The sequence below is a fragment of the Phyllobacterium sp. TAF24 genome (genome assembly GCF_052113785.1).
Taxonomy (GTDB): Bacteria; Pseudomonadota; Alphaproteobacteria; order Rhizobiales; family Rhizobiaceae; genus Phyllobacterium.
Genome location: NZ_JBFRDN010000002.1, coordinates 225,179 through 281,349, shown reverse-complemented (window position 1 = coordinate 281,349; position 56,171 = coordinate 225,179). Strand labels below are relative to the sequence as shown.

The window sequence follows — 56,171 nt, the reverse complement described above, 5'->3', positions numbered from 1 at the left end:
GCGGTCGCCATGCCGACATAGCCAGCGCCTGCGATAATGATATCAGTGCTTTCGGGAGTCTTGGATGTGTGTGTCCGGGTTCTTTCAGCCATGATTGCCTCCGGTTTCCCTCTGCTCTTGCGCCCACGGGACGCTTGACTTGTTCACCTGTTCCTGTTGCAAGCGGATTCAGGCACTATTATGCCGACCGTAAGAACAGGAGTCGCGCCCATCATGTCTGATGCCATGAAAGAGCTTTTGTCCATACTCGACCTTGAGACACTTGAACACAACCTGTTTCGAGGTCGCAGTCCGCAAGTTGGCTGGCAACGGGTTTTTGGCGGGCAGGTCATCGGTCAGGCGCTGGTGGCAGCGCAACGCACGGTTGATCCTGAGCGTCATGTGCATTCATTGCATAGCTATTTCATGCGTGCGGGCGACCCGAAAGTGCCGATTATCTATGAGGTTGATCGCATTCGGGACGGCTCGAGTTTCACCACCCGTCGCGTCGTGGCGATCCAGCACGGACATGCGATTTTTTCACTCGAAGCCTCCTTTCAGATTGAGGAAGAAGGTCTTGAACATCAAAAGCCAATACCGCTCGATGTGCTTGAGCCGGAAAAACTGATGAGCGACAAGGACCTGAAGGAACAGTATCTGCAGAATGCACCGGCCAATGTGCGCAAATATTGGGAGCAGGACAGGCCCATCGAAATGAAGCCGCTGTCGCTGACTCACTATTTTACCCGGGAAAAGTTGCCGCCGGAGCAAAATGTCTGGATCAAGGCAACGGGAGCGGTGCCGAATGACCGTGCTGTGCAGGCAGCGGTTCTGGCTTATCTCTCGGATATGACGTTGCTCGATACATCGCTCTATGCCCATGGCCGTTCGATTTTCGACAAGGATTTGCAGGTGGCAAGCCTTGACCATGCCATGTGGTTTCATCGTCCCTTCAATTTTGATGACTGGCTGCTTTATACGGCAGACAGCCCGAGCGCTGCGGGCGCGCGGGGCTTCAATCGAGGCGCTTTGTATAGCCGCGACGGCACTCTGATTGCCTCAACGGCGCAAGAAGGCCTAATTCGTGTGCATCCTTCCGAATGAAGGCTGGTTGCCTTGGTATAAATGCCTAATTTTTAATCATGTTGCCGGATAATGCATTGTGCACTGCCGAAGTGATAAAAATATCTTTATATAATCAATAACTTAGTATTATTTTTCGAGTCTGGCACGGAACTTGAATACTCCTCACCAGTCACCAAGGGCCATCAAGGCTTAGGGGATGGGTTCAACGCGGATAGCTGCTGTTCGGGTAATTCCACCTGAAGGGTTCCGCGCTAGCGCAGGGGTATAGTCAATGAAAATTGTGATGGCCATCATCAAGCCGTTCAAGCTGGACGAAGTGCGCGAAGCACTTACCGCTGTCGGCATTCAGGGCCTGACCGTCACCGAGGTGAAGGGTTACGGCCGCCAGAAGGGGCACACCGAGATTTATCGTGGCGCGGAATATGCCGTCAGCTTTCTTCCCAAACTGAAAGTGGAAGTGGCTGTGGCGTCAGAGCTCGTCGACACCGCCGTTGAAGCCATCACCGCGGCTGCCAAAACCGGCCAGATCGGTGACGGAAAGATCTTCGTTCTCAGCATCGATCAGGCTGTCCGTATCCGTACGGGCGAAACTGACACTGATGCGCTTTGAGTCATTTGGGGTTTAAGGAGAAAATAATGAAAATTCCAACCAGTCTGACATCCGCGGTGCGCAGTACCCTTCTGGGTTCACTGGCGCTGACCGCATTCGGTTCGCTGGCCGCGCTTGCACAGGAAGCTGCGCCTGCTGTAGCGGATGCAGCCGCTGCTGCCGCGCCAACAGTCGACAAGGGTGACACCGCGTGGATGATGATTTCCAGCGTCCTCGTCCTGTTTATGATTGTTCCGGGCCTTGCTCTGTTCTATGGCGGCCTTGTCCGCGCCAAGAACGTTCTTTCCGTCCTCATGCAGTGCACCGGCATCGCCGCTGTCGTGATTGTTATCTGGGTCCTCTACGGATACTCCTTCGCCTTCGGCGGTGGCACCAGCCCGTACTGGGGCGGTCTCGGCAAGGTCTTCCTTTCCGGCGTCACCAAGGATTCAGTAGCCGCCACCTTCACCAAGGGCGTTGGTATACCAGAATTCGTTTTCATCTGCTTCCAAATGACCTTTGCCGCCATTACACCGGCCCTGATCATCGGTGCCTTTGCTGAGCGCATTAAATTCTCGGCAACGATCCTGTTCGTCATTCTCTGGGTCACGTTCGTATACTTCCCGATTGCCCATATGGTCTGGGACGCAAACGGTTTGATCTATAGCTGGGGCGCGCTTGATTTCGCTGGCGGTACGGTCGTTCATATCAATGCCGGTATTGCTGGTCTCGTTGGTGCTCTTATCATCGGCAAGCGTGCAGGTCTTGGCCGCGACATGATGGCTCCGCATTCCATGCCACTAACGATGATCGGTGCTTCAATCCTGTGGGTTGGCTGGTTCGGTTTCAATGCCGGTTCGGCTCTTGAAGCCAACGGTCAGGCAACACTTGCCATGATCAACACCTTTACGGCGACAGCCGGTGCAATCGTTGCCTGGGTTGTCATTGAAGCGCTTGCCCGTAAAACAGCTTCGATGCTGGGTGCTGCATCAGGCGTTGTTGCCGGTCTTGTTGCTGTAACACCAGCTGCCGGGACGATTGGCCCGGTTGGCGCGATCTTCCTTGGCGCCTTCGCCAGCCTCATCTGCTACTACATGGTAGCCGTTGTGAAGCCAAAGCTTGGCTATGACGATAGCCTTGACGTGTTCGGCGTGCATGGCATTGGTGGCATCATTGGCGCTATCGGTACAGGCATCTTCACCAGCACCACGCTTGGTGGTATCGGCTATGCCAGTGAAAGTATCACAATGGGTGCGCAGGTTTACGTGCAGATCAAGGCCGTTCTCCTCACACTGGCCTGGAGCGGTATCGGCTCGTTTATCCTCTACAAGATCGTGGATGTTGTGGTTGGTCTGCGTCCGACAGCCGAAGCTGAATCCATTGGTCTCGACCTCACTTCACACGGTGAAGCCGCTTATCACAATTAGCATTTGGCTTATGGTCAGAATTGAGAGGGCCCGGTTTTCCGGGCCCTTTTTGTTGCAATAATGCGTGGGGGGATGAGTGCCGTGCGTGCGTGGTATGTGGTTCGACAAGCTCACCATGAGGGAGAGGGGTGATGAAGGGAGCCATATTCTGAAATTTTTGCGATCTGCATTGTGTGTGGTCTGAAATGTCGGCGATTAGCGTTGCATCCTCACTCTCCCTCATGGTGAGCTTGTCGAACCACGAACCACGAACCACGAGCGAGCAACACACTCACGCAACCATTTTCCCGGAGTGCAAATTTCACAGCAAAATGATAGCTATGAAGGGAATTTTGCTCAAGTCCGCCATGGTTAATGCCCCCTTAACCATCCACACCGTAACGTGGGAATCGAATCTGCGGTTATTCACGACCGCCGTGCGTGCGTTTACTTAGGACGAGATTTCATGCGTCAAGGATATTCAGCCTCCTATGCGATTGATGAGAACCGGCACGGGTTGACGACCCTCTTTCGCCGGCAGATACAGATTGTCTGGGGGTTGGCACTTTTCTGCTTTGTGGCCTTCGCCATTGGCAGTCTTGCGACCTGGAACGTCATCGATCCGAGTTTCAGCCACGCGACATCCAACCCGGTGCGCAATGCGCTTGGCTATGCGGGTGCTGTCTTTGCTGACCTTGGCATGCAATTCTTTGGCCTCTCGGCGCTGGTCGCTCTCATGCCCGCGCTGTTCTGGGGCGGCTTGATGCTGACTGGCCGGGGTGTAGACCGCTTGCCGCGCCGGGCGATCGCCTGGTTCTGCGCGTCGCTGATGGCGGCGGCAATGGCTGGTTGCTTCAATATTCCCGCAAGCTGGCCGATGCCAATCGGCCTTGGCGGCGTCTTTGGCGATATGGTTCTCAAAATCCCCGCGATCTTCACCGGAACATTTCCGCGTGGTGGTCTCGCCATGATCCTTGTCGCGGTCCTTGCGCTGCCGACGCTGTGGATCTTCGGCTTTGCCTGCGGCCTGACCTATCGTGACAGCGAGCCAGTGGTGGCAAAGAAGTCCGGTCGTCAGGTCACGCGTGAAGAAGACTTTGACGACGAGGATGAAGATGACGAGGAAAGCGATGGTGGCAGCTGGCTGGCACTTGGAGCGCTCACCCATTGGTTCCTGAGCATAAAAGCCCTTTTCCGCCGCATCTTCGGCCGTAGTGCGGGCCTCTACAACAGTGCGCGCAGCATGACGGCACGACACAATGACGATGACAATATGTTCAATGACGCGCCGGTTGCGCGGCAGGACGGCGCCCGCCGCGATCCGGGTTTCTATGACGAAGCACCGCGCATCGAAGCGCCATCCATCGACATTGGCAATGATGATTTTGATCGCGGAGCCGACGACTACGACCCAATCGCTTTCAGTGAAGAGGACGAGGTTGACGATTGGGCACCGCAGGCGGCACCCGCCCGGCCCAGTTCAGTGCCGGGCGCAAAGGTTCGTGTCGACACACCCGCACCTGCACCGAAGACAGGTGTTCGAGTGCAGCGTGAGGCGCAGACTTCTCTGATCAAATCTGACGCATTTGAAATGCCACCGCTGCATTTCCTCAGCGAGCCGAAGAATGTGGTTCGCAATCCGAGCCTGTCGAAGGAAGCGCTTGAGCAGAATGCGCGGCTGCTTGAGGGTGTGCTTGAGGATTTTGGTGTGCGCGGTGAAATCATCCATGTGCGTCCGGGTCCGGTTGTCACGCTTTATGAACTTGAACCCGCACCGGGCATCAAATCATCGCGCGTTATCACGCTTGCCGATGATATTGCCCGCTCGATGAGCGCTATTGCGGCCCGCGTTGCTGTCGTGCCGGGACGCAACGCCATTGGTATCGAATTGCCAAACCAGACGCGCGAAATGGTCTATTTGCGTGAATTGCTGGCGAGCCGGGACTTCGAACAGACCAAGACAAAGCTGGCTTTGGCGCTAGGCAAGACGATCAATGGTGAGGCTGTTATCGCCGATCTCGCCAAGATGCCGCATTTGCTCGTCGCCGGTACAACCGGTTCGGGTAAATCCGTTGCCATCAATACCATGATCCTGTCGCTGCTCTACCGGATGACGCCCGAGCAATGCCGCCTGATCATGATTGATCCGAAGATGCTTGAACTGTCTATTTATGACGGTATTCCGCATTTGTTGACCCCTGTTGTGACCGATCCGAAGAAGGCCGTCGTGGCGCTGAAGTGGACAGTCAAGGAGATGGAAGATCGCTACCGCAAGATGTCGAAGGTCAGTGTGCGTAACATTGACGGTTTCAATCAGCGGGTGGAACAGGCGCAGAAAAAGGGCGAGCGGATCGCGCGCACCGTGCAGACAGGGTTTGACCGGGCAACGGGCGAGGCTGTCTACGAGACTGAAGAGCTGGATTTGCAGCCCATGCCCTACATCGTCGTGATCATCGACGAAATGGCCGATCTGATGATGGTTGCAGGCAAGGACATTGAAGGGGCGGTGCAGCGTCTGGCGCAGATGGCGCGTGCCGCTGGTATCCACGTCATCATGGCAACCCAGCGTCCATCGGTTGACGTAATCACCGGTACGATCAAGGCGAACTTCCCGACGCGTATTTCCTTTCAGGTGACGTCCAAGATCGATTCGCGTACCATTTTGGGCGAGCAGGGCGGCGAGCAGCTGCTTGGCATGGGTGACATGCTTTACATGGCCGGTGGCGGCCGCATCCAGCGTGTCCACGGTCCGTTTGTCGGTGATGATGAAGTTGAAAAGATCGTCAGTCATCTGAAGATGCAGGGCGTGCCTGAATATCTCGATGCCATTACCGAAGAGGACGACGAGGATGATATGGGCGGTGGCCCAGCCGGGACGTCGAATCTTGAAGATTCGGATGATCCCTATGATCAGGCTGTTGCGGTGGTGCTTCGGGACAAGAAGGCTTCGACCAGCTACATCCAACGCCGCCTTGGCATCGGCTACAACCGCGCTGCTTCGATTATCGAGCGCATGGAGCAGGAGGGGATTGTCGGTCCTGCCAATCATGCGGGCAAGCGCGACATTCTCGTACCAACACAGGATGATGATTTCTAAGTGTCGTTACGTAACATTTTTCAATATTCGTCCTGTAACAGGCCGTAACGAACGCCTACATAACGGTCTGGGCATTGTTACGTAACCAGCTTGCAGCAGATGCGTGACAAATTTGAGGAACAAGTTGCGGTTTCCCGCCGTTTCTCGGCCATAGTCAGGTCAAACTGACCGGGTACAAAGCAAGAGAATAAGACAGGAGACAATATCACCATGACAACGACAAAAGCTTCGTTCCGCACGATTGGCACCTTTGCCCGGACATGTGCTGCGGCTTCCGTGGTTGGCATGGGGCTGCTTCTCGGTGCAACAGCAATTTCCGCTCAGGCGAGCGCTCAGGCCGCGCCCGCCGCGATCAGCGGTGCACAGCAGATTGCGAACCAGTTCTCCAGCGTCAAGACAATGACCGGTGATTTCGTGCAGTTTGGCCCGCGCGGTGAGCAGACCGAGGGCACGTTCTATATCGAACGTCCGGGCAAAATCCGCTTCACCTATAACAAACCGTCGCCGATTCGCGTGATTTCCGATGGCGAATCAGTGGTTATCAACAATCGTAAGCTCGATACCTGGGATCTCTATCCCCTGTCCAAAACCCCTCTTAAGCTCCTTTTGGCCGATCAGATCAACCTGACCGGCGACCGCGTCAAATCGGTGAAGGAAGACCCCGATATGACAACGATTGTTCTTGGCGACAAATCGGTTTTCGGCAATTCAACCATCACGATGATGTTCGACCCGAAGACCTATGAGCTGCGTCAGTGGACGATCACCGATGCGCAGGGTCTCGACACGACTGTCATGATTACCAATGTCCGCAAGGATGTGAAATTCGCCAAGGACATGTTCACGATTGACTACACGCGCATTGCCATGAAGCGCTAATTCGATCTCCAAAGGCCGCTTTGCGCCACCAATCGCGTGTGGACGAGCGGCCTTTCGGTTTTCAATCAATTCAAACATCGTCTAGTCTCGCGCCAGCCTCATCATACCGCGAGCTTGTCCCCCGATGCCTTTCTCCGTTGCCACCTGGAACATCAATTCCGTGCGCCTGCGCCTTGATCTGGTTCTGCAGTTTCTGCGGGACTACCAGCCCGATGTGCTGTGCCTGCAGGAAACCAAATGCCCCGATGATCTTTTCCCGCGCGAAGCCTTTCACATGGCTGGCTATGAACACATCGAGATCAGTGGCCAGAAGGGATATCATGGTGTCGCAACGATATCGCGGCGACCGCTAACGGAGCCCGCCCGGGTGGGTTTCTGCAATATTGCCGATTGCCGTCATCTGAGCACGATTGTCACGGCCGGTTCTAAGCGGCTGCGTATTCATAATTTCTATGTGCCGGCGGGCGGTGATGAGCCGGACCCGGCCATCAATCCGAAATTTGCGCATAAGCTTGGCTTTCTGGAAGAAATGAAGGCGATGAATGCCGTTTATGGCGACGGTCATGCATCGCTGCTCGTGGGCGATCTGAATATCGCACCGCTTGAGACGGATGTCTGGTCACACAAGCAGTTGTTGAAAGTGGTCAGCCATACGCCGATCGAGACGGAGACCTTCGAGGCGTTGCGCAAGAATGGCGGATGGAGCGATCTGATGCGCCATTATATTCCGCCGCATGAAAAGATTTATACGTGGTGGAGTTATCGTGCTGCGGACTGGGCTGCAGCTGACCGAGGCCGCCGTCTTGATCATATCTGGGGATCACCCGACCTGGAGAATGATCTGGCCAGCATCACTATCCTGCGGGAAGCGCGCGGCTGGGACCGCCCGTCCGACCACGTTCCGGTCATTGCGCGATTTAATCTGGATTAAGGGTGGTTTTGGCGATTACCGTTCGCCGAACAGGTGCTCATACTTGCTGATTGCAGCGATCATGTCGTTGAGATCGGTGGAAATCTGGGTATGCAAGGCAGCGGCAATCTCAGGATATTCCTCGAGGATGCGCCGGAACAATGAGCGGTTAAGGCGGATGACCTCGGTTTCCGTGTCTGCCATGGCGCTGGTAAGGCGTTTGGTCTGGGCAATAATTGCCATTTCGCCTAAAACTGCGCCGGGGCCGACACTCTTGAGCACAACACGCCCGCTCTGGCCCTCACGAAACAGCGAGATTGCCCCCCGGTCAATGACATAGGCGCAATCGGCCGATTGACCTTCGCGGTAAAGCTCGCGGCCTTCCCTTAAGACGAGACGCTCTGTTCCGAAGGCAAGCAGACGCAGCTGGTCACGGGTGAATGTCCCGAACAGCCCCACCGTCTCCAGAATGCGAATATCATCTTCAATTGCCATGCAAGAACAGACATATACCTAGATTGACCGCACGCATAACCCCAAAAAATCCCCTATGGTTTTTGGCAAGGATTGTGCGCAAATCAGAAGTCTTACTGCGCCCTTATGCGCCAAAAAGGCGAAAGGCGCAGTAACCGGCATCAAGGAATGAGTTTGTATCCCCCGCTTTCCGTAACAAGTATGCTCGAATTCGACGGATCGTGCTCGATTTTTTGACGCAACCGGTAGACGTGGGTTTCCAACGTGTGTGTGGTAACGCCTGAATTGTAGCCCCAGACCTCTTCCAGCAACACGTCGCGTGTGATGACCTTGCCGCCCGCACGGTAGAGATATTTGATGATGGCGACTTCTTTTTCCGTCAGCCTGATCTTGCCGCCCTTGGCGTCAATCAGCATTTTCTGACCGGGTTTGAAGGTGTAAGGTCCGACAACGAAGGTCGCATCTTCACTCTGTTCGTGCTGGCGCAGCTGCGCGCGGATACGGGCAAGCAGCACAGCGAAGCGGAACGGCTTGGTGACATAGTCATTTGCACCTGATTCGAGGCCAAGAATCGTATCCGAATCAGTATCGTGCCCGGTCAGCATGATCACAGGAGCCTTGAAACCGCCCTTGCGCAGAAGCTTCACCGCTTCACGCCCATCCATATCAGGCAGGCCGACATCCATGATCAGGAGATCAACGACACCATTGCGTGCCGACTGGATACCCTTGGTTGCATTATCTTCCTCAATGATCTGGAATTCTTCATAGAGGCTCAACTGCTCAACCAGGATGGCGCGAAGATCAGTATCATCATCGACGATAAGAATGGTGCGTGCTGTCATATGGTTTCCCGCCCAGTGGAAAGAAGTGATTGGAATTTAAGTCGAATTGTTCCGGAAAGAAAGGGGACCGGCTTGATATTGCTTATGCGGCGCATCAGTCTGACACAAAAATGCTTTTTATGAGGCAAGCGTGAGTCGCATGACGTTGAAAATGATCGATGTTCGCCGAAAACCCGGCCACCGCAGCCGCGGGCAGCTGATTGCAGGCCAAATGGTGCTGCACTGTGCCTTGGGTAAAGGCGGTATCTCCGCCTTCAAGCGGGAAGGGGACGGAGCAACGCCTTTGGCACGCATGCGGTTGCTTTATGGTTTCAAGCGTCCCGACAAACGGGTCATTGCACCAACAAGCCTCAGTCTTCGTGCCCTGCGCCGGAATGACGGCTGGTGTGAGGTGGGCGATGATCGCAATTACAACCGCAAGGTGCGTATCCCCTACGGTGCCAGCCACGAAACCATGTGGCGCAAGGATAATCTTTATGATGTCTGCATTGTCATGGACTGGAATATCAAGCCAAGGCGGCGTTCCGCCGGCAGTGCCATTTTCTTTCATCTGGCACGGCCCGGCTATACCCACACGGAAGGCTGTATAGCCCTGAACCGACGTGACATGGACCGGTTGCTGCCCTTTCTGTCGGCAGAAACGGTCATACGGGTCTTGCGTTAAGTGGTAGGGCTAGCTTCGAAACCGCCAGACTGTTGTGCGTTTCACTTCCGAATCTTCAAGAATTCGGGTCACAGGTACCGAATATACGGCCAGTTCTTCCGTTAAATTTTTCGGGAAGTATGAGCGTCCGGGATCGCCAACGACGACGTTTGCACCGCGTGCCGTAAGTGCTGTGAACCAGGGGATCAAGCGCTCTGCCAGCGGCTTTTCATAAAAGACATCGCCTGCGAGAATCACATCCCAGCCATGATCCGTGTCGATCAAATCATGAATAAGGGTCTCTACCGCAACATTGTTGGCTTTGGCATTGAGATTGATGGCTGGGCGGGTAAAGGGGTCGATATCACAGGACGTAACGCGTGCCGCACCTGCAATAGCTGCGGCTATGCCGACAAGTCCTGAGCCGGAGGCAAAATCCAGAACAGTTTTGTCCCTCACCATAACAGGATGATCAAGCACATAGCGCGCAATGCCTTGACCGCCAGCCCAGGCAAACGCCCAGAAGGGTGGCGGTAGACCTATGGTTGCCAGCTCCTCTTCCGTCTTATGCCAGAGATCGTGGGCTTCGTCGGCGAGATGAAGCTTTATTTCTGGCACATGCGGCGGTGACTGCAGCATGGTATTAGCAAGGACAAAGCGGCGATAGCGTTCGCTGTTGGGATCAAGCACCTGCTCATCCATGACAGAAGACTCTGACAGGACAGGCAATCATTGGGGAGCGGGAACAAGCCCGGCCATGCGGCAAACTTCCTCCCACTCATCCGGCATGACCGGCTGCACGGAAAGGCGCATGGATGTCACCAGTGCCATCTTTTCCAGCTTCGGGTTTGCCTTGACATCCTTGAGGGTTACCGGCTTTGGAATGTCCATGACCGCACGGATATCGACGCATTCCCAGCGGGGATCATCGGTGGTCGAATCATGATGCACCAATGCACAGACCTCGACGATGCCGACAACCTCAAGACCTTCATTGGAATGGTAGAAGAAGCCCTTATCGCCAAGCTGCATGGCCCGCATATTGTTGCGGGCGAGATAGTTACGCACGCCGGTCCATTCGGTGCCCTTTTTGCCTGCTTCTTTCTGCTTATCCCAGGACCATGCGTCGGGTTCGGATTTGAAAAGCCAGAATGCCATGTTTAATCCTATTTATTATCCGGATTCTTGATTGCCCAGTTCCACGGGCGGATGTCGACTGATGCGAACAGGCCTGCCTTGGCATAGGGATCGCCTGCAGCGATTTCCGTTGCACCGGCAAGATCAACCGCGTCGATAACGACAAGGCTGCCATTTGGCTTGGAGTCGTCACCAAGGAAAGGTCCGGCGAACTTCAGGCGATCACCAAGGCCGTTCAGATAATCGAGATGCGCGGCGCGCGTGTCGAGACGTACCTGCAGATGATCAGGCTTATCGTTGCAAAGTAGAGCATAGAGCATGCGGTTTCTCCGGTGCGGACAATCAGATTTCTAATCTTCGTTTTTCAGCGGCCGTGCAAGAAGGGCCTCAACAGCTTCATCGATGGTAATGCTGCGATCCAGAATCCGGACAACGGTTTCGATGATGGGTGCTTCGATATTATGTCTGGCGGCCAGTTCCGCAGCAATTACGGCTGTTGCCACGCCTTCCGCCAGTGGTCTGCCGGTCAGATCTTCGCCCCGGCCGAGTGCAATGCCATAGGAATAGTTGCGCGATTGCGCGGTGGAACAGGAAAGAAGCAGATCGCCGAGGCCGGAAAGACCCATGATCGTTTCCGGGCGAGCGCCAAGCGCCTGTCCGATACGGCGCAGTTCGACGAAACCCCGCGTGACGAGAGCGGCCTGTGCGCTGGCGCCAAAACCCCTGCCGATAGCGGCACCGGCGGCAATGGCGAGAACGTTTTTCAGCGAGCCGCCAATTTCAACACCGACAAGATCATCGGTCGAGTAGCAGCGAAATGTCGGACCTGAAAGTGCAAGCGCGATACGATCAGCCACGGTCTGGCTTTCGGCGGCAACCGTAACGGCGGTCGGCAGGCCGCGGGCCACATCACTGGCAAAACTTGGACCTGACAGGGCCGCCAATACCTGATCCGGAATGATCTTCCTGACCAGACTGGACATGAGAAGCCCGCTTTGTCGATCAATACCTTTGGCGCAGATGATCAGCGGCACGGAAGCGGCGATCAATGCCTGCAATTCCTGGAGGGCACCTGCCATCGCTTGCGCCGGAATGACACAGAGGATGAAATCGCAGTCCGCAAGAACGTCGCTTGCCTGGGGGCTGGCGATCAAGGACGGTGAGAGATCAATACCGGGCAAATAGGCTTCATTGCGATGATGGGTATTAATGGACTCGACGATCGCGGGATCACGGGCATAGAGGCGCACGCGATGGCCTTTTTGTGCCGCCATGGAGCCGAGTGCTGTACCCCACGCGCCGCCGCCAAGCACAGCGATGTTGTGCGCGGAATTCATGCCTTGGCTCCGCGGCGCCCGGCGCCGATAAGAGGTGCAGATTGCATGTCCAGTGGCCAGCGCGAGCGCGGCGCGATATCGAGGGAATCAGCAGTCATCTGATCCGCCCGTTCCGCACCGGCCCAGGCGATCATTGCCGCGTTGTCGGTGCAAAGGGTCATTGGCGGTGCGATGAAGCGGAACCCTTTGCCGGTGCATAAATCTTGCAGGCAGGCGCGCAACACCGTGTTGGCAGCAACGCCCCCCGCAACGACGAGCGCCGGTTCCTTGACGTCAGGGAAAGTTGCACGAAACCGTGCCAGCGAGCGGGATACGCGGTCGTTCAGTGTGTCAGCGACGGCGTCCTGAAACGCGGCGCAGATATCGTTGACATCCGCTTGCGATAGCGGCTCCAGCGTCGTTGCCAATTGGCGCACGGCTGTCTTCAGGCCGGAAAAGGAGAAATCCAGCCTCTCTTCACCCTTGAGTGGCCTAGGCAGCGAGAAGCGGCTGGAATCGCCAAGAAGCGCAGCTTTTTCAACCTCGGGTCCGCCGGGGTAAGGAAGGCCAAGTAGCTTTGCGGTCTTGTCAAAGGCTTCGCCCAAAGCGTCATCAATGGTCGTGCCGAGCCGCTCATAATCACCGAGACCTTTGACCAGAACCATTTGGGTATGGCCACCGGAAACCAGCAAAAGCAGATAGGGGAAATCGATCTGGTCGGTCAAACGCGGTGTCAGCGCGTGGCCTTCAAGATGATTGATGGCGTAAAAGGGTTTTTGCGCGGCCATGGCAATGGCCTTGCCCGTCATAAGGCCGACGATCAAACCGCCAATCAAGCCGGGGCCTGCGGTCGTCGCCACCGCATCCACATCGTCAAGTGTTATCTCGGCTTCGTGCAGGGCTTGTCCAATCAGGCGGTCAAGCACTTCGACATGGGCGCGTGCGGCAATTTCCGGCACCACGCCGCCATAGGGCGCATGGTCGTCAATCTGGCTCAGAACCACATTGGAGAGAATGCGGCCATGACCATCGCTGTTGCGTTCGACAACCGCAGCAGCCGTCTCGTCGCAGCTCGTTTCTATACCCAAAACACGCATTGATGACCCTGACATCCTTCGCCGCATTGCCCGTAGCACAAAAGCCCGTTAGTTAGGGCCCGATAAATTCAAACTCGCGTAACACGGACTGCGACTAATGCAAACAAAAACGCTCAAGATCGGTACACGTGGGAGTGCACTGGCGCTCGTACAAGCCCGTCAGACGCGTGATCGGCTGGTTAAAGCCCACGATATGCGCGAAGAGGACGTTGAAATCGTCGTGATTTCGACCAGTGGCGACAGGATTCAGGATCGCCCGCTATCGGAAGTCGGCGGCAAGGGGCTGTTCACCCTTGAGATTGAAGAGCAACTGACCGATGGCCGCATCGATCTGGCTGTGCATTCTTCCAAGGATATGGCAACCGTTCTGCCCGAAGGCTTGCATCTTTCGGTTTTCCTCGAACGGGAAGATCCGCGTGACGCATTCATTGGCCGTAACGTCAAAACATTGCTGGAATTGCCCTTGGGCGCCGTCGTTGGTTCGGCATCGCTTCGGCGGCAGGCTTTGATTTTGCGGGCAAGGCCGGATCTGAAAGTCATAAACTTTCGTGGCAATGTCGATACGCGTTTGCGCAAGCTCGCTGATGGCGAAGTCGATGCGACCTTCCTCGCCTATGCGGGATTAAGGCGTCTTAATCTTGGCGATAGAGCGACCGCACTGATGGATGTCATGACGTTTCCGCCTGCACCGGGTCAGGGCGCCATTGCACTGGAAACCCGCATTGGGGATGATCGGATCGATGCGCTGGTTGCGCCACTCAATCATTTTGAAACATCAACCGCGCTTGCCTGCGAACGTGCGTTTCTTGGAGCGCTTGATGGTTCCTGCCGCACGCCGATTGCCGGACTTGCAACGGTTTCCGGCGGGCGTTTGAGATTTCACGGTATGATTTTGCTGCCGGATGGGACAGAAGCCCATGAAGTGACAGGCGAAGGTGACGTGGCTGATGCCATTGCCATCGGACAAGATGCAGCGGCGCGCGTTCGGGCAAAGGCCGGGGCGCATTTCTTTACGGATTGGCTCTAATGGAAAAAACTGTTCTGGTCACACGGCCCTTGCCAGCTGCGACCAGAACCGCTGACCGGCTGCGCGCGCAGGGTTATGTGCCTCTTATCGTGCCGCTCACAGAAATTGCCCCACTCAACCCGGTGATGCCCGAGGGAACGTTTGACGCCGTTGTCGCAACGAGTGCCAATGCATTGCTTCATGCCAGTGACGAATTGCTCGCCCCGCTTTTGCAACTGCCCTGTTTTACCGTTGGGGATACAACCGCTGATGCCGCCCGTGCGCGCGGGTTTGAGACCGTTACGACAGGGGACGGTGATGGAGAATCGCTGGCAGATACGATTGTTGAAGAATTGCGCGCGGCAGGTTCGCTGCTTTATCTGACGGGCAGGGTGCGTTCTCCGGGGTTTGAACGGGCGGTGACGCTTGCGGGTTTTCATTGTTCGCCTTTGGCGATCTACGATACAATTTCAGTCAGTTATACAACTGACTTTTTGATGAAAACGCTTGGCTCACGACGTATTGATTATTGTCTGCTTTATTCGCAAATGGGTTCAGAGGTTTTGTCTGGTTTAATCGGAGCAGCAAATTTAGAGCATGTATTTGATAAAACAGTATTTTTATGTCTGTCAAAGCGTATTGCCGAGAGCATCTCCGGGTTAAGAGAAGCTGATATAAGGGTTGCGGGCAGGCCCAACGAAGATGCATTGTTCGACCTTCTGGCGCGCGTGCAGGACGACCAGTGAATGGCGTTCGTCGCTTAGCGATATTTGCGAACTGGAACTTCCCTGCTAGCTTGGTGTTTCAGTCAACCCAATTGTTCTGAAGAGAGTATCCATGGCCAAAGCATCCGTTCCCCGTCATTCCAAGTCAGCCCGGAAGCCTGTGACGATTGAACTGGAGCCATCGGATATTGTGAAGGACCATCCTGCTGGGGGAAGCGTGCCGCAACCGGAGCCTGTCGGGTTTGATCCGGATACCAGTGTCCAAGCGCAGGAACCAAAGAGTGAGCCCGTCGAAGCAGCTGCTGTGAGCAGCGAAGACAAGCCCAAAATTGAGACTGCGTCACAGCAGACGTCGTCGTTTGGCAGGTCGTCATCTGCCGAACAACCGAAACCAGCCACGCCTGCATCCATACCGGTGCCGCCGAAGGCCGGTGATCCGCTTGGGCGTCTGACATCAGGACTTATTGGCGGTGTGGTTGCTTTGCTTGGTGCGGCGGCTTTGCAATGGGCTGGCATATTGCCATCGCCCAAATCAGATCTTTCGGCAGTCGAGCAACAAATCGCTGAATTGCGCAACGCTGCTCCCGCCAAGACTACGCTTGATGAGGGCTCGCAAGTTGCGCTGAATGGTGCCGTGGAGAATGCCAAACAGGCTTTGGGTCAGGTCTCCGGTCTGGCTGATGAGCTGAAGGCACTGAAGCAAAGTGTGGCGGAAACGGCGAATGCCGCGGGCGCGGGCACAACAGTTGATACAAGTGCTATTGATGCGCGTATCGCAACGCTCGAATCGCAGCTAACGGCCAGTCAACAGAAAGTGGAGCAGGCCGCAGGTGCGCTTGCCGGTGAAGCGCAGACCTCTGCCGCCTTGCAGACGCGGCTTGATGCTTTGGAAACCAAAGTTCAGGACAATTCCGGTCAGAACAACATGGCGCTGGCCATTGCTGCTACCGGATTGAAGTCCGCCATTGATCGTGGTGGGCCTTTTGCGGCGGAGCTTGATACCTATCTTGCCGTTGCGCCTGCTTCCGCTGATATGGAGGGATTACGGACGGCGGCTTCGGCTGGCGTTCCTACGGTAACCATGCTGGCGAGCCAGTTCGGCGACGTGGCCACAAAAATCATCGCGACAACACGAACCGTCGACCCCAATGCGGGTATTCTCGATCGCTTGTGGTCGAGTGCGGAAGGACTGGTAGAGTCGCGTCCGGTGGGTCTCATCGAGGGTGAGGGCGTCGATGCCATTACCGCTCGCATTGAAGCGCATCTCAATGCCGGTGATCTCAATGCCGCCATCGCCGAATGGGACAAGCTTCCAGAATCGGCCAAAGCTGTCTCAACGGATTTTGCCAACACCATGCGCGCCCGTCAGAAGGCCGGGGATGTCGTGTCCAAGGCGCTCTCCAACGCATTGACCGGTATGAAAACACCGGCTGCGGCACAGTAAGGGAAGACGATCATGATCAGAGTTCTGTCTTTCCTTCTCGTTGTTCTGGTCCTGGGCTTCGGTTTTGCATGGCTTGCCGACCGCCCCGGCGATCTCGTCATCACCTTTGCCGGAATGCAACATAGGGTCAGCCTGATGGTGGCTGCATCAGCCATCGTGGCGCTGGTGGCCGGTGTCATGCTGATCTGGTGGATCATCAAAAGCGTTATCACCTCTCCCTATGCCCTGCGCCGCCATTTCCGTGCCCGCAAGCGCGACCGTGGCTATCAATCCCTGTCGACGGGTCTGATCGCAGCGGGTGCAGGGGACGGGCAAACCGCCCGGCGCATGATCAAACAGGCAGAAAAGCTCCTGAATGTTGATCAGGAACCGCTGATCAAGCTTCTCGATGCGCAAGCTGCCATGCTGGAAGGTCGCACCGACGATGCGCGGGCGAAGTTCCAGGCCATGCTGGATGATCCGGAAACAAAACTTCTGGGTCTGCGCGGGCTTTATCTCGAAGCACAACGGCTTGGTGCGCGCGAGGCATCGAAGCAATATGCAGAAGAGGCGGCGTTGCTTGCGCCCAATGTGGAATGGGCGGCAACAGCAGCGCTTGGCCAGAAGACCGCACATGGTGACTGGGATGGTGCTCTGGAACTGCTGGAAAAGCAGAAATCGAGCAAGCAGATCGACAAGGATACGGCAAAGCGTGAGCGCGCGGTTCTCCTGACGGCCAAGGCTATCGACACATTCGAGAGTGATCCACTCACCTCGAAGCCGATTGCTATCGAGGCCAATAAACTGGCGCCCGATCTGGTACCGGCAGCGATTGTTGCGGCCAAGGTGTTGTTCCAGCAGGGCGACCTGCGCAAGGGATCGAAAATTCTGGAGCATGTCTGGAAGAAAGAGCCGCAACCGGAAGTGGCGGAAACCTATGTGCATGCGCGGCTTGGCGATTCTGTCTTTGATCGCCTCAAGCGCGCGCGTCATCTGGCAACGCTTTATCCGCATCATCCCGAATCCAGCCTTGCCATTGCTCATGCGGCTCTGGCTGCCGGTGAGCTGAAGGAGGCGCGCGAAGCAGCCGAAGCCGTTTTGCGGACAGCGCCGCGTGAGAGCGCCTATCTGTTGCTGGCAGACATAGAAGAGGCCCAGACGGGCGATCAGGGCCGCGTGCGTCAATGGTTGTCGCGTGCCGTCAAGGCTCCACGCGATCCCGCCTGGACCGCTGATGGCTATGTTTCTGAACGCTGGGCTCCCGCCTCACCTGTAACGGGCAAGCTCAATGCTTTCGAGTGGAAGGTTCCCGTCGAACAATTGGGGACGGTGATCGATGCGCGTGAGGATTTTGACAGCGCACTGGCGGCCAGACCTGTCCGGACAGCGCCCAAACAGGAGGCGACAGAACCCTTGATCCCGGCAAAATCGGTGATTGTGCCTGAGAAGCCAGCTTCACGCGTCATTGAGCCGGATGCGGATATTGCCGATGCAGAAATTGTATCGGCTGAACCGATTTTGAAGCCGGAGCCCGTGAAGACGCCAGAGGCGTCGCCTGTTACCAAGCCGGAAGAACCACAGGCGCATGAGCGGATTGCATCCGTATTGCCACCGCTGCCGGAAAAGGCCGCTATGGCAACGGAGCGTGATGAGGAAAAGCTGGTTATTCCAGTGCCCGATGATCCGGGCGTGCAGCCAGACGATGAGGACGAGCGGCCAAACAAGAAGTTCCGCCTCTTCTAACACATTAATTTCAATAGCGGTCTTTGCGGCAAGATGCACAATGGCGGGGCCCTGTCAGCCAAGCTATCAGTTGATTCGGGCCATTGGTAACAACGCTGAAAGATCTGTATTTATGCTGGACCGCCTCGTAACCTTCTTCAAGGCTCTGCCATCCGGTGAGAGCGGCAAAGGACGTTTTTCCAAAAATGACCCGCGCCTTGCGGCAGCGGCATTGATGTTCCATGTCATGGATGCCGATGGCGAGCGGCGCAAAGTGGAGCGCAAGCGCCTGTCGCAGCTGATCTCCGAGGCCTATGGCCTGAAAGGCGAAGCACTGAAGCGTCTGCTTGAAGACAGTGAGCAGGCTGATCAGGAGGCCGTGGATCTCTACAGCTTTACCAGCGTTCTCAAGCGCAACCTTGACGAAGAGGCCCGAATTCACTTCATTGAGCTAATGTGGGACGTGGTATTCGCCGATGGGTCTGCGCATGAGCTGGAAGAGAATGTCGTCTGGCGCGTATCAGAACTGATTGGTGTTTCTTCCCGTGATCGGGTGACGATGAAGCAGAAGGCAGCCCTTCGCGCCAAACAGCCGGTGCAAGAGGAATAGGATCGAAAGAATGTTCCAGACGGACTGGGCGGAGAACAGGCAAGTGAAACGCCCGAAAATCCTCACGGTACTGCATCAGGAACGCTCAAGTCCCGGCCGTGTCGGCCAACTGCTGCTACAATCCGGCTTTGATCTTGATATTCGCCGTCCGCCGCTTGGTGATGATTTGCCTGAAACGCTGGAAAATCATGCGGGCGCCGTCATTTTTGGTGGCCCGATGAGCGCCAATGATCCGGATGAATTTGTTACAAGAGAAACCGACTGGCTGTCCGTGCCGCTTGCGGAAAACAAACCCTTTCTTGGAATTTGCCTGGGCGCGCAGATGCTCGCCAATCATATTGGCGGCAGGGTTGGTCCACACCCCGAGGGTTTGGTGGAAATCGGCTGGTATGAACTTGAGGCCACCGAAGCCGGCAAAGCTCTGATGGATTGGCCATCAATGGTCTATCATTTTCATCGCGAGGGTTTTGATCTGCCACGCAGTGCCACCCTGCTGGCAACCGCCAAGGCCTATCACAATCAGGCCTTCCGCTATGGTGAGAATGCCTGGGGCGTACAGTTCCATGCGGAACTCACCCGCGCCATGATGCAGCGCTGGGTGGTGCGTGGCTCCGAGCGTTTTACGATGAACAATGCCCAGCAGGGGCGTGAACATCTGGAAGGCCGTCTGGTCTACGATGCCATGCTCAAAGCATGGTTGCAGCGGTTCCTTGGCACAATTTTTAGTGCGCCTGTTTTGGCTTAACTTAAGTCCGACCCTGCAGGTTGCGCGCCTTGCGCAATTGCGGGAACCAATATGCCCATAGCCCTGCCACAGCGATTGTACCGATGCCACCGAAGACCACCGCAGGAATGGTGCCTATCATGGATGCCATAATCCCGGCGCGGAACTCGCCCAGTTCGTTCGACGCGCCGACAAACACCATATTAACTGCATTGACCCGGCCACGGACATGATCAGGCGTCCAGAGTTGCAGCAGCGTTTCTCTGATATAGACGCTGATCATGTCAGCAGCCCCCATCAGCGCCAGCAAGGCGATGGACAGCCATGCGAGGTGGGACACGCCGAACATGATCGTCAGTAGGCCAAAGAGAGCGACGAACAGGAACATGATCATGCCCGCATGATCGCGGATCGGATGGCCTGCTAGCCAGAGCGCGGTCAGAATAGCGCCGATACCGGGCGCCGCCCGCAGCATGCCAAGTCCCCAAGGGCCAAGCTGAAGAATATCGCGGGCATAAACGGGCAAGAGCGCCACCGCACCACCCAGAAGCACGGCGAAAAGGTCGAGTGAAATCGCGCCAAGCACGACTTTCTCTTTCCAGATGTAATGAAACCCGGCCATCAGTGTCCGGAATGATTTCTGCTCGGTCAGCGTGTGCTGGGTCGGCTTAGGAATAGAGAAAATACAGATTGTTGCAACGGCCAGCAGGATTGAAGCGATGCCATAAGCGATGGCGGGTGACAGGCCATAGAGTAAACCGCCCGCGACAGGGCCAACGATTGTGGCGATCTGCCAGGCCGAGGAATTCCACGATACGGCGTTCGAAAACACCTCTGTCGGTACAAGATTGACGACGAGGGAAGCGGAAGCCGGCCCAAGAAAGGCGCGTCCCACACCAAAGCCCGCCAGAATGGCAAAGACGGCGAGAGGCGAAAATGCATGGGTGAGCGTCAGCAAAAGCAGCAGGACAGCGCAGATCACTTCGACGCCGAGGGCCAGTCCCATGATGAAGCGCCGACCAAAACGATCAGCTGCCGCGCCAGTGATGAGAACGAGCAGCAAGGATGGAGCAAACTGTACGAGCCCGACCAGTCCAAGATCGAAGGGATCGCGCGTCAGATCATAAATCTGCCAGCCCACAGACACGCTGATAATCTGGATCGCAAAGGACCCGAAGAAGCGGGACAGCCAGTAACGGGTGAAGGACGAATGGCGAAAAGCGGCGTAGCGATCGTGTACCGCATTCGTTTCAGGGAGGGTCATTCGATGAAAGGCTCCGGAATTTGGAGACCTCTTCTAGAGCAATTTTCAGCAAAAAGGGATAAATAAATGTGAAATATTATGTCGTTGTGAGAGCGCAAAAATTGGGCCGGAAGAACCGGCCCAAATTATTCGTGAATGGATTGGATGCTTAGTCTTTACCGAGAAGCGCCTTCCAGATGATCGCGCCAACAACGGCACCAACAAGTGGAGCAACCCAGAAGAGCCAGAGCTGGCTGAGTGCTGCCGTCTGGGCAAACAAGGCAACGCCGGTAGACCGGGCCGGATTAACAGAGGTATTCGTCACCGGAATCGACACCAGATGGATCAGGGTCAGTCCCAGACCAATGGCAATCGGGGCAAAGCCCGCCGGAACGGATGATGATGTTGCTCCAAGGATGATGATGATGAAGAAGGCTGTGAAGACAACTTCAGCAATCAGGGCGGCGGTCAGTCCAAACCCACCTGGAGAAAGTTCACCATAACCATTGGAAGCAAAGCCTTTGACACCGGCAAAGTCCGCCTTGCCCGAGGCTATCAGATAGAGTACCGCCGCCGCAGCAATGGCGCCGAAAACCTGTGCGATCCAGTAAGGGATAAGATCCTTGAAGTCGAAGCGTCCCGCTACGGCAAGGCCAAGCGAAACAGCGGGATTGAAGTGGCCGCCGGAAATACCGCCGACCGCATAAGCCATGGTTAGAACCGTAAGACCAAACGCAAAGGCAACACCGAGAAAGCCAATGCCAAGGGCTGGAAATCCAGCGGCAAGTACGGCACTGCCGCAACCGCCAAGGACGAGCCAGAATGTACCGAAGAATTCGGCTGACAGTTTATTGAGCATGGAAACCCCCTAGATAAAGTGCTTGCCGGAACTGCCCGACTCACAACTATAAGTTATTCCCGTTTTCAAAATTCAACAATAACGTTCAATTGTACCTCCGGGGATGCTGTTGTTCTCTTGATGATATAGCTTCTGTGCAATGGATACTTGGTTTGGCCATTGCCAAAATGGCGCGCGCTTTGATTCTCGCAAAAGCAGCTGCCTCTTGCCCGAGAGCACGCCAATCGCTACATGTCGCGTGATTATCAGGAGAAACCTATGCTCGCTCTTATCCGCACGATTGATCTGGCCCTCGATATCTACACCTGGATTCTGATTGCCAGTGCGATCTTCTCATGGCTCTACGCGTTCAACGTAATCAATTCGAGCAACCGGTTTGTCGCTTCAATTGGCGAATTTCTCTACCGGGTGACGGAGCCTGCCTTGCGTCCTATCCGGCGCTTCCTGCCCGATCTGGGTGGCATTGACATATCCCCGATCATCCTGCTGCTGATTATCTTTTTCCTTCGCCAGTTTCTGTGGACCACAATCGCGCCGCTTCTGGTTTAACCGCAGCGTTGAGCACGGCTTTCTTCCGCAAGGAGCGTGACGGTATCACGCTCCTTGTCAGGCTGACGCCAAAGTCAGCCCGCGACGGGATTGAAGGTGTTGAAGAAACGGGTGACGGACGCGCCCATCTGAAAGCCCGTGTGCTGGCAGTGCCGGAAGATGGAAAAGCCAATGCCGCGCTGGAAAAGCTGCTGGCGAAATCGCTTGGAATAGCGGCGCGCGATGTTTCGATTGGCACAGGCGCCACATCACGGCTAAAACAGGTAAAGATATCGGGCGATCCGGAAGCGCTGGCCTTACAGCTCGAAACACTGGGATCGCCCTGATATAATCAGGCCTTCTTGGCGTTGTGACGCTCAATGGCTTCAGTGATCAGTTTGCGGGCGGCATCTTCATCACCCCAGTCACCAATCTTCACCCATTTGCCGGGTTCCAGATCCTTGTAATGTTCGAAGAAGTGCTGGATCTGCTTCAGCGTGATCTCAGGCAGGTCCGTGTAGTTGTGGACCTTCTCATAACGCAGGGTCAGGTGCGGTGAAGGCACGGCGATGATCTTCTCATCCTGTCCCTTATTGTCTTCCATGACGAGAACGCCAATGGGACGCACGTTGATCACGCTGGTTGGCATCAGGGCACGGGTGTTGCAGATCAGCACGTCAATCGGATCACCGTCATCCGACAGGGTGTGCGGAACAAAACCATAATTGCCCGGATAGGTCATCGGCGTGTGCAGGAACCGGTCGACAAACAATGCGCCGGAATCCTTGTCGAGTTCGTACTTGATCGGTTGACCGCCGACTGGAACCTCGATGATGACGTTGACATCTTCAGGGGGATTATTGCCGACCGAAATGGCATCAATGCGCATATTTTCAGAGTCCTTGTTGGTTTGGGAGTGCTGTAAAGATTTTTACGCGGTGACGCAAGAATTGCGTCGCATATCTACGTCCCGAAAACAGAGGGGCAGGTCCAATTGAATGAAATAAGTGCAGACAAGGCCGCAAAATCACAGACATAACAAGAAATATTGTGTCGCAGGCACCAAAGAGGCCTGTTCCATAAAACCAGAGATTTTCGAATAATGGGCAACTAGCTCCAGACGAAAGCGACTTTCTTCAACGTCTTTCCTTCGAAACATTCAACGCCTTCGGCCACATCCTTGCCACCCGCGTTCTGATAGAAGTTGATCGCGAGATCATTGTCTTCAAGAGCCCAGACAACCATGCCCTTAAGGCCCTGATCGACAAGGCTGCGTCGCGAAGCGCCGAGCAGGCGCGTCCCAAGGCCCAATCCCTGATACTCAGGGCGGATGTAAAGCTCGTAGACTTCACCTTTTTGTGGCAACTGGCGCGCCCTGTTTGGTCCTAGCGTGGCATAGCCCGCAACCACGCCGCCAATATCGGCGACGAGAATCTGAGTGGAGCGGCGAATGGCTCTCGCCCACCAGTCGGCGCCGCGACGGTGCAGCATGGTGTTGAGCGAACGGTGCGGAATGATGCCCCTATAGGCACCTTGCCAGGCAGCCAGATGCACAGCGGAGATTTCGCCCGCATCGGCCAGTTCAGCTCGTCTGATCTCGGTCACATGGGTGTTCATGGTTTCTTAACCATAGACCCGCGCGTCGGGATTTCGCAACTGGGATTCAGAACGATTTTTTGTGTATTGCACCAAAAAGAAAAGCGGCGAAAATCGCCGCTCTTCTGATCATTGAATGTGGATTGGCTTATGCGGCGCCAGCAGCCTTGTTGCTCTTTTCGAAACGCTTGCGCTCGTTCGGATCAAGGTACAGCTTGCGCAGACGAATGGATTTCGGCGTGACTTCAACCAGTTCGTCATCCTGAATCCACGACAGGGCGCGTTCCAGCGTCATGCGGATCGGCGGTGTCAGCTTGACGGCTTCATCCTTGCCTGCGGCGCGAATGTTGGTCAGCTTCTTGCCCTTGAGCACGTTGACTTCCAGATCGTTGTCACGGGAATGGATGCCGATGATCATGCCGGCATAGACCTTGACGCCAGCTTCGATAACCATCGGGCCGCGATCTTCCAAGTTCCACATGGCGAAGGCAACAGACTCGCCCTGATCGTTGGAGATCAGAACGCCATTGTTACGCCCTGCGATTTCGCCCTTGAAAGGTTCGTAAGCGCGGAACAGGCGGTTCATGATGGCAGTGCCGCGTGTATCGGTCAGAAGCTCCGACTGATAGCCGATGAGGCCACGCGTCGGTGCGTAGAAAACCATGCGAACGCGATTGCCGCCGGATGGGCGAAGCTCGACCATTTCAGCCTTGCGCTCGGACATCTTCTGCACAACGGTGCCTGAATATTCCTCGTCAACGTCGATCAGCACTTCTTCGATTGGCTCAAGCAGGTCGCCATTTTCGTCCTTCGTCATAACAACGCGGGGACGCGAAACACCAAGCTCGAAACCTTCACGGCGCATGTTCTCGATGAGAACGGCAAGCTGCAATTCGCCGCGGCCGGAGACGAAGAACGAATCCTTGTCGCCTGACTCTTCAACCTTCAGCGCTACGTTGCCTTCGGCTTCCTTGAACAGGCGGTCGCGAATAACGCGGCTGGTAACCTTGTCGCCTTCCGTTCCGGCCAATGGCGAATCATTGACGATGAACGACATGGTGACTGTTGGCGGATCGATTGGCTGCGCATGCAGAGGCTCGGAAACCTCGGTGGCGCAGAATGTGTCGGCAACAGTGCCCTTCTGCAGACCGGCGATGGCAATGATGTCGCCCGCATGGGCTTCTTCGATTGGCTGGCGCTCAATACCACGGAATGCGAGGATTTTTGAGATACGGCCGGTTTCAAGCTGCGTGCCGTCGCCGTGCAGAACCTTGACCTGCTGGTTGGACTTGACGGTACCGGAATGGATGCGGCCGGTGATGATACGGCCGAGGAACGGATCGGCTTCAAGGATCGTGCCGATCATCTTGAATGCGCCTTCGCCGACGGTCGGGGCAGGCACATGGTCAAGCACCATGTCGAACAGGGCGGACAGGCCCTGATCCTGCGGACCTTCCGGGTTGCGTGCCATCCAGCCATTGCGGCCTGAACCGTAAAGGATCGGGAAGTCGAGCTGTTCGTCTGTTGCGTCGAGAGCGGCAAAAAGGTCGAAGACTTCGTTGACGACTTCTTCATGGCGCGCATCAGGACGGTCGATCTTGTTGATCGCAACGATGGGGCGCAGGCCAACCTTGAGGGCCTTGCCGACAACGAATTTGGTCTGTGGCATCGGGCCTTCGGCAGCGTCGACGAGAACGATCGCGCCGTCCACCATGCTCAGGATACGCTCGACTTCACCGCCGAAATCGGCGTGGCCTGGCGTATCGACGATGTTGATGCGTGCATCCTTCCAGACGACCGAAGTGGCCTTGGCAAGAATCGTGATCCCGCGTTCCTTTTCGATGTCGTTCGAATCCATCATGCGTTCGGCAACGCGCTGGTTGTCACGGAAACTGCCGGACTGTTTCAGAAGTTCGTCGACAAGCGTGGTTTTGCCATGGTCGACGTGTGCGATGATCGCGATGTTGCGCAGTTTCATGAGTTTCTCTTTTGGAGGATTGTGGACGCTCACATGCTGGCGCCGCTTTGCATTTGCGCGCTCCATACATGTTTTTTCGCAAATGCGAAAGGGGGGATACGCTTTTGGCTGGCCCTTGCCTGCATTACAGCTATGCAGGCGTGACGGCTCTCGGACGGTATCAAGCGCGGCAAATCCGGGGAGATGCCGCGCTTTTCGTCAGAGAAGAGTGCCCGATAGGAAGACGAGGGCAATCGAGAAATAGATCACCAGCCCTGTTACATCGACCAGCGTGGCCACAAAAGGTGCCGATGCGCTGGCAGGATCGAAGCCGATCTTTTGCAGGATAAAGGGCAGCATGGACCCGACAAGTGAGCCGAAGGTCACGATACCGATCAGGGCTGCGCCGACGGTTGCGGCAATCAGCATCCAGTGCGGGCCGTAATTATAAAGGCCGACCATCTGCCACGTGGTGATGCGGATAACGCCGATGACGCCGAGGAAAGAGCCGAGCACCATGCCTGTGGGCAGTTCGCGCAAGGCAACCCGCCACCAGTCCTTCAGACGCAGTTCCTGTAGCGCCAATGCGCGGATCAGTAGCGATGTGGCCTGCGAACCGGAATTGCCGCCGGAACTCATGATCAGCGGGATGAACAGGGTCAGCACAACGGCCTTTTCCAGTTCGCCTTCGAAATACTGCATGGCGCTGGCGGTCAGCATCTCGCTGAGAAACAGCACGCCGAGCCAACCAGCGCGCTTGCGCAGCATCTGCACGAAGCTGATCTGCATATAGGGCTTGTTCAGCGCCTCCATACCACCGAACTTCAAGGTGTCTTCGGTCATTTCCTGTGTCATGGCGTCGATCACATCATCGACGGTAACGATACCGATGATGTGATTGTCGTCATTGACCACGGGAACGGCGAGCAGATCGTGCTTGCGGAAGAGCCGGGCAACATCCTCCTGATCGGTCAGCGGGCCAACCGTTACCGGGGCAACGTCGCGGCCAACGCTCATAATGGAATCATCAGGCTCGCTGGTGATCAGGCGGCGCAATGCAACAGCCCGCAACAGACCTTTGGTCTTTGCGTCAGTTACATAGATTGCATAGATCGTTTCGCGGGACCGTTCGACTTCGCGAATATGCTGCAGTGTTGCCGCCACGTTCCAGTCGCCGGGTACGCTGACAAATTCGGTGGTCATCAGACTGCCTGCCGTATGGGGCGGATAGTGCAGCAGTTTGCGCAGCGCAGCCTTGGTTTCCTGCCCGAGGCTGGAGGCAAGGCGGATACGGGTTTCGTCATCGAACTGCTGGAAAATATCAGTAACGCGGTCGGCCGACATGGCGTCAAGCAGCTCACGCGCAATGGGTGCTGGAAGCTCGGCAATAATCTCGGCAGACGAGTGCAGTTCCGGCTGATCGAGGATCAAAACCGCGTGATCTCTCGGCATTTCAGCGAGAATGCCGACAGCATCCTCGACATCGAGTTCGTTGAGCAGTTCAACAGCATCAGCGGCCTGCATGGCGGCAAGCTGCTCTGCTATATTGGATGCCTGTGCCAATTCGGCATTGACTGCATCCTTATTCAAGCGAAGGTCGTTCATTTTAGCTCGCCTTTCTGTCGATCCGCCGTCACGGCTGATCGGGGCGAGCTGATCTCTTAGAATCAGGCCACGATCGCCGATGACGGCGCAAACAATCGACTATGACTGTCGTCGTTGGGCATAAGAGATAGACTCCGGTTTGGTGATACGCGGCCGAAATTTCCCGGTCGCGTGCTGCCATTTGGTCCCCTCCACGGGGAAAGTCAACCCCCGGGAAATTATGCCGCAGGCTGCCGAATTGCTGGCGTTTTTATAGGCTCAATCAGAAGCGCGTTTGCCGCCTCACGCCTTCACTTTTGCGTTTAGCGGATCGTAGAGCGGCTCAAGGTGAATCTTGGCGGGGAAGCGTTCATTGGCGACGATCAGTTCATATGTTCCTTCGGTCAAAAAGCTGTCGCTTACACCGTCCATATGACGGACATAACCGAAGCCAATGGGCTTGCCGATTGTGTAGCCAAAACCGCCACTGGTAAGGTACCCAACCGTCTCGCCATTGCGCAGGATCGTCTCGCGTCCCAGAAGCACGACATCCTCATTGGCAACAGTGAAACCGACAAGGCGTTTCTTGAGAGGTGCAGCCTGAATAGTCTGGCTGGCCTTGCGTCCGAGAAATTCTGTGTCCTTGCGTAACTTGACTGCCCAGCCGAGCCCGGCCTCAAAGGGCGAGTCATTGGGCGTGATATCAGAACCCCAGGCGCGGTAGCCTTTTTCCAACCGCAGCGATTCCAGCGCCCGATATCCAACCGGTGCAATACCGAATTCTTCGCCTGCCTGCATCAGGGCATCGAAGACCGTGCCAGTGGCGGCAATCGGAATATGCAGTTCCCAGCCAAGCTCGCCGACATAGGTCACGCGCAGGGCGCGAACTGTCGCTCCAGCTATCTTGATCTCTCTGACATGGCCGAAAGGAAAGGCACTGTTGCTGACATCGGTATCCGTGACGCGCGACAGGACATCACGCGCCTTTGGACCCATGAGCGAAAGCGTGCCGAAATGCTCGGTGATATCAACGAGGCGTGCATCCAGCCCCTCATCGATATGTTCCTTGATCCAGGCAAAGTCATGGGTGCGGAAGCCCGTGCCGGTGACGATGTAGAACTTGTCTTCGGCAAGTCGCGCAACGGTGAGATCGCATTCAATGCCGCCGCGGGTGTTGAGAAGCTGCGTATAGGTCAACCGCCCGACGGGCTTTGCAACATCATTGGCGCAGATGTAATCAAGCGCCTTTTGCGCGTCCTTGCCTGTCAGTTCATATTTGGCGAAGGAGGACTGGTCGAAAATGCCGGCCTTTTCCCGCACCAGTGCATGTTCTTTGCCAACCTGATCGAACCAGTTCTGACGACCCATGGAATAAATATCGACAGGCTCCGTACCATCGGGTGCAAACCAGTTGGGGCGTTCCCAGCCGAGTTTCGATCCAAAGACCGCGCCGTGTTTCTTCAGGCGATCATAGAGCGGTGAGACAATGGCTGGACGCCCGGATGTGTATTCCTCGTGCGGAAAGCCAATCGTGTAGTGTTTGCCATAGGCTTCCAATGTGCGGTCAAGCACCCAGTCACGGTCACGATGGAGATTGGAAAAGCGCCTGATATCGACAGTCCACAGATCAAGCGGTGCTTCGCCATCGACAACCCATTGGGCCAGCACCCAACCCGCGCCGCCGCCGGAGGCAATACCAAAGGCATTGAACCCTGCGCCAACAAACATGTTGGAGCACTCAGGCGCGCGACCGAGAATGAAATTACCATCCGGGGTAAAGCTCTCCGGGCCGTTGATCATCTGCTTGACGCCGACGGTCTCAAGCGCGGGAATGCGCTCCATTGCCTGCATCATATGCTGTTCGAAATGGTCGAAATCATCATCGAACAAGCGGAATTGCCAATCTTCAGGCACATTGCCAGTCACCCATCCCTGCGGATTGGGTTCGTACCCGCCCATGACCAGACCGCCAACCTCTTCCTTGAAATAGGTGCGCCTGTCAGGATCGCGGATGGTCGGTGCGTCTGATGACAGGCCGTCGATCTTTTCCGTGATGATATATTGGTGTTTTACAGGTTGCAGTGGCACATTGATACCCGCCATCGCGCCGACTTGCCGTGCCCACTGGCCCGCACAATTGACCACTTTTTCACAGGCGATGTCACCCTGATCAGTCTTGACCTTGATGATACGCTCGCCATCCATCTCGAACCCGGTGACACGGATATTTTCGATGAGTTTCGCGCCGTTCATACGCGCGCCACGTGCCAGCGATTGCGTGATATCAGAAGGGCTTGCCTGTCCGTCGGTCGGCAGCCAGCTTGCGCCGACCAGATCATCGACCCGCATCAACGGCCACATGGCCTTGACCTCCTGCGGCGAAAGAAGGTGCATCTCCATGCCAAAACTACCCGCTGTAGTCGCCAGACGGCGAAACTCGGTCCAGCGGTCCTGATTGGTGGCAAGCCGCAGGCAACCGGTCATTTTCCAGCCCGTCGCCAGACCGGTTTCCTCATCAAGACGTTTGTAAAGATCAACCGAATATTTCAGGACCCGGGTGATGGATGCGGAGGAGCGCAACTGGCCAACAAGGCCCGCCGCGTGCCAGGTGGAGCCCGATGTCAATTGTCCCTGCTCAAGCAGAATGACATCCGCCTTGTGGTCTTTTGCAAGATGATAGGCCGTCGAACAGCCGATGATACCACCGCCGATAACGACGATCTGGGCGTGACTGGGCAGAGTCATGATTTGCTTCCGTATGTGGTTCGAAACCGGTCCAGCGCTTGTTCCAGACGCTCCAGATTTTCATGGGTGTAGGCGACGTAATCGACGCCGGGTGCATTGAGATAAAGCTCTGACACCATGCCCCACATGGCTTCGCGCAGTAGCGAAGCGCATTGCATCGCCGCATGGGCGCGCTTCAGCCCGTAGTCGGGAGAGGCCTGGAAATAGGCTGCCAGCAAGGCTTCCGATTCTTCTTCCGTCAGACCGGAGTTGGACGCGATACCGGCCAGATCGAACATGGCGGTGGAAAAACCGGCATATTCAAAGTCGATCAGCCACAGGCGTTCGCCATCATCGAGAATATTGGCGGGCAGAAGATCGTTGTGGCCGAAGATGATCGGCAGTGGCTTTTGCACAGCCTCCATCTCGGCCGCAATGGCGAGATAACCGTCCAGTTGGTCACACATGCGGCTTTTGCCCGCCTTGAGCGTGCGGGCATAGTCACGGATGACGTGAAACACCCAGAACATGAAACCGGGACCGGTGATGTGATCCGGCATTGCTGTGTGAAATTGCCGGATCAAAGTGGCAATACCGGCGATGTTGTCGCGCACATCCTGTGCAGCGTAGGTTTTTGCGCCCAGAAATGCCGATACCATTATGCCGCCATCGGCGTAAAACAATTCGGGTGCAAATCCCGCGCTATGCGCGGCCTTCGCCGTCATGGCCTCGCGGTCGCGAAAGACGTGGTGGAAGGGATAATCCTTGCCAAACCGCACCACATATTTGCGGTGCTGATCTTCGACGACATAGCTCTCATTGCTGATCCCGCCCTTGAGCAGCGTCACGCTGATATTGCCATGCCACAGGGGCAAGGCAGCAATTCGGGCTTCGCTGGTCTGGGTCTGCGTCATCGGGCAATCCAGAAAACGAGCACCCGCCTTGGGTGCCCTATATGGCAAATCTCATCTGCATGACCTCCGTTGTCAATCCGCCTTTGTGAGTTTTTGTGGTTTTTATGACTGTTTTATAAATTTTTTGTGGTATTAATGTTTGCATGTGCGCAGATATGCACGATTGATGAGGTGTATGATGGGTTCCAAACGGCGTGGCGAGATTACGAAAGTGCTGCAGGATGAGGGCACAATCTCGATCTCGGATCTGGCGAACAGGCTCGGCGTTTCACTTGAGACGATACGGCGCGATGTAAAACCTTTGACTGATGAAGGGGTTATCGTGCGCACCCATGGTGCCGTTGGTTTGCCGCAGCATCTCGGCGAAGCGCCGTTTGAACGACGCATGCGCGAGAATGCCGGTGCCAAGCGGGCAATCGCCCGGCATGTCGCAGGTACAATCAGCAATGGTGACTCGATCATGCTGGATACGGGCACGACCACCAGCTTTCTTGCTCGGGAATTGTTGCAGTATCGCAATCTGACGGTTGTCACCAATTCATCCGATATTGCCCGTACTTTGGCGACGGTGAACGGCAACAAGGTGTTCATGGCCGGAGGTGAATTGCGCAGCGACAATGGCGCTGCCTTCGGCGCCCTGGCCATCGATTTTATCAGTCGGTTCAATGTCGCCCATTCCATCATTTCCATCGGCGCCATCGATGCCACACATGGGTTGATGGATTACAATCTTGAGGAAGCGGAGTTCGCGCGCATGGTTCTGTCACGCGGCGAGCGTTCGGTGGTGGTATCGGATGCTTCGAAGTTCGGACGGCAGGGACTTGTTCAGGTCTGCGATTTTGCCGGTTTTGATGAACTGGTGACTGATTCACCGCCGCCTGACGATGTTCTTCAGTCGCTCAGCCGGGCGGGGGCGAGGGTGAGTATTGCCGGAAACGAGGCCTGACAAGAATCGGGTGGCAGACCGATTCCAGAGAGATAGAATCGCGCGCATGAGTCGGGAGAAGACCATGACAAAGACCTTGCGCTACAGACATATTCAGACACCGATTGGCCCCATGATCGCCATGGCTGGTGATGAAGGGCTCTCGCTGCTTGAATTCTCCGATCGGCCAGCCCTGCCAGCAGAATTGACAGAACTTGAGCAGCGCTATGGCTATACCATCGTGCCGGGGGATCATTCATATCTCGACCAGATTGATGAAGAGATCACTGCCTATTTTGCCGGTGATCTGACGCGGTTTGAAACGCCGCTGTTTCTGCCAGCCACGCCATTTCAACGCACCATCTGGTCGATGCTTGTTGACATCCCCTACGGCGAAACGCGCACCTATGGCGGGATGGCCAGAGCGTTGGGTAAACCGAACTCAAGCCGCGCAGTCGGTGGTGCAAATGGCCAGAACCGCATCGCCATTGTTGTTCCCTGCCATCGTATCATTGGCGCGGATGGGTCATTGACCGGTTATGGCGGCGGGCAACCGCGCAAACGTTTTCTGCTCGATCTGGAACATCGGATTACCGCGCAGGCATCGGAGAAGCCGGTGTTTCATCCGATCACGGCGCAGGGCAGTTTCCTCTAGACAATAATTCCCGTGGCAAAGCGCGGTTCGTGCAGCAGCCGGTCAAGCAGAACGAGCGCCTGTTCCAGCCTGCCTCTGTCCGGCGCAGCGCCAAGTGACAACCTGATAGCTTCGGGGGTTGCAGGGGCGATGCTGAAAGCCGACGCCGGGACAATGCCAATGCCGGAACGGCGGGCAAGCGCGGAGAATTCCGCGGCACTCCACTGAACAGGCACATCAAGCCATAGATGATGACCTGCCGGATGCGCGGAAAAATGCCAATTCTTCAGCACTTTTCTGGCGATGATCTGTCTGGCCTGACTTTCCTCGCGGATGGCATGAGCAATCCCATAGAGGCTGCCGTCATTGATCCAGGCTGTGGCAACAGCCATCAGCAATGGCGATGCGGTCGGGTTACTGGCGCGAAGGCTTGATGCAAGCTTCAGTACATCCAGTGATGAGGGACAAACCACATAGGCAACACGCAGCGCAGGCGTTGCACATTTGGAGAGCGTGGCAATGTGCCAGGTGATATCGGGGGCTATTGAAGCAATGGCGGGCAGGGGTGTGTCGAGAAGTTCCGCATAAGGATCATCCTCGATAATCATGACATTGTGGCGTTGAGCGATACTGACGATGATTTGGCGGCGCGACGCAGGCATCGTCACTGTGGTTGGGTTGTCGATGGATGGGCAAAGATAGAGGGCTTTTGGTCTTAACGTTTTGCAGCAGCTCTCAAACACGTCTGGAATAATACCGTTCCGGTCCATGGCGAGCGGATGAATGGGAATATCAAGCGCCGAACAGACGGATTTCAGCCCCGGATAGGTCAGTGTTCCCGCGCAAATCGAGCCGCGGGCAGCAACAAGGCTGCAAATGGCAAAGAGTGCGCTTTGGGCACCACCGGCCACGAGTAGCCGGTCCGCCGAGGGCGCTTCACCGAAACGCGGTGCCAGCCATTTTGTCCCGGCGGCGCGTGCAGCCTCTGTACCGGTGCTTTCCTGATAGCTGAGGAAGTGGCTCGATGCGCCGTTGAGGACGTGGCTTACCCCGTCGATCAGGTGATTGTGGAGGTCGGCTTCCGGCGGCTGCGGCGGGATGATCATGGTCAGGTCCAGATCCGTCAGCAGGGAGGCCATCCCAAGTGCCGGTTGCGTCAACGAACCTTTGATGGTGGTGCCCGAACCGACTTTCGCTTCGATGAGATCAAGGCGATGCGCTTCGGTCATCGCCCGCGTGACGGTGGTCAGATCGATTCCGAGCTGTCTTGCAATCTCGCGCTGGGGTGGAAGGGCATCACCCGGTTTCAAAACGCCCGAGCTGATGTCGGCGACCAGCGCATCGACAATCCCTTGGTGCTTGTAGCGGGAACTGGTGGCAATACGGGGCTTCCAAACGGTCATGTCGGGCTCTTTGTATGGTTATATACCATACAATTACCCAGACTTTCTCGCGCTAACAAGGACAAATATGCCATGTGACAAACGGTCATGCTTGCATAAATGCATACAATCCTTATATTTCCATCAGATAGTATGTTTATTGTATGCTAATAATATAAATTATCCATACAATAAATCCATCTTGGAAAGGCAATAGCCATGTCACAGACAGGCCACTACCACGCAACAGACAATCCAATGAAAACTGGCATCCTCGGGCGCTGTCCGCAATGTCAGCAAGGACGGCTGTTCCATGGTTTCCTCAAGCTGGCACCGTCCTGCGAAGTTTGCGGGCTCGATTATTCATTTGCCGACCCAGCGGATGGCCCAGCTTTCTTCGCCATGACCATCGTTGCGGTTCCAGCCATGTTGTTCGCCCTGTGGTTGCAGACAACTTATGAAGTTTCCATCTGGGTGCATCTGTTCACAACGCTGCCGCTGACCCTGTTCGGCAGCCTTATCCTGCTGCGGCCGCTGAAGGGCTGGCTGGTCTGCTCACAATATTTCCATAAGGCTGAGGAAGGCCGTCTGGTACGCAAGGGCGAACAGTAAGAGAGAACCCGGACGATGATATCATCCGGGTGAGTTCCAATCGATCAGGCGTTGGCACCGCCATCAATGGTCAGCGAAGCGCCGTTGATGAAACGGCCTTCTTCACCGGCGAGAAAAGCGACAAGACCGGCAATGTCCTTCGCCTGCCCAAAACGTGGAATGGCCATGCGGGCGCGCTGGCCTTCAGCGTGATCACCATTGGCGGGATTCATATCCGTATCAGTTGAGCCCGGATGAACAATATTGGCGGTGATTTCCCTCGGGCCAAGATCGCGCGCCAGCGCTTTGGTCAGGCCGATCAGCGCGGCCTTGCTGGTTGAATAGGCGAGAAGGCCGGGAAACGGCACGATTTCCGCCAGATTGCTGCCGATGCTGATAATCCGCCCACCCACGGGCATGTGTGCTACGGCGGCCTTTGCGGCAACGAAGCTTGCACGAACATGGATCGACATCACCCGGTCGAATTCTTCCAGATCCAGCACATCGACCGTATCCATTGAATAGACCCCGGCGCTGTTCACAAGAATATCCAGTCGGCCAAGTTTGGCGTGGGCTTCATTGACCGCGCTTTCCACTGCTTTTGCATCGAGATTATCGGCCTTGATGGCGATGGCGCGACGGCCGAGCTTCTCGATGGCCTTGACTGTGTCATCCGCCTTGGCCGGGGCGCTGGTGTAGGTAATGGCAATATTTGCACCATCTTCCGCGAGTTTGAGGGCAATGGCTGCTCCGATACCGCGACTACCGCCGGTGACAAAGGCAACTTTATTGGAGAGACGAGACATCCGTTTTCCTTTTATGTAACGATTGATACATAAAGGCATGCCACCCTTGCGCCGCAACGTCAAGTGATTTATGTATTGATTGTTACAAAAAGGAGTTTGTCATGTCGCCAAAAGGCCGCCCACGCGCATTTGACAGGGATGCAGCTCTTATCCGTGCCATGGAACTCTTCTGGGCCAAGGGTTATGAAGGCGCCTCGATGGCAATGCTCACCGAGGCGATGGGGATCAATTCTCCCAGCCTTTACGCCTGTTTTGGCAGCAAGGCCGAACTCTTCAAAGAAGCCGTTTCAGTCTATCGCAGCCGGGTGGGCCACGACATATGGAATGCTCTGCCCGAAGCCAAAACGGCGCGGGAGGGATTTCATAATTTCCTGAAGGAAACCGCCATTTCCTATACCCGGCCTGATCAACCGCAGGGTTGTCTCATTGTGCTTGGGGCTTTGCATGGTTTAAGCGAAGATGATCCCATCGGGGAACTGCTCCGGAATAACCGCCGGGAGAATGTCACCAAACTGAAGACGCGGCTGGAGCAGGGCGTAGCGGATGGGGAGCTTAATGCTGCCACCGATTGTCAGAACATCGCAGAATTCTATGCGACGGTGCAGCATGGCATGTCGATCACAGCGCGCGACGGTGCAACGCTCGATGGCTTGATGCGAACCGCCGATGCGGCAATGGCCGCATGGGACGGGCTTACTGCCGCCTGAAAACAAGAACGGGCGGCAGAGCCACCCGTTTTGCAGTCAATGGATGAAGCCGCTTATTAGCTGGCAGCTTCTTCAGATGGTGCTTCTTCTGCAGGAGCGGCAGCAGCTTCAGCAGCAGCGGCCTTGGCAGCTTCTTCAGCAGCCTTTGCAGCTTCTGCTTCAGCAATAATTTTTGCCTTTGCATCTTCTTCAGCCTGCTTGGCCATAGCAACGCGTTCCTGAGCCTTCTTGCCCGGAAGAGCCTTTTCAGGATTGTTGCGTGTGTCGCGCTTGGCAATGCCAGCCTGATCGAGGAAGCGCAGAACGCGGTCTGTAGGCTGTGCGCCATGGCCGATCCAATACTGGATGCGGTCAGCATCGAGCTTTACGCGGTCGCCGTCCTTGGGAAGCATTGGGTTCCATGCGCCAACGGTTTCGATGAAACGGCCATCACGCGGTGCACGAACGTCAGCGATAACGACGTGGTAGTAAGGGCGCTTCTTGGAGCCGGCACGTGCCAGGCGGATTTTCAGTGACATGGGGTATTCTCCTGTTGTTAGTTCGCGGCGTTTTCTTTGGCCGCAGTTGTTTCGTGATGTCTGATCACTTCCTTGACGATGAAGTTCAGAAACTTCTCGGCAAAATCGGGGTCGAGGTCAGCCGACTGGGCGAGCGAGCGCAGACGTTCAACCTGTAGTTTTTCACGCGCGGGATCGGCAGCGGCGAGGCCATTCCTGGCCTTGAGCACACCCACGGCTTTCGTGCAGCGGAAACGCTCCGCCAGCATGTGGATCAGCGCCGCATCGATATTGTCGATGGAAGCGCGCAGTTCGAGCAATTCTTTTGGCAGGGAGGAAGACGTCATGATTATCCCTTCTTCTTCGGCAGGCCGGGAAGCCCGCCACCAAGGCCGGGCAAGCGGGGGAGGCCGCCGCCCATACCACCACCGAGACCACCCGGAAGACCGGGCAAACCACCGCCCTTGCCGAAGCCTGCGGCTTCCGCCTGCTTCTGCAGGGCTTCAAGCTGTTTCGGGTCCATCTTGGACAGGTCAGGCATACCACCCAGTCCGCCCATACCACCAAGGCCCATCTTGGCGCCGATGCCGCCCATCATCTGTTTCATGATGCCGCCTTTGCCCTTGCCGCCCATCGCCTTCATCATATCCGCCATCTGACGGTGCATTTTGAGAAGCTTGTTAATGTCGGCGGCATTGGTGCCAGAGCCCTTGGCAATGCGCTGCTTGCGCGAATGTTTCAGCACATCAGGATTGGTGCGCTCGGCAGTTGTCATGGAAGAGATGATGGCGAGCTGGCGCTTGAAGATGGAATCATCAAGACCGGCTGCAGCCATCTGGTCCTTCATCTTGCCCATGCCGGGCATCATGCCCATGATACCGCCCATGCCGCCTAGCTTCTGCATCTGGCCGATCTGGTCAGCCAGATCGTTGAGATCGAACTTGCCTGATTGCATTTTCTTGGCCATCGCCGCGGCTTTTTCCGCGTCAATGTTTTCGGCAGCTTTTTCAACGAGCGAAACAATATCGCCCATGCCGAGAATGCGGTCAGCGATACGCCGTGGGTAGAACTCCTCCAGCGCATCCATCTTTTCGCCGGTGGCGATCAGCTTGATCGGCTTGCCGGTAACAGCGCGCATCGAAAGGGCGGCACCGCCGCGACCATCGCCGTCCATACGTGTCAGGACAAGACCTGTTATGCCGACGCGCTCATCGAAGGAGCGCGCAAGATTGACGGCGTCCTGACCGGTCAGAGCATCGGCAACGAGAAGGATTTCGTGCGGGTTGGCCTTTTTCTTGATGTCGGCCATTTCGACCATCAAGGGCTCATCAATATGCGTACGGCCAGCGGTATCAAGAATGACAACATCGTGGCCGCCGAGCTTGGCAGCCTGTACGGCGCGTGCGGCGATCTCGACGGGTGTCTGACCGGCAATGATTGGCAGCGTATCGACGCCGGTCTGTACACCAAGCTGGCGCAATTGTTCCTGTGCGGCTGGACGGCGCGTATCAAGCGACGCCATCAGCACTTTCTTCTTCGACCGTTCGGTCAGGCGCTTGCCGATCTTGCCCGTAGTGGTGGTCTTACCCGAACCCTGCAAGCCAACCATCATGATGACAACGGGAGCCGGGGCATTCAGATCAATGGTGACGCCTTCGGCGCCGAGCATGTCGACCAGTTCATCGTGAACGATCTTGACGACCATCTGGCCGGGCTTGATGCTTTTGAGAACTTCCGCGCCGACAGCCTTGGCACGCACCTTGTCGGTGAACGAGCGAACCACATCAAGGGCAACGTCAGCTTCGATGAGTGCCCGGCGCACTTCGCGCAAAGCCGCCGCGACGTCGGCATCCGACAACGCGCCACGGCCGGTCAGGCCATTCAAAATCGAACCTAGTCGTTCCTGTAAGCTCTCAAACATCCGTTTTCCTCTATCTTCCGGGGAACTGTTTCCCTGAAAGGTAAGCATCCTCCGCGCCAAAGCCCATACCCAAACGGGGCTCAAAGCAAAAATGCACCCGAGGGCGCATCGCGCTGTCGGGTGTTGACCTCCGGGATCGTCGAACCCTTGCGGGGTCCCGGTCGGCTGCTCGGAGTTTGGAACTCGTCGCGGATTGATGGGCGGCTTAAACAGGAAATATGGTGATGAGTCAAGGTGGACGCAGTTACGCGCGCTTTTTCAACCCTGCTGCTTTGCGCAGGACATCATCAATACGGCTCTGCCAACCGGGGCCGCTCGAACGGAAATAATCAACCACATCCGGGCTGAGGCGAATGGAGACCGGGGTTTTTGTACTATCCGCAAGTGGTCGACCGGGCTTGCGCCTGCTCAACTCCGTGATGAGGACAGTGTCTGGATCGTCCAAAGCCGCTTTGGTAAGCGCTGCATCTTCTTCGACGCTAAGAGACTCGGCATAAGCCTTCGCGGCGGCGATGGCTTCCTCGCGGGTCTTTTGCTTGTACGCTCTATGCGCCACAGTCATCGTTACCAATCCTGTTTCCTGATTGAAAACAATCTCGGTGCCGGACATGTCACGTTTCTGATTTGGCATATTCATTCGCTTCCTTCTGAGATGCTCTACGCAGTGAGATAACGCGAATGGATGTTCCTCTCATTGTGTAGATAAGTGCGTAAAATTTACCTCCAAGCATGCCAATGGCGACGATACGCTCTTCACCATAGATGTTTTGGTCTGCCAGCCACTCCATAGCGGTCTCAAACTCAAAATAGCGAACATCCTCAAAGGCCACGCCATGTTTGCGCAGATTACGCTTAGCCTTTTCATTATTCCATTCGAACTTACGCATGAAAGCCACTGCAGTCAATAATTATTGTATATACAGAAATATAATCTAATTTCCAAAATTTGACTTAGCTTACCAGCGAAAATGCAAATGGCTTCTCATCAATAGGTCTAACCGCGCCGAATCAAACGCGGGAACGGAGCAACTCAGGATTGCATCCTGTGTGTCTGCACAGCGTTGACGAGAATCGTCGAATGAGTACGCGAAAGGGCAATATTCATCGAAAATGAAGAGAACGAGCCCAGTTTTGCCAAGTATTGCTCCATTCTGCCAGATGACAGAGTGCCAGAAAAATGGCAGATAGCATCAGGGACGATTAAACTTTTAAGGAGATTTCCATGGCATTTGTTGCCAAAGGCAGATTTTTTGCTGGTGTAGCGACCGCGCTTCTCGTGATGGCAGGAGCAGCTCAGGCAGCACCTCAGTGTGGCAACAATTCTGCTGGATTTCCGGCTTGGGTTGAACAGTTCAAACAGGAAGCCAAGTCGCAGGGTATCGGCGGCAGGGGGCTGGGTGCTCTCAACAACCTGACCTATTCAACCAAGACAATAGCGCTGGACCGCAATCAGAAGAGCTTCAAATACGCGCTCGACAAGTTCATGCAGGTGCGTGGTGCGCAGACGATCGTATCGCGTGGCAAGGCACTGAAAACCCAGAATGCGGCTCTCTTTGCCAGCATTGAGAAGCGCTATGGCGTGCCTGCTGGCCCGATCATTGCGATCTGGGGCATGGAGACGGGTTTTGGTGCTGTCCTTGGCAGCCAGCACACACTATCCGCAGTAGCGACGCTGGCTTATGATTGCCGCCGCAGCGAATATTTTCGTGAGCAGCTCTATGCGGCATTGAAGCTTGTCGATCACGGTGATCTGGCCCCCGATGCGCGCGGCGCGTTGCATGGTGAAATTGGCCAGACCCAGTTCATGCCCGCCAATGTTTTGAAATATGGTGTCGATGGTGATGGCAGCGGCCATATCGACATGGTTCGTTCCAAGGCTGATGCCTTGGCTTCCACGGCAAATTTCCTTGTTGGTCATGGCTGGCAGCGTGGTGCTGGATATCAGCCTGGGGAGCCCAGCTTCGCGGCAATTCAGGGATGGAATTCGGCCACTGTTTATCAGCAGGCCATTGCAATCATCGGCGCACAGATCGACGGCGGCAAGTAAGGCTTTTCCACAATTGTAGTGAATTCAAAGGCCGGTGCTCAGCATCGGCCTTTTGTTTAAAATCCTTCGCAGGTCTCGCCAATGGCTCCCTGTGCGCTGGCGCTGATCTTGCCGTTGCGAAAACTGAATATTTCGCGGGAATAGGTGGTGTTGTCAGGAAACTCGTAACAAACGAACATCGTCAGTTTGCCATTTTCCATTCCGCCAAGTCTGTGCTTGATCGTCGTGCCTTTTACAGCGTGTTCCCATTCGTCGAGGGAGCCGAGGAATTCGCGCTTGGTCTGCTCAATCTCCTGATCTTCAAGCACGATTGTCGCGTCATCGGTGAGAAGGTCGGCAAATTCAGGCCTGTTTGCTGTATCGAGTGCCTTGTACCAGCGCTCGACAAGAACTTTAGGGTTGTCTTCGGCGAGCGAAGGCACCGCAAAGCTGAGAAGCAGCGCGAGAGCGATAGCCAGTTTCTGCATAGACTATTGGCCCGGTTGCAGGTCGACCGATTCCGGATCAGGTCTCAAGAAATCCCCGGTTTCAGGGTTCATAACCCAAAGCTCCCCGGTGGAAATATCGAACCATGCGCCGTGTAGGGTAATGCGACCCTTCTTTTCCAGAATATCGACACAGGGGAAGCTGCGCAGGTTCCGGAGGGAATAGCGAATGGAAATGCGCTCCAGTGCAGTCTGGCGCTCAAATGGCGTCATGAGTTCATTGGCGGCGACGGCTTCGGCTGCCGGAGCAACGAGGCTCATCCATTTGCCAATAAAATCACCGGGGGAGAGAGGCTTGCTTTCCGTATCCAGTGCCGCCTTGATGCCGCCGCAGCGTCCATGGCCCAGAACAACTATGTTCTTCACTTTCAGACTTTGTACGGCAAATTCCAGCGCTGCCGACGTGGAGTGATATTCACCATCCGGCGCATAGGGCGGCACAAGATTAGCCACATTGCGGATAACGAAAATCTCGCCGGGACTGGTGTCGAAGATGATTTCCGGGGCGGCACGCGAGTCGCAACAGGCGATAACGAGCGTTTCGGGGGTCTGGCCCTGTTCGGCCAACTGACGATAGCGCATGGTTTCATTGGCATAACGCTGTGCCATGAAGTTGCGATAACCGGTGAGCAGTTTCTCAGGAAGCATGGTCATGATGGTGCATTAATCCCGATTGAAGGGAAGATCAATTGGTCTTGTGCCAGTTTGCACGGAGCTCAAATGCGAGATTCCAGAATAGGACAGTTTTGCGGCGTGTCACCGAAATTGCAGCGAAACCCCCGTGTCGAAACCGCGCAGGACGATTGCGGCTGGTCAGGCACGGATGCCTTTGCTTGGATGAACGAGGTGGCGCATCTGGATCATGGCCATCGGGCTGGAGAGGCTGGATGCATCCGCTTCGAGCATCAATTCATCCGCGCCGCGCTTTGCCGAGCGCGCCATGATCTCAAAGACCGATGCGGTGGTTCGCTGCAATATCTGCTCGTGATCAAGACCCGCCAGCATACGGGCAAGGAACAGTGCGGAGGTCAGATCGCCAAGCCCGTTGGTCGGGCCGTTTACAAGGCGATGCTCGGCAAGCATGGCGAAAGAATGCGTGACCAGAAGATTGCCGGTGCCGCCGGCAAGCATGGGATGGGCTGATGTCACCAGCATTGTTCCCGGGCCCGCATGAAGGGCAGCCTGCATGATCGCCTTGTTGTCAGGCAGATCAGCCCCGGCGAGCCAGGCAAGTTCAAAACGGTTTGGCGTCGAAATATCAGCCAGTGGCATAAGCTCATCGCGAATGCCAATGGCTGTTGCTTCAGGAACATAGAGCCCTTTTGTATCACCTATGACGGGATCGCAGAGGTAGAGCACATCCTTGTTCTGGCTTTTGATCTTCTTGATCAGGCGGGCGACCGATGCAGCCTGCGCGGCATTACCGAGATAACCGGTCATGACGGCCCGCACTTCACCCAGCCATGGCGCACGCTCCAGATCGGCAATCAGATCATCGAACTGCTGCGGCTCGGGCACAATGCGCTTGGCCGGTCCATGTCCCGGGTGCCAGGGCAGGATAACGGTTGGGACGGCCCAGACGGGATGCCCAAGGGTTTCAAGAGCAAACACCGCCGCGCGGTTGCCGACAGAACCACGCACGACATGGCTTGAAATGACGATGACAGCATTGGAGGAAGGAGCAACGGAACCGGTCATTGAAATACTCGTAAAAGAGTTCGGAAAAGCGGGGATGAGTTCGGAGACTCAGCTTTTGCCGGTGATGGAACTGATCAACCAGATAAACATGGCGATCAACACTAGCAATCCCAGAACCCGGCCAATGCGCGTTCCCCATATCTCGATCGGATCGGCAGCATCAGCATCTTCGGCAGTAAAATGCCCCTTGGTCCTGTTAACAGTACGCTCAACCGCCGACTTGCCGCCGGGATTGGTCTCGCGGCTGATGCGCTCCAGAATCCGCTTCGATTCTGTTACAGTCTGACGCTCTTTGTCATTTGCAGCCATGGCGATTCCGCTTGATCCTTGTTGCAAGGCAGCATAGCGCTTTGCCAGTTCCTTTTGCAGCAAAAAATGGCTACGCTCGGACTGCTTCGTTCCAAAATGACCCGTCGGTCAGGAAAATGAGTAATGAGGAGAGGGTTTATGCAAAAAATGACGTCTTCGACCGGCTTTTTGCCACGCAATGTCTTTTCGGTTCTGGCTCTCGTCGTCCTCGTGCCTTTGCTGTCCGCATGCGGTTTCAATACGATTCCGACCAATGAAGAGCAGGCCAAGGCCGCATGGAGCGAAGTGCTGAACCAGTATCAGCGCCGCGCAGACCTGATCCCCAACCTGGTTGAAACCGTCAAAGGTTATGCGGCTCAGGAAAAAGATGTGCTGACGTCAGTGGTCGAAGCGCGTGCCAAGGCGACCTCTATACAGGTGACGCCCGATACGCTGAAAGACCCCAATGCCTTCAAGGCATTTCAGGACAATCAGGCCAATTTGTCCGGCGCCCTGTCGCGGCTTCTGGCTGTGGTCGAAAACTATCCTGATCTGAAATCCAATCAGAACTTCCTCGCCTTGCAGTCACAGCTGGAAGGCACTGAAAACCGCATAGCGGTGGCCCGCCGTGATTATATCGAAGCGGTGCGCGTCTATAATACATCGCTCCGGACCATGCCGACGATCATCTGGACATGGATCTGGTATACGAACAGTCAGCCTTATCAGACATTCACAGTTGACGATTCCGTCAAGCAGACGCCTCAAGTCAAATTCTAGGCTTTCAGAATGCGCACCAAGCGCCAAAGCGCTGATATAGCCGTACGAGATCCTTTGCTGATGAGGATTTCGTATGGTCTGCTTTTGACAGTAACGCTGCTCGGGCTGTTTCTGGGTCATGCCTTTGCGGCGGACCTTCCTGCGCTCACGGGACGGGTGGTGGACGGCGCAAATGTCATCGACGCAGCGACCCGGGATGCAATCACCCAGAAACTGGCGGCATTCGAGGCAAAATCGTCGGATCAGGTGGTTGTGGTCACTGTGCCAAGTCTTGATGGCGAGGCGATCGAGCCTTATTCCAACCGGCTCTACCGTGCTTGGGCGCTTGGTCAGAAGCAGGAAAACAATGGCGTGCTTCTCGTCGTGGCACCCAATGATCGCAAGGTACGCATTGAGGTGGGCTATGGACTGGAAGGGACGCTGACGGACCTTTTGTCAAAACTTATCATCGAGAATGCAATAATCCCCGGCTTTCGCTCAGGGGATTATTCCGGGGGTATCGCGCGCGGCGTGGACGATATTCTGAAAGTGCTTTCGGGAGATGCAGCCGAACTTGAAGCGCGCGCAAAGCGGAATATCAAGGATGAATCCTCTAATATTGACTGGTTCGGGGTCGTCTTCATCTCGATCTGGGTCATTATTTTCTTTGGTGGATTCGGCATGGCTATCCTGGCGCCTGTCTTCGGCCAGAAGATTGGCCCCGGTCGCTACAGATGGCTTGGCATGGACATTGACACGCGATCATCGGGCTCTGGTGGTGGTTCCGGTGGAGGGTGGTCGTCGGGCGGCGGCGGATGGTCTTCCGGTGGCGGTGGAGGCGGCGGCTTTTCGGGTGGAGGTGGTTCCTCCGGCGGCGGCGGTGCATCGGGAGGCTGGTAGGAGAGAGCATGTCAGTGATGAATGATGATGATCATGCCCGTATTGCCGCAGCGATCCGCGATGCAGAGAGCCGGACCAGCGGCGAAATCTATGCGGTACTCGCCCGCAGCAGTGACAGCTATTTCTTCGTTGCCGGTTTTGCCGTTACGGTTGGTATTCTTGTTGCAGCCATCATCGTAGCGCTGGCGGCCCATTGGTACTGGTTTACCATCTCATTGCCGCTCTTTGGTTTGGCGATCCTTGCAGCCTTCGCGACTGCCATTTTACTGCTGCGGCTCATACCCGGCCTCAGCCTGCGGTTTGTTCCCAAGCGTATTCTCTACCAGCGCGCGCATCTCAATGCGGTCCAGCAGTTTCTGACGCGCAATGTGCACCTCACTGAAAAGCGCACGGGCATCCTGCTGTTTGTATCGCTGGCGGAGCGTTATGCGGAGGTTGTGGCCGATGCCGGTATCAATGCAAAAGTTGCTCAGCAAGAATGGAACGGCATTGTCACAATCCTGACAGATCATGCGGCGCAAGATGACCATGCTTCCGGTTTTCTCAAGGCCATTCAGCAAGCGGGGCGACTACTGGAAACACACTTTCCAGCAGGTCCCGATAACGTCAACGAACTCGATGACCATTTGGTCGAATTGTAACCTGCGCAGTGTCATGCGAATTTTACGTCTGGCGTGCAGTTTGCAGTCGAAAATACAATTTCAGTGGCTATGATCAGCCAAAATGCCGGTTCAGGGAGAGATTCTGATGGCTTCAACGAAAAAATCGGGCGCAAAAGCCGCTCCGAAGTCAAAAACAGTAAAAGCCACGAAAGAAAAGAAGCAAGCACCCGGTTTGTTTGAGGATCTGCTGTTTGCCCGCGCTCCGGCAGAAGACCTCGCAGATTATGATGCTGGTGCCTTGACGGCTTCAGCCAAGCTTGCCGAAGCGGCCCTGAAACAGTTCAAAACGGGCAAGCCGCTGATTGATCTTTCCGATGGAAACGCTGTTTACCGCGATGGCAGGCCGATCACCGTTGTCACCCTCATCAACGATAACATGCCTTTCCTGCTCGACTCGGTTCTCGGCGAGATCAGTGAGCGGGTCAGTTCCGTCTATCTGGTTCTACATCCGGTGATGGATGTGGACAAGAAAAGCGGTTCGGTTATTGGCGCGGCAGGTCCGGATAAGCCCGGCAAAGACGAAGCTCGCGTCTCCGTGATGCAGATTCATGTGCCCGCTCTGGATGCTCCCGCACGCGAAATCCTCGTGGAGGCTTTGACTACCTTGCTTCGGCATGTGCGTGAGGCGGTCAATGACCGCGCTGCCATGGTCGCTCGTCTCGATGATGCCATCGAAACCTACAGGACTGGCAAAACGCCCATGAAGAAAGCGGCTGCCGAAGAAGCGGTCGAATTTCTGGAATGGCTGCGCGACAATAATTTTACCTTCCTCGGCGTTCGCGAGTACGACTATCAGGGGGATAATAGTCAGGGTGAACTGGAACGGTCGGGTAAAACCGGCCTCGGCATCCTGCGCGATCCGGATGTCCGCGTGCTCAAGCGCGGCAATCAGGGCGTGACGACCACGCCGCAGATCATTGCGTTCCTCACGGGTCCCGAGCCGCTGATCGTCACCAAGGCAAATACCAAGTCGCTGGTGCATCGCCGCGGCTATATGGATTATATCGGCGTCAAGACATATGACGCGCAGGGCAAGGTGAGCGGCGAATTGCGTTTCGTTGGTCTGTTTACCTCAGGGGCCTATACGCGTTCCGTGCTGAAAATCCCCTATCTCAGGTCAAAGACGGAAGCGGTCATCAGCCGTCTCGGCTTCAACCGCGAAGATCACTCGGGCAAACAGCTGATCAAGGTTCTCGAGAGCTATCCACGCGATGATCTTTTCCAGATCGACGTCAAGACATTGACCCGCAATGCCGAAATCATTCTGGCACTTGGCGAGCGTCCGCGCGTGCGCGTGCTGCCGCGCATTGATCCATTTGGCCGGTTTGCCTCGATCATCGTTTATGTTCCGCGTGAGCGTTATGATTCCATCGTGCGTGAGAAGATGGGTTCCTATTTCGCGGCCGTCTATGAGGGACATGTTTCTGCCTATTACCCGGCGTTCCCCGAGGGCAATCTGGCCCGCGTTCATTTCATCATCGGCCATGCGGATAATGATTTTCCGAAAGTCAAACGGGAGGCTCTGGAAGAGACCGTTCGTTCCATTGTTCGCACCTGGGAAGATGCGGTGGCTGAAGTTGGCGACCGCAGCGGCCTTGCCGAGTTTTCATCACTTGCTGCAGCGTTTCCGGATTCCTACCGTGAAAACTTTTCGCCGGATGAGGCGCTGGTTGATGCCAGCCGCATTGCCGGACTGTCGCGCACCAATCCGCTATTCGTTGATTTTTATCGCCACCGGACAGACGGTCCCAATGCCGCATCGCTGAAAATCTATCATTATGGCTCGGCAGTCGCCCTGTCCCAGCGCGTGCCGTTGCTTGAGAATATGGGTTTTCGCGTCATCAGCGAGCAGACCTTTGCCCTTCCCGCTGCAGATGGAAGCCCGCTCTTCGTGCATGACATGGAATTGGTCAGCACATCGGGCTCGCCGATTGACCTCAGGGACAATGGCGATCTGTTCGAAGATGTGTTCCGCAATATCTGGGGCGGCGCTTCCGATAATGATGGCTACAACGCACTTGCGCTAACGGGGCAATTGACGGCACGTCAGATCATCATCCTGCGCGCCTATGGCCGCTATCTGCAACAGGCGGGTATTCCCTATTCGCAGGATTTTATCGCAATAGCGCTTAATCGTTATCCTGAGATTGCCAAGCAATTGTTCGGTCTGTTTGAACAGAGACTTGATCCGAAAAAGGGTGCAACGGCTCAGTCCGAGCGCAAGCAGGCAACAATCCGCGCTACGATTGAAGAGGCGCTTCAAGGTGTTCCAAGTCTTGATGATGACCGCATCCTGCGTCGCTTCCTCAACCTGATCGAATCGACCCTGCGCACCAACGCCTTTGCACCTGAGGAAGATGGCAGCGAGCGTGTGACACTGGCCTTCAAACTTGATCCGCGGGCACTTGATGATCTGCCGGAGCCACGGCCCTATCGCGAAATCTTTGTCTATGGTCCTGAGGTCGAGGGCGTACACCTGCGCTTTGGCCCTGTTGCCCGTGGCGGATTGCGCTGGTCGGATCGTGCGCAGGATTACCGCACGGAAGTGCTGGGTCTGGTGAAGGCACAGCAGGTCAAGAACGCTGTTATCGTGCCTGTTGGTGCCAAGGGCGGCTTCTACCCGAAACGCCTGCCGACCGGCGGCGACCGCAATGTAATCTTTGAAGCGGGCCGTTCCGCCTACATCACGTTCATTGCAACGCTATTGTCGGTCACGGACAATCTGCATGGTGAAACGGTTGTGCCACCTGATAATATTCTGCGGCTGGATGGTGACGATCCCTACTTTGTCGTTGCGGCTGACAAGGGCACCGCGACCTTCTCCGATACGGCCAATGCCATTAGTCAGGCACATGATTTCTGGCTGGATGATGCGTTTGCATCGGGTGGTTCTGCCGGTTACGACCACAAAAAAATGGGCATTACCGCCCGTGGTGCATGGGAGGCCGTGAAGCGGCATTTCCGCGAAATCGGTACGGATATCCAGAAAGTGCCATTCGTGGCTGTGGGCGTCGGCGATATGTCCGGCGACGTTTTCGGCAATGGCATGTTGCTTTCGCCGCAGACAAAATTAGTGGCGGCATTCGATCACCGCGATATCTTTATTGATCCGGAACCCGACGTCAAAGCCAGCCTGAAAGAGCGGCAGCGACTGTTCAATCTGCCGCGCTCCAGCTGGCAGGACTATGACAAGTCGAAGATTTCGGCAGGCGGCGGGGTGTTTTCCCGTTCGCAGAAGTCGATCACGCTGTCGAAAGAAGCTGCCAAGGTGATTGGTCTTGCCAAGACCACGGCAACACCATTCGAGATCATGACAGCGATCCTTAAAGCGCCCGTTGATCTCCTGTGGTTCGGCGGTATTGGCACCTATATCCGCTCAAGCTTTGAGAATGATGCGGAAGTTGGCGACCGCGCCAATGATGCGATCCGCATTACCGGACTGGATGTGCGGGCAAAAGTCATTGGCGAAGGTGCCAATCTCGGCGTCACTCAAAAAGCGCGTATCGAATTTGGTCTTGCTGGCGGACGCTGCAATTCGGACGCTATCGATAATTCGGCCGGTGTGAACACATCCGACGTTGAGGTCAACATCAAGATTGCGCTGGCGCAGGCCATGCGTTCCGGAAAATTGCAACGCGACGAGCGCGACAAACTTCTGGAGTCAATGACCGAAGAAGTGGGCGATCTTGTCCTGCGGAACAATTACCTGCAAACGCTGGCGCTCTCGCTTGCCCAGCGCCGCGGCTTGGCGGATCTTGCCTATCAGGCACGATTCATGAGTGATCTCGAAGCGCGCAAGCTGCTCAATCGCAAGGTTGAAACTCTGCCTGATGATAAGGTGCTGGCGGAACGTCAGGCCGATGGCATTGCTCTCAGCCGCGCGGAACTCGGTGTCCTGCTCGCCTATGCCAAGATCGTTCTGTTGGATCAGTTGCTGGCGAGCAATCTGCCTGATGATCCTTATCTCGAACGGGAACTGCTTGATTATTTCCCGCGTCAGATGAAGGAAGGGTTTGGCGAGGAAATCCGCACCCATCGTCTGCGCCGCGAAATCATCGCTACACAGCTTGCCAATGACATTATCAACCGGGGTGGACCAACCTTTGTCAGCCGCCTTTCCGACCTGACGGGGCAATCGGCATCGGATATCGTCCGGGCCTATGTCATCGTGCGTGACGGTTTTGAGGTTGATGCCCTGTTTGCCGACATCGATGCGCTCGACAATGCGCTGCCCGGTGATGTCCAGAATGGCCTCTACGCCAAGGTGGCGCAGATGCTGAACTGGACGACCGCATGGGTTCTGCGCAACAGGACAGGTGGTGTGGGTCTGCAGGCGGCGATTGAGGAGATCAAGAGTGCGCGCAGTGCCTTGCAGCCGAAGCTGGAAAAGCTGCTGCCCGTATCCATGAGCAATCAGATCCGCGATGATACGGCAGTCTATGCGACGCAGGGCGCACCCGCACCGCTGGCAGCCCAGCTTGCCCGGTTGGAGATTGCGCCAATCATCCCTGATATTGCCGCGGTGGCGCAACAGGCGGGCATCGATATTGCCAGTGCGGCCAAGGCCTATTTCGATATTTCCGAAGCCTTCCGCATCGGACGCATCGAAGAGGCGGCACGCGGCGTTTCTGTCGCTGACTATTATGATGGTCTTGCACTTGCGCGGGCCACGGACCTCATATCGCAGGCACGCCGGGGCATTGCTGCTGCGGCGCTCAGCGAATATGGCAAGAAGCCCGATCCCGCCAAGGAGTGGCTCGCCGGGAGAGGTACGCGGGTCGATGAAGTGCGTCAGCGTATGGCAAACATTGTCGAAGGCGGAGACCTGACCGTGTCGCGACTTGCTGTTGCCGCCGGATTGCTTTCCGATCTGTCCTAGACAAATCAGGACACCGGATCAGGGGAAGGAAACAAAATGGCTGCGTCTAAACGGGGCATCTGGGGATGGATGCTCTTCGACTGGGCGGCGCAGCCATTTTTTACCGTCGTTACGACCTTTATTTTCGGTCCCTATTTCGTCGCGCGGATGGCTGATGATCCCGCCATTGGTCAGGCTGCCTGGGGCTATGGCATTGCCATATCCGGGCTTATCATCGCGGTGCTGTCGCCGGTCCTTGGTTCGATTGCCGACCAGTCCGGAGCGCGAAAGCCGTGGATCGGTTTCTTTGCCGTCATCCAGATCTTTGCCTTGTCGATGCTGTGGTTTGCGGCGCCGGGTTCAAGCCTGATTGTGCCGCTGATCTTCTTTTCACTGGCATCGATTGCGGCTGAATTCTCCATCGTCTTCAACGATTCGATGATGCCCCGGCTTGTGCCGGAAAAGGATATAGGCCGCATCTCCAACATGGCGTGGGGCCTTGGTTATCTCGGCGGCATGATCGCGCTGATCTTTGTCGTTGCCTTCATGGCTGGTTCCCCTGAAACGGGAAAAACCATGCTCGGGTTAAATCCGATCCTCGGTCTTGATCCTGCGGCAGGAGAGGGAGATCGCGCGACCGGCCCTCTGTCAGCTCTGTGGTATCTGGTTTTCGTGCTGCCCATGTTCCTGTTCACGCCCGATAGCGCCAAGGGATTGCCTGTCGGCAGGGCAGTGCATATGGGGATCGCCGAACTGAAATCCACCATTGGCGAGGTGCGTCAGCGTCCCGGAATTCTGCGCTTTCTCATTGCGCGGATGATCTATCAGGATGGTGTCAATGCACTGATTGCGCTTGGTGGGGCTTTCGCTGCAACCATGTTCGGCTGGGCGACAGCGGAGATCGGCATTTACGGCATCATCCTCAATGTCGTCGCGATATTTGGCTGCCTTGCTGCGAGCTACCTCGACACCCGGATTGGATCAAAGGTGGTTGTGGTCATTTCACTGGTGCTTTTAACCATCGCGACAATCGGCATCGTCTCGACCGGACCGGGCTACACGCTGTTCGGTCTTCTGCCGCTCAATGGCGCAGATACGGGTGGGTTGTTTGGAACGCCAGCGGAGAAAGCTTTCATCGTCTTCGGGCTTCTCATCGGTGTCGCCTTCGGGCCTGTGCAGGCGTCATCGCGCTCCTACATGGCGCGTAGTGTCTCAATCGATGAGGCTGGCCGCTATTTCGGTATCTATGCCCTTTCAGGGCGGGCAACGAGTTTTCTCGCGCCATTTGTGGTTGCAACAGTCACTGCGGTCAGTGGGTCGCCACGCCTTGGCATGGCGATGATTATTGTCTTCCTGCTGGCCGGACTGGCTGTCCTGTTGCGAACACCCTATCCGGCCGCAGTTCCGGTAAAACCTAGTGTCTGAAGTGGCGCATGCCGGTGAACACCATGGCAATGCCATGTTCATCGGCAGCTGCGATAACGTCCTCATCGCGCATGGAACCACCCGGCTGAATAACGGCGGTTGCACCAGCAGCGACTGCTGACAGCAATCCATCGGCGAAGGGGAAGAACGCATCGGAAGCCACGACCGACCCCTTCGTCAGCGGCGTCGCCAATCCAGCGGCCTCGGCTGCATCTTCAGCCTTGCGGGCGGCAATGCGGGCCGAATCAACCCGGCTCATCTGTCCAGCGCCGATGCCAACTGCTGCGCCGTCCTTTACATAGACAATGGCATTGGATTTCACATGCTTGGCGATACGGAAAGCCAGCTTCAGATCGATCATTTCCTGTTCGGTTGGCGCGCGCTTGGTGACAACCTTCAAATCGAGATCGTCAACCACACCGCTGTCACGCGACTGGACGAGAATGCCGCCGGCAACGGTTTTGGCAGTGATGCCGGATGCACGCGGATCAGGCAGGCCGCCGGTGACAAGCAGGCGCAAGTTTTTCTTGGCCGCAACAATTGCCTGTGCTTCCGGCGTTGCATCGGGCGCTATGATGACTTCCGTGAAAGTCTTGACGATTTCCCCGGCGGCGTCTGCATCCAGTGTTTTGTTGAGCGCAACGATGCCACCGAAAGCCGACACGGGATCACAGGCCAGAGCCTTGAGATAAGCTTCCTTCAGCGTTGCACCTTCAGCCACGCCGCATGGGTTGGCATGTTTGATGATGGCAACAGCCGCTGTGCGTGCGGGATCAAATTCGGCAACGAGTTCGAAAGCCGCATCCGTATCGTTGATGTTGTTGTAAGAAAGCTGCTTGCCCTGCAGCTGGGTTGCGGTGGCAACACCGGGGCGCTTTTCGCCTGTGAGGTAAAAGCCCGCTGACTGGTGCGGGTTTTCACCATAACGCATGACCGAGTGCAGATGGCCGCCGATGGCGCGGCGGGATGGTGTCTCGGTCATCAGCGCTTCGGCAAACCAGCCTGAGATGGCCGCATCATAGGTTGCCGTGCGGGCATAGGCCTTGGCGGCAAGACTCTGGCGGAATGAGTAAGGCAGCGATCCTTCGTGCTTGTCGAGCATGGCGATGACCATCTCGTAGTCGCCGGTATCGGTGACGACACCGACATAGGCATGGTTCTTGGCAGCAGCGCGGATCATGGCTGGGCCACCAATGTCGATGTTCTCGACGATGTTGGCGTAGTCAGCGCCCGAGTGACGGACTTCTTCAAAAGGATAGAGGTTGATGACGGCAAGATCGATAGCGCCGATACCGTGCGCTTTCATCGCTTCGGTGTGTTCAGGATCATCACGCACGGCCAAAAGACCACCATGCACCTTGGGGTGCAGGGTTTTGACGCGGCCATCCATGATTTCAGGAAAATCGGTGATCTCCGAAACATCCGTGACCGGGATGCCTTCAGCCGCGATGGTCTTGGACGTTCCGCCTGTCGAAAGGATTTCAATGCCGTGACGGTGCAGCGCATGGGCGAGCGCAGTGAGGCCCGCCTTGTCGGAAACGGAGATGAGCGCGCGCTTGACGGGATGAAGGTTCGGAGCGGGAATGGATTTTGCAGTGACGGCCATGGGAGAATTCGTCCTCAGCGGAAAAGTTTGGGGGATTTGGACAGCCGGTTAGCACAGGCTGTCCCAGAATCCTACTTCTGATCGCAGATTTGAAGGAATCGCGGCAGTTTTCCCCTAACCATAGGCTCCGAGGGCCGTCCGGGTGAATTGCCATTCGACCTCAGGCAGTTGCGACGCATTCAGCGAAAGCGTGATCTGGCGGGTTTTGACCGGGCCACGGAAACCGGCAAAGAACAGCGAGTCTTCGATGAAGGGCTGGACGGTAGCGGAGAACATCCAGATATCGTCATTGTCCACCTGCAGAATGATCAGGCCGTTATCATCGACGCTGATACTGACGGATGGATGAAGATGAAAACGGATAACCACGTTCTCACGGCCGGTTCCGCGCAGGGGGTTGCGGCCTGCGGCAAAGAAACTGTCTATGCCTTCAATGACACTGCCATTGTGCGACAGGACAATCTGGCGTTCGTGATAGATGCCGAATGGCCTGATATAGCCATTGTGGTTAGCGACAAAGCCGACGGCGCCCGGCCGTTCAATCCGCTCCACATTGACCTTTGTCGGCCCGGCAATGATCGGGGTGCCGATCATGGTGGAAAGACCGGAGGTCGCGCTGAAACGGCATGATGAGGTGTCGTTGAGTGTCGCGGTGGAGTGGGCGGCTGTGGAGCGCGCGAGCGGGCGAAACTCTTCGGGGCCATAGCGGTCAACGCCAGCATTGACGACGTAGCGATTGCGCCCGGAGGACATTTCGAAGGAGAGGCAACCCGCATGAGCATCGCGCGATGCGGTCACCGGCGGAGCAAGTCCCGTATCGGCAATGATGGTGGTTGAATCCATCGAAAGCCGCTCATAGCCGGAATGCACAGCGTGCGTCAGCGGCAGGCCGCCAATATCATCGTGACGCAGAACGGCAATGACACGCTCCGGCATTGTTGCACCGACGCCGTTGAACAGGGCCAGATTGCCGTCGTGATGGCGGAAGAAGCGCAATGCGGGCAGCATGCGTTCAATGGCTTCCATCAGCGCTTTCGGCGGCGCTTCCGTGCCGCTGGCATAGGTTTGGCGAAGCGGAAGAAGGTCAGCCAGAAGTTCAAGCACTGTCAGCGGATTGCGGGAAATATGTCCGCCATCCGGCAGGATCTGATGGACGAGTTCAAATTCGAGATTGCGGCGGGCGGAGCGGGCTGTATTCGATGACACGGGCAGCGCCAGCGCGGCAAAGGCGAGGGCAATGCGGGCACGCAGTTTCTCTTCGCCATCATCCATGACAGCTGCCATGGTGCGAAGGTACCGCACCTGTGTGGCGAGTGAGCGCATGAACTGGCGATAGGCGCGTAAATCCGCACCGGCCAGAATAAGGCTGGAATGCTGCAACCAAGCGATGATGCGTTGGGCCGTTACTTCAGGCGTCCATGCGGGACCACCGATTGAGCGGCCATGACTGGTAATCCAGTCGCTGAGCAGCGCGCGGGCATTGGCTGTTGCAAGCTCGGTACCGGAGGCGCGCATATGGCGCAGCCAGCCGAAATTGTGCAGGGCGGCCTGCCAGGCGGCATTGGGTGGCTCGACGATGAAGGGAGAACGGCCGCCGGTTTCCACCACCCGCCCGGCGAGGGCAAAGCGGCCATGATAAAACTCTTCGGCCAGTTGCGGGTCGGCGGGTCGCAAATCCTGCGGGGCAATCAGCACGCGCTCCGGTGTGAAACCGGTAAAACGCCAGCGAAACAACGGCCCCATGCGCAAGCGCCTGCGGAAACGGCGCCACAATTGCGCAGTCGCAAGTCCCCACAATTGCGGTGTTTCGCTAAACGCGACCATCTCGCGGCATTTCCTCGCTTCGCCGCGTTCCGGCGCACTTCAGTCTGCTTTCGCGTACATTCGTGAAACATGTCCCGCATGGCGGGATGTTGCTCCAGCACGCTGAAATCATTGCTCTGGTTTCAACCCATCGACGACAAACCGGGACTATGCAACCAAAACAGTTAAAATTTTAGTATTCGATTTTAATCTTTCCGGCGAAACCGTGCAGCGAAGAAGCCATCCATGCCCGAGAGGGCCGGGTTCTCATTGGAAAGGTCGGCAGGCGTGGAGCGCACGTAGCCCTCCGGGGTGATCAGTTCGCCCAGTCCGCCCACTTCATCTTTGCTGACCGGTAGCAATTCGATGGACGAATTCTTTGCCAAAAGATCATTGGCAACCTTTTCGCCTTCAAGCGGATCAAGCGAACAATTGGAGAAGACCACGACGCCACCGGGGCGGACGAGTGTGACCGCATGATCAAGCAGCTTGGCTTGAAGCGTTGCAAGCTTCTGGATATCAGCAGGTGATTTTGTCCACGGAACATCCGGATGACGCCGCACAGTGCCCGTCGAGGAGCAGGGCGCATCGAGCAGAACCGCGTCGAAGAGTTCGGCAGGCGTGTAGGCGGCGAGATTGGCTTCCACGGTTTCGGCATCAAGCCGCAGACGTTCGAGGTTGGATCGCAGTCGCTTCAACCGGTTGGCGGAAAGGTCGAGAGCCGTGACCTTTGCTCCGGCTTGTGCCAATTGCGCTGTCTTGCCACCCGGTGCCGCACAGAGGTCGGCAACGCGCTTGCCCTTGATGTCGCCAAAGAGTTTGGCAGGCAGGCTTGCGGCCGTATCCTGCACCCACCAGTCACCCTCGGCAAAGCCGGGAAGACTGGTCAGCGCGCCGTCCACCTGAGCCATGCGTACCGAACCGGTTGGAAGGGCAACGCCGCCAAGGCGTTCCGCCCATTCCTGCGGATCGCCTTTGACCGTGAGATCAATGGGTGGCTCCTTGCTTTGTATCTCGAGGATCGCCTGCGTCTTTTCTTTGCCATAGGCGGCAATCAGACTGTCCTCGAACCACGCAGGTACATTGCTTGCAGTGGCAATAAGC

Annotated in this window: 55 protein-coding genes (2 of these 55 running past the window's edge); 25 read left to right on the top strand and 30 right to left on the bottom strand. The window is 56.1% G+C overall.

The genetic code is table 11. From position 1 onward, the window contains the following. Positions 1-92, bottom strand: partial view of a ubiquinone biosynthesis hydroxylase gene (locus tag AB4Y96_RS03180; RefSeq protein ID WP_091879501.1) — the start only. The gene continues 1,162 nt to the left of window position 1, outside the view; the window shows 92 of its 1,254 coding nt (coding positions 1-92); its start codon is at positions 90-92; its stop codon lies beyond the left edge, outside the window. A 121-nt stretch (positions 93-213) separates the two neighbouring features. Between AB4Y96_RS03180 and tesB the strand changes: the two genes are divergently transcribed. The 6 genes from tesB to AB4Y96_RS03150 all read left to right on the top strand — a co-directional run bounded on the left by tesB (position 214) and on the right by AB4Y96_RS03150 (position 7,967). Continuing rightward, on the top strand, positions 214-1,083 hold the full coding sequence (tesB, locus tag AB4Y96_RS03175; RefSeq protein ID WP_441915598.1) for an acyl-CoA thioesterase II: 870 nt from the start codon (positions 214-216) through the stop codon (positions 1,081-1,083). A 253-nt stretch (positions 1,084-1,336) separates the two neighbouring features. Further along, on the top strand, positions 1,337-1,675 hold the full coding sequence (locus tag AB4Y96_RS03170; protein ID WP_091879505.1) for a P-II family nitrogen regulator: 339 nt from the start codon (positions 1,337-1,339) through the stop codon (positions 1,673-1,675). A gap of 26 nt (positions 1,676-1,701) precedes the next feature. Then, the gene (locus AB4Y96_RS03165; RefSeq protein ID WP_441915596.1) at positions 1,702-3,081 is read left to right on the top strand and encodes an ammonium transporter; all 1,380 of its coding nucleotides are present in this window, start codon (positions 1,702-1,704) and stop codon (positions 3,079-3,081) included. A gap of 445 nt (positions 3,082-3,526) precedes the next feature. Beyond that, entirely contained in the window at positions 3,527-6,157 is a 2,631-nt protein-coding gene (locus AB4Y96_RS03160) for a DNA translocase FtsK (protein ID WP_441915594.1), read from the top strand. A 210-nt stretch (positions 6,158-6,367) separates the two neighbouring features. Continuing rightward, on the top strand, positions 6,368-7,036 hold the full coding sequence (locus AB4Y96_RS03155; protein WP_091879509.1) for an outer membrane lipoprotein carrier protein LolA: 669 nt from the start codon (positions 6,368-6,370) through the stop codon (positions 7,034-7,036). Between the two features lie 124 nt (positions 7,037-7,160). Continuing rightward, positions 7,161-7,967: an exodeoxyribonuclease III gene (locus AB4Y96_RS03150; protein ID WP_441915592.1), complete on the top strand. Its 807-nt coding sequence runs from the start codon at positions 7,161-7,163 to the stop codon at positions 7,965-7,967. A 15-nt stretch (positions 7,968-7,982) separates the two neighbouring features. On the opposite strand, the gene AB4Y96_RS03145 is transcribed toward AB4Y96_RS03150, so the two are convergent. Continuing rightward, the gene (locus AB4Y96_RS03145) at positions 7,983-8,441 is read right to left on the bottom strand and encodes a cyclic nucleotide-binding domain-containing protein (protein ID WP_091879512.1); all 459 of its coding nucleotides are present in this window, start codon (positions 8,439-8,441) and stop codon (positions 7,983-7,985) included. A 140-nt stretch (positions 8,442-8,581) separates the two neighbouring features. Continuing rightward, positions 8,582-9,265, bottom strand: coding sequence for a response regulator transcription factor (locus AB4Y96_RS03140; protein WP_091879514.1), 684 nt, complete (start codon positions 9,263-9,265; stop codon positions 8,582-8,584). Positions 9,266-9,404: 139 nt separating this feature from the next. Between AB4Y96_RS03140 and AB4Y96_RS03135 the strand changes: the two genes are divergently transcribed. Continuing rightward, the gene (locus tag AB4Y96_RS03135) at positions 9,405-9,929 is read left to right on the top strand and encodes a L,D-transpeptidase family protein (RefSeq protein ID WP_441915680.1); all 525 of its coding nucleotides are present in this window, start codon (positions 9,405-9,407) and stop codon (positions 9,927-9,929) included. A 9-nt stretch (positions 9,930-9,938) separates the two neighbouring features. Here the strand turns inward: AB4Y96_RS03135 and AB4Y96_RS03130 are convergent, their stop codons facing one another. From AB4Y96_RS03130 to tsaD, 5 genes are read right to left on the bottom strand one after another with little or no spacing between them, the layout of a single operon-like run. Beyond that, positions 9,939-10,598 (bottom strand): class I SAM-dependent methyltransferase, encoded by a 660-nt coding sequence (locus AB4Y96_RS03130; protein WP_441915678.1) that lies wholly within the window; start codon positions 10,596-10,598, stop codon positions 9,939-9,941. Between the two features lie 39 nt (positions 10,599-10,637). Further along, a complete protein-coding gene (locus tag AB4Y96_RS03125; protein ID WP_091879517.1) occupies positions 10,638-11,066 on the bottom strand; it encodes an EVE domain-containing protein in 429 nt (142 codons plus the stop codon). Positions 11,067-11,074: 8 nt separating this feature from the next. Next, a complete protein-coding gene (locus tag AB4Y96_RS03120; RefSeq protein WP_091879518.1) occupies positions 11,075-11,365 on the bottom strand; it encodes a YciI-like protein in 291 nt (96 codons plus the stop codon). 30 nt (positions 11,366-11,395) lie between these two features. Continuing rightward, the gene (locus tag AB4Y96_RS03115) at positions 11,396-12,382 is read right to left on the bottom strand and encodes an NAD(P)H-dependent glycerol-3-phosphate dehydrogenase (RefSeq protein ID WP_441915589.1); all 987 of its coding nucleotides are present in this window, start codon (positions 12,380-12,382) and stop codon (positions 11,396-11,398) included. Then, a complete protein-coding gene (tsaD, locus tag AB4Y96_RS03110) occupies positions 12,379-13,458 on the bottom strand; it encodes a tRNA (adenosine(37)-N6)-threonylcarbamoyltransferase complex transferase subunit TsaD (RefSeq protein WP_441915587.1) in 1,080 nt (359 codons plus the stop codon). Before tsaD ends, AB4Y96_RS03115 begins: the two co-directional genes overlap by 4 nt. 97 nt (positions 13,459-13,555) lie before the next feature. Between tsaD and hemC the strand changes: the two genes are divergently transcribed. The 6 genes from hemC to AB4Y96_RS03080 all read left to right on the top strand — a co-directional run bounded on the left by hemC (position 13,556) and on the right by AB4Y96_RS03080 (position 19,689). Continuing rightward, the gene (hemC, locus tag AB4Y96_RS03105) at positions 13,556-14,485 is read left to right on the top strand and encodes a hydroxymethylbilane synthase (RefSeq protein WP_441915585.1); all 930 of its coding nucleotides are present in this window, start codon (positions 13,556-13,558) and stop codon (positions 14,483-14,485) included. Next, positions 14,485-15,210: a uroporphyrinogen-III synthase gene (locus AB4Y96_RS03100; protein WP_441915583.1), complete on the top strand. Its 726-nt coding sequence runs from the start codon at positions 14,485-14,487 to the stop codon at positions 15,208-15,210. Before hemC ends, AB4Y96_RS03100 begins: the two co-directional genes overlap by 1 nt. Before the next feature lie 91 nt (positions 15,211-15,301). Continuing rightward, complete coding sequence (locus tag AB4Y96_RS03095; RefSeq protein WP_441915581.1) at positions 15,302-16,633, top strand: COG4223 family protein; 1,332 nt, start codon at positions 15,302-15,304, stop codon at positions 16,631-16,633. Positions 16,634-16,645: 12 nt separating this feature from the next. Continuing rightward, complete coding sequence (locus AB4Y96_RS03090) at positions 16,646-18,355, top strand: heme biosynthesis protein HemY (RefSeq protein WP_091879527.1); 1,710 nt, start codon at positions 16,646-16,648, stop codon at positions 18,353-18,355. Between the two features lie 112 nt (positions 18,356-18,467). Then, on the top strand, positions 18,468-18,944 hold the full coding sequence (locus tag AB4Y96_RS03085; RefSeq protein ID WP_441915578.1) for a TerB family tellurite resistance protein: 477 nt from the start codon (positions 18,468-18,470) through the stop codon (positions 18,942-18,944). Between the two features lie 10 nt (positions 18,945-18,954). Then, positions 18,955-19,689, top strand: coding sequence for a glutamine amidotransferase (locus AB4Y96_RS03080; protein ID WP_441915576.1), 735 nt, complete (start codon positions 18,955-18,957; stop codon positions 19,687-19,689). Position 19,690: 1 nt separating this feature from the next. Here the strand turns inward: AB4Y96_RS03080 and AB4Y96_RS03075 are convergent, their stop codons facing one another. Together AB4Y96_RS03075 and aqpZ are read right to left on the bottom strand one after the other, a co-directional pair. Then, the gene (locus AB4Y96_RS03075) at positions 19,691-20,932 is read right to left on the bottom strand and encodes an MFS transporter (RefSeq protein WP_441915575.1); all 1,242 of its coding nucleotides are present in this window, start codon (positions 20,930-20,932) and stop codon (positions 19,691-19,693) included. Positions 20,933-21,080: 148 nt separating this feature from the next. Continuing rightward, positions 21,081-21,770, bottom strand: coding sequence for an aquaporin Z (aqpZ, locus tag AB4Y96_RS03070; protein ID WP_441915573.1), 690 nt, complete (start codon positions 21,768-21,770; stop codon positions 21,081-21,083). A 258-nt stretch (positions 21,771-22,028) separates the two neighbouring features. Between aqpZ and AB4Y96_RS03065 the strand changes: the two genes are divergently transcribed. After that, positions 22,029-22,319 (top strand): YggT family protein, encoded by a 291-nt coding sequence (locus tag AB4Y96_RS03065; RefSeq protein WP_091879534.1) that lies wholly within the window; start codon positions 22,029-22,031, stop codon positions 22,317-22,319. An 8-nt stretch (positions 22,320-22,327) separates the two neighbouring features. Then, a complete protein-coding gene (locus AB4Y96_RS03060; protein WP_441915571.1) occupies positions 22,328-22,645 on the top strand; it encodes a DUF167 family protein in 318 nt (105 codons plus the stop codon). 5 nt (positions 22,646-22,650) lie between these two features. Here AB4Y96_RS03060 and ppa read toward each other — a convergent pair whose 3' ends face one another. The 6 genes from ppa to AB4Y96_RS03030 form a co-directional block, all read right to left on the bottom strand. Beyond that, on the bottom strand, positions 22,651-23,187 hold the full coding sequence (gene ppa, locus AB4Y96_RS03055; protein ID WP_091879537.1) for an inorganic diphosphatase: 537 nt from the start codon (positions 23,185-23,187) through the stop codon (positions 22,651-22,653). A 221-nt stretch (positions 23,188-23,408) separates the two neighbouring features. Next, complete coding sequence (locus AB4Y96_RS03050; protein WP_091879538.1) at positions 23,409-23,915, bottom strand: GNAT family N-acetyltransferase; 507 nt, start codon at positions 23,913-23,915, stop codon at positions 23,409-23,411. A gap of 127 nt (positions 23,916-24,042) precedes the next feature. Beyond that, a complete protein-coding gene (typA, locus tag AB4Y96_RS03045; RefSeq protein WP_091880217.1) occupies positions 24,043-25,872 on the bottom strand; it encodes a translational GTPase TypA in 1,830 nt (609 codons plus the stop codon). Between the two features lie 198 nt (positions 25,873-26,070). After that, positions 26,071-27,456 carry a magnesium transporter gene (gene mgtE / locus AB4Y96_RS03040; protein WP_441915569.1) on the bottom strand — a complete coding sequence of 462 codons (1,386 nt, stop codon included), beginning with the start codon at positions 27,454-27,456 and terminating at the stop codon, positions 26,071-26,073. Between the two features lie 282 nt (positions 27,457-27,738). Beyond that, positions 27,739-30,180, bottom strand: coding sequence for a GcvT family protein (locus AB4Y96_RS03035; RefSeq protein ID WP_441915567.1), 2,442 nt, complete (start codon positions 30,178-30,180; stop codon positions 27,739-27,741). Then, positions 30,177-31,073: a phosphotransferase gene (locus tag AB4Y96_RS03030; RefSeq protein ID WP_441915565.1), complete on the bottom strand. Its 897-nt coding sequence runs from the start codon at positions 31,071-31,073 to the stop codon at positions 30,177-30,179. The genes AB4Y96_RS03035 and AB4Y96_RS03030 overlap by 4 nt, the downstream gene beginning before the upstream one ends. A gap of 175 nt (positions 31,074-31,248) precedes the next feature. Here AB4Y96_RS03030 and AB4Y96_RS03025 point away from each other — a divergent pair, with 175 nt between their 5' ends. Together AB4Y96_RS03025 and AB4Y96_RS03020 are read left to right on the top strand one after the other, a co-directional pair. Continuing rightward, positions 31,249-32,019: a DeoR/GlpR family DNA-binding transcription regulator gene (locus AB4Y96_RS03025; protein ID WP_441915563.1), complete on the top strand. Its 771-nt coding sequence runs from the start codon at positions 31,249-31,251 to the stop codon at positions 32,017-32,019. Between the two features lie 64 nt (positions 32,020-32,083). Beyond that, the gene (locus AB4Y96_RS03020) at positions 32,084-32,653 is read left to right on the top strand and encodes a methylated-DNA--[protein]-cysteine S-methyltransferase (RefSeq protein WP_441915561.1); all 570 of its coding nucleotides are present in this window, start codon (positions 32,084-32,086) and stop codon (positions 32,651-32,653) included. Here the strand turns inward: AB4Y96_RS03020 and AB4Y96_RS03015 are convergent. Continuing rightward, on the bottom strand, positions 32,650-34,035 hold the full coding sequence (locus AB4Y96_RS03015; RefSeq protein ID WP_441915560.1) for an aminotransferase-like domain-containing protein: 1,386 nt from the start codon (positions 34,033-34,035) through the stop codon (positions 32,650-32,652). The genes AB4Y96_RS03020 and AB4Y96_RS03015 overlap by 4 nt on opposite strands. A 198-nt stretch (positions 34,036-34,233) precedes the next feature. Here AB4Y96_RS03015 and AB4Y96_RS03010 point away from each other — a divergent pair, with 198 nt between their 5' ends. Next, positions 34,234-34,626, top strand: coding sequence for a DUF983 domain-containing protein (locus AB4Y96_RS03010; protein WP_091879548.1), 393 nt, complete (start codon positions 34,234-34,236; stop codon positions 34,624-34,626). 44 nt (positions 34,627-34,670) lie between these two features. On the opposite strand, the gene AB4Y96_RS03005 is transcribed toward AB4Y96_RS03010, so the two are convergent. Beyond that, positions 34,671-35,411, bottom strand: a complete 741-nt coding sequence (locus AB4Y96_RS03005; protein WP_441915557.1) for a 3-oxoacyl-ACP reductase family protein — start codon at positions 35,409-35,411, stop codon at positions 34,671-34,673. 101 nt (positions 35,412-35,512) lie between these two features. Here AB4Y96_RS03005 and AB4Y96_RS03000 point away from each other — a divergent pair, with 101 nt between their 5' ends. Further along, positions 35,513-36,118, top strand: a complete 606-nt coding sequence (locus AB4Y96_RS03000) for a TetR/AcrR family transcriptional regulator (RefSeq protein ID WP_441915555.1) — start codon at positions 35,513-35,515, stop codon at positions 36,116-36,118. Positions 36,119-36,174: 56 nt separating this feature from the next. Here AB4Y96_RS03000 and rpsP read toward each other — a convergent pair whose 3' ends face one another. From rpsP to AB4Y96_RS02975, 5 genes are all read right to left on the bottom strand, one after another. After that, positions 36,175-36,636, bottom strand: a complete 462-nt coding sequence (rpsP, locus tag AB4Y96_RS02995) for a 30S ribosomal protein S16 (protein ID WP_091879553.1) — start codon at positions 36,634-36,636, stop codon at positions 36,175-36,177. Positions 36,637-36,653: 17 nt separating this feature from the next. Continuing rightward, complete coding sequence (locus tag AB4Y96_RS02990) at positions 36,654-36,962, bottom strand: chorismate mutase (protein ID WP_091879554.1); 309 nt, start codon at positions 36,960-36,962, stop codon at positions 36,654-36,656. A 2-nt stretch (positions 36,963-36,964) separates the two neighbouring features. After that, positions 36,965-38,536: a signal recognition particle protein gene (gene ffh, locus AB4Y96_RS02985; protein WP_441915553.1), complete on the bottom strand. Its 1,572-nt coding sequence runs from the start codon at positions 38,534-38,536 to the stop codon at positions 36,965-36,967. A 244-nt stretch (positions 38,537-38,780) separates the two neighbouring features. Further along, positions 38,781-39,167 (bottom strand): BrnA antitoxin family protein, encoded by a 387-nt coding sequence (locus AB4Y96_RS02980; RefSeq protein WP_441915551.1) that lies wholly within the window; start codon positions 39,165-39,167, stop codon positions 38,781-38,783. Beyond that, positions 39,148-39,423 (bottom strand): BrnT family toxin, encoded by a 276-nt coding sequence (locus AB4Y96_RS02975; protein WP_441915550.1) that lies wholly within the window; start codon positions 39,421-39,423, stop codon positions 39,148-39,150. The genes AB4Y96_RS02980 and AB4Y96_RS02975 overlap by 20 nt, the downstream gene beginning before the upstream one ends. A 335-nt stretch (positions 39,424-39,758) precedes the next feature. On the opposite strand from AB4Y96_RS02975, the gene AB4Y96_RS02970 reads away from it, so the two are divergent. Beyond that, a complete protein-coding gene (locus AB4Y96_RS02970; RefSeq protein ID WP_091879559.1) occupies positions 39,759-40,583 on the top strand; it encodes a lytic murein transglycosylase in 825 nt (274 codons plus the stop codon). A gap of 56 nt (positions 40,584-40,639) precedes the next feature. On the opposite strand, the gene AB4Y96_RS02965 is transcribed toward AB4Y96_RS02970, so the two are convergent. The 4 genes from AB4Y96_RS02965 to AB4Y96_RS02950 all read right to left on the bottom strand — a co-directional run bounded on the left by AB4Y96_RS02965 (position 40,640) and on the right by AB4Y96_RS02950 (position 43,075). Then, positions 40,640-41,050: a nuclear transport factor 2 family protein gene (locus AB4Y96_RS02965; protein ID WP_441915548.1), complete on the bottom strand. Its 411-nt coding sequence runs from the start codon at positions 41,048-41,050 to the stop codon at positions 40,640-40,642. A gap of 3 nt (positions 41,051-41,053) precedes the next feature. After that, a complete protein-coding gene (locus tag AB4Y96_RS02960; RefSeq protein WP_091879562.1) occupies positions 41,054-41,722 on the bottom strand; it encodes a carbonic anhydrase in 669 nt (222 codons plus the stop codon). 159 nt (positions 41,723-41,881) lie between these two features. Beyond that, a complete protein-coding gene (gene pdxY, locus AB4Y96_RS02955; RefSeq protein ID WP_091879563.1) occupies positions 41,882-42,766 on the bottom strand; it encodes a pyridoxal kinase PdxY in 885 nt (294 codons plus the stop codon). Positions 42,767-42,814: 48 nt separating this feature from the next. Then, the gene (locus AB4Y96_RS02950; RefSeq protein WP_091880220.1) at positions 42,815-43,075 is read right to left on the bottom strand and encodes a hypothetical protein; all 261 of its coding nucleotides are present in this window, start codon (positions 43,073-43,075) and stop codon (positions 42,815-42,817) included. Positions 43,076-43,213: 138 nt separating this feature from the next. On the opposite strand from AB4Y96_RS02950, the gene AB4Y96_RS02945 reads away from it, so the two are divergent. The 5 genes from AB4Y96_RS02945 (at position 43,214) to AB4Y96_RS02925 (ending at position 51,658) form a co-directional block, all read left to right on the top strand. After that, a complete protein-coding gene (locus AB4Y96_RS02945) occupies positions 43,214-43,834 on the top strand; it encodes a LemA family protein (RefSeq protein WP_091879565.1) in 621 nt (206 codons plus the stop codon). 60 nt (positions 43,835-43,894) lie between these two features. Next, positions 43,895-44,713, top strand: a complete 819-nt coding sequence (locus AB4Y96_RS02940; RefSeq protein ID WP_175540555.1) for a TPM domain-containing protein — start codon at positions 43,895-43,897, stop codon at positions 44,711-44,713. Positions 44,714-44,721: 8 nt separating this feature from the next. Further along, positions 44,722-45,354 (top strand): TPM domain-containing protein, encoded by a 633-nt coding sequence (locus AB4Y96_RS02935; RefSeq protein ID WP_441915545.1) that lies wholly within the window; start codon positions 44,722-44,724, stop codon positions 45,352-45,354. A 106-nt stretch (positions 45,355-45,460) separates the two neighbouring features. Further along, positions 45,461-50,254 (top strand): NAD-glutamate dehydrogenase, encoded by a 4,794-nt coding sequence (locus AB4Y96_RS02930; RefSeq protein ID WP_441915543.1) that lies wholly within the window; start codon positions 45,461-45,463, stop codon positions 50,252-50,254. A gap of 36 nt (positions 50,255-50,290) precedes the next feature. Next, positions 50,291-51,658 (top strand): MFS transporter, encoded by a 1,368-nt coding sequence (locus AB4Y96_RS02925; RefSeq protein WP_441915541.1) that lies wholly within the window; start codon positions 50,291-50,293, stop codon positions 51,656-51,658. Here the strand turns inward: AB4Y96_RS02925 and purH are convergent. The 3 genes from purH to AB4Y96_RS02910 form a co-directional block, all read right to left on the bottom strand. Further along, positions 51,648-53,264, bottom strand: a complete 1,617-nt coding sequence (gene purH / locus AB4Y96_RS02920) for a bifunctional phosphoribosylaminoimidazolecarboxamide formyltransferase/IMP cyclohydrolase (protein WP_441915539.1) — start codon at positions 53,262-53,264, stop codon at positions 51,648-51,650. The genes AB4Y96_RS02925 and purH overlap by 11 nt on opposite strands. A 114-nt stretch (positions 53,265-53,378) precedes the next feature. Beyond that, positions 53,379-55,088, bottom strand: a complete 1,710-nt coding sequence (locus tag AB4Y96_RS02915; RefSeq protein ID WP_441915538.1) for a heparinase II/III family protein — start codon at positions 55,086-55,088, stop codon at positions 53,379-53,381. Positions 55,089-55,273: 185 nt separating this feature from the next. After that, on the bottom strand, positions 55,274-56,171 hold the 3' portion of the coding sequence (locus AB4Y96_RS02910) for an RsmB/NOP family class I SAM-dependent RNA methyltransferase (protein ID WP_441915536.1). 482 nt of this gene lie beyond the right edge of the window; 898 of the gene's 1,380 nt are visible here — the last part of the coding sequence; the start codon falls outside the window, past its right edge; its stop codon occupies positions 55,274-55,276.

What these genes read in the sequence shown, in the direction of transcription:
- tesB (WP_441915598.1), top strand. Translation starts at nt 214, where the DNA reads ATGTCTGATGCCATGAAAGAGCTTTTGTCCATACTCGACCTTGAGACA.
- AB4Y96_RS03170 (WP_091879505.1), top strand. Translation starts at nt 1,337, where the DNA reads ATGAAAATTGTGATGGCCATCATCAAGCCGTTCAAGCTGGACGAAGTG.
- AB4Y96_RS03165 (WP_441915596.1), top strand. Translation starts at nt 1,702, where the DNA reads ATGAAAATTCCAACCAGTCTGACATCCGCGGTGCGCAGTACCCTTCTG.
- AB4Y96_RS03160 (WP_441915594.1), top strand. Translation starts at nt 3,527, where the DNA reads ATGCGTCAAGGATATTCAGCCTCCTATGCGATTGATGAGAACCGGCAC.
- AB4Y96_RS03155 (WP_091879509.1), top strand. Translation starts at nt 6,368, where the DNA reads ATGACAACGACAAAAGCTTCGTTCCGCACGATTGGCACCTTTGCCCGG.
- AB4Y96_RS03150 (WP_441915592.1), top strand. Translation starts at nt 7,161, where the DNA reads ATGCCTTTCTCCGTTGCCACCTGGAACATCAATTCCGTGCGCCTGCGC.
- AB4Y96_RS03145 (WP_091879512.1), bottom strand. Translation starts at nt 8,441, where the DNA reads ATGGCAATTGAAGATGATATTCGCATTCTGGAGACGGTGGGGCTGTTC.
- AB4Y96_RS03140 (WP_091879514.1), bottom strand. Translation starts at nt 9,265, where the DNA reads ATGACAGCACGCACCATTCTTATCGTCGATGATGATACTGATCTTCGC.
- AB4Y96_RS03135 (WP_441915680.1), top strand. Translation starts at nt 9,405, where the DNA reads ATGACGTTGAAAATGATCGATGTTCGCCGAAAACCCGGCCACCGCAGC.
- AB4Y96_RS03125 (WP_091879517.1), bottom strand. Translation starts at nt 11,066, where the DNA reads ATGGCATTCTGGCTTTTCAAATCCGAACCCGACGCATGGTCCTGGGAT.
- AB4Y96_RS03120 (WP_091879518.1), bottom strand. Translation starts at nt 11,365, where the DNA reads ATGCTCTATGCTCTACTTTGCAACGATAAGCCTGATCATCTGCAGGTA.
- AB4Y96_RS03115 (WP_441915589.1), bottom strand. Translation starts at nt 12,382, where the DNA reads ATGAATTCCGCGCACAACATCGCTGTGCTTGGCGGCGGCGCGTGGGGT.
- tsaD (WP_441915587.1), bottom strand. Translation starts at nt 13,458, where the DNA reads ATGCGTGTTTTGGGTATAGAAACGAGCTGCGACGAGACGGCTGCTGCG.
- hemC (WP_441915585.1), top strand. Translation starts at nt 13,556, where the DNA reads ATGCAAACAAAAACGCTCAAGATCGGTACACGTGGGAGTGCACTGGCG.
- AB4Y96_RS03100 (WP_441915583.1), top strand. Translation starts at nt 14,485, where the DNA reads ATGGAAAAAACTGTTCTGGTCACACGGCCCTTGCCAGCTGCGACCAGA.
- AB4Y96_RS03095 (WP_441915581.1), top strand. Translation starts at nt 15,302, where the DNA reads ATGGCCAAAGCATCCGTTCCCCGTCATTCCAAGTCAGCCCGGAAGCCT.
- AB4Y96_RS03090 (WP_091879527.1), top strand. Translation starts at nt 16,646, where the DNA reads ATGATCAGAGTTCTGTCTTTCCTTCTCGTTGTTCTGGTCCTGGGCTTC.
- AB4Y96_RS03085 (WP_441915578.1), top strand. Translation starts at nt 18,468, where the DNA reads ATGCTGGACCGCCTCGTAACCTTCTTCAAGGCTCTGCCATCCGGTGAG.
- AB4Y96_RS03080 (WP_441915576.1), top strand. Translation starts at nt 18,955, where the DNA reads ATGTTCCAGACGGACTGGGCGGAGAACAGGCAAGTGAAACGCCCGAAA.
- AB4Y96_RS03075 (WP_441915575.1), bottom strand. Translation starts at nt 20,932, where the DNA reads ATGACCCTCCCTGAAACGAATGCGGTACACGATCGCTACGCCGCTTTT.
- aqpZ (WP_441915573.1), bottom strand. Translation starts at nt 21,770, where the DNA reads ATGCTCAATAAACTGTCAGCCGAATTCTTCGGTACATTCTGGCTCGTC.
- AB4Y96_RS03065 (WP_091879534.1), top strand. Translation starts at nt 22,029, where the DNA reads ATGCTCGCTCTTATCCGCACGATTGATCTGGCCCTCGATATCTACACC.
- ppa (WP_091879537.1), bottom strand. Translation starts at nt 23,187, where the DNA reads ATGCGCATTGATGCCATTTCGGTCGGCAATAATCCCCCTGAAGATGTC.
- AB4Y96_RS03050 (WP_091879538.1), bottom strand. Translation starts at nt 23,915, where the DNA reads ATGAACACCCATGTGACCGAGATCAGACGAGCTGAACTGGCCGATGCG.
- typA (WP_091880217.1), bottom strand. Translation starts at nt 25,872, where the DNA reads ATGAAACTGCGCAACATCGCGATCATCGCACACGTCGACCATGGCAAA.
- mgtE (WP_441915569.1), bottom strand. Translation starts at nt 27,456, where the DNA reads ATGAACGACCTTCGCTTGAATAAGGATGCAGTCAATGCCGAATTGGCA.
- AB4Y96_RS03035 (WP_441915567.1), bottom strand. Translation starts at nt 30,180, where the DNA reads ATGACTCTGCCCAGTCACGCCCAGATCGTCGTTATCGGCGGTGGTATC.
- AB4Y96_RS03030 (WP_441915565.1), bottom strand. Translation starts at nt 31,073, where the DNA reads ATGACGCAGACCCAGACCAGCGAAGCCCGAATTGCTGCCTTGCCCCTG.
- AB4Y96_RS03025 (WP_441915563.1), top strand. Translation starts at nt 31,249, where the DNA reads ATGATGGGTTCCAAACGGCGTGGCGAGATTACGAAAGTGCTGCAGGAT.
- AB4Y96_RS03020 (WP_441915561.1), top strand. Translation starts at nt 32,084, where the DNA reads ATGACAAAGACCTTGCGCTACAGACATATTCAGACACCGATTGGCCCC.
- AB4Y96_RS03015 (WP_441915560.1), bottom strand. Translation starts at nt 34,035, where the DNA reads ATGACCGTTTGGAAGCCCCGTATTGCCACCAGTTCCCGCTACAAGCAC.
- AB4Y96_RS03010 (WP_091879548.1), top strand. Translation starts at nt 34,234, where the DNA reads ATGTCACAGACAGGCCACTACCACGCAACAGACAATCCAATGAAAACT.
- AB4Y96_RS03005 (WP_441915557.1), bottom strand. Translation starts at nt 35,411, where the DNA reads ATGTCTCGTCTCTCCAATAAAGTTGCCTTTGTCACCGGCGGTAGTCGC.
- AB4Y96_RS03000 (WP_441915555.1), top strand. Translation starts at nt 35,513, where the DNA reads ATGTCGCCAAAAGGCCGCCCACGCGCATTTGACAGGGATGCAGCTCTT.
- rpsP (WP_091879553.1), bottom strand. Translation starts at nt 36,636, where the DNA reads ATGTCACTGAAAATCCGCCTGGCACGTGCCGGCTCCAAGAAGCGCCCT.
- AB4Y96_RS02990 (WP_091879554.1), bottom strand. Translation starts at nt 36,962, where the DNA reads ATGACGTCTTCCTCCCTGCCAAAAGAATTGCTCGAACTGCGCGCTTCC.
- ffh (WP_441915553.1), bottom strand. Translation starts at nt 38,536, where the DNA reads ATGTTTGAGAGCTTACAGGAACGACTAGGTTCGATTTTGAATGGCCTG.
- AB4Y96_RS02980 (WP_441915551.1), bottom strand. Translation starts at nt 39,167, where the DNA reads ATGCCAAATCAGAAACGTGACATGTCCGGCACCGAGATTGTTTTCAAT.
- AB4Y96_RS02975 (WP_441915550.1), bottom strand. Translation starts at nt 39,423, where the DNA reads ATGCGTAAGTTCGAATGGAATAATGAAAAGGCTAAGCGTAATCTGCGC.
- AB4Y96_RS02970 (WP_091879559.1), top strand. Translation starts at nt 39,759, where the DNA reads ATGGCATTTGTTGCCAAAGGCAGATTTTTTGCTGGTGTAGCGACCGCG.
- AB4Y96_RS02965 (WP_441915548.1), bottom strand. Translation starts at nt 41,050, where the DNA reads ATGCAGAAACTGGCTATCGCTCTCGCGCTGCTTCTCAGCTTTGCGGTG.
- AB4Y96_RS02960 (WP_091879562.1), bottom strand. Translation starts at nt 41,722, where the DNA reads ATGACCATGCTTCCTGAGAAACTGCTCACCGGTTATCGCAACTTCATG.
- pdxY (WP_091879563.1), bottom strand. Translation starts at nt 42,766, where the DNA reads ATGACCGGTTCCGTTGCTCCTTCCTCCAATGCTGTCATCGTCATTTCA.
- AB4Y96_RS02950 (WP_091880220.1), bottom strand. Translation starts at nt 43,075, where the DNA reads ATGGCTGCAAATGACAAAGAGCGTCAGACTGTAACAGAATCGAAGCGG.
- AB4Y96_RS02945 (WP_091879565.1), top strand. Translation starts at nt 43,214, where the DNA reads ATGCAAAAAATGACGTCTTCGACCGGCTTTTTGCCACGCAATGTCTTT.
- AB4Y96_RS02940 (WP_175540555.1), top strand. Translation starts at nt 43,895, where the DNA reads ATGAGGATTTCGTATGGTCTGCTTTTGACAGTAACGCTGCTCGGGCTG.
- AB4Y96_RS02935 (WP_441915545.1), top strand. Translation starts at nt 44,722, where the DNA reads ATGTCAGTGATGAATGATGATGATCATGCCCGTATTGCCGCAGCGATC.
- AB4Y96_RS02930 (WP_441915543.1), top strand. Translation starts at nt 45,461, where the DNA reads ATGGCTTCAACGAAAAAATCGGGCGCAAAAGCCGCTCCGAAGTCAAAA.
- AB4Y96_RS02925 (WP_441915541.1), top strand. Translation starts at nt 50,291, where the DNA reads ATGGCTGCGTCTAAACGGGGCATCTGGGGATGGATGCTCTTCGACTGG.
- purH (WP_441915539.1), bottom strand. Translation starts at nt 53,264, where the DNA reads ATGGCCGTCACTGCAAAATCCATTCCCGCTCCGAACCTTCATCCCGTC.
- AB4Y96_RS02915 (WP_441915538.1), bottom strand. Translation starts at nt 55,088, where the DNA reads ATGGTCGCGTTTAGCGAAACACCGCAATTGTGGGGACTTGCGACTGCG.